Genomic DNA, 57,671 nt, shown 5'->3' with positions numbered 1-57,671 from the left:
CTTCACTCAGAGTGAGTTGGTGTTGATTGAAGATATTTCAGCAAAACAGGCATTTACGAATGAACCTAGTGCTGATATAGAACCGATTAATGAAAGTGAAGGTACTGCTTATATTGACGTCGTTAAAACGTTTTTAAGACAAGTATATCCAGCGTATTCAGGGGAATGGTTATTAACTTCTTTCAATCGCGATACTGGTTATATTCACGCCAATTTAAAAGGAAGTAAGAGCCACTCGTTTATTTTCCAGCGGAAACTGAAAGTAATCATCGATCCTCATTCATTAGAGGTGATCACTTATATAGATAACCAGTTATTATCTGATCAATTTAAAACGTATGATAGCCCGGAAGAGGTCGTTCTATCAAAAGAAGAAGCCTATGAAAAAATCAAAGAATTCATCGAATTAAAACCTTGTTATGTGTATGATGATGACACGCAGAAATATATTTTAGGTGCAATGATTGATAGTTCGTATGGGGTTGATGCCCATACGGGTGAGGTTTTCTTGTTAGCGGATCGGGAGTGATGGAGTGGTGGATTTAGTAACAAGATTGAGAGATCGGGGAGTAAAAGTAACCGAGATACCGAAATGGGGCCCTTATTTACAATATCGCTGGGAACAGTCTTTTGCTAGTCACTTGAATAAGAGTGAAAAAGAAGCGATTCATTTATATGATAAAGAGAGAATATGTGGGTTTCTATGGCATGTTTTTAGTTATGAGACAGTCGTTTGTCTAGAAGGAGAACAGGCTAGAGGAAGGTTAGAACAAATGAAAAATATGTCTTGTTATATTTTTTACGAGATGGAGGATGCTGCGTATATCATTGATCGGGTAACATCACTCAAGGCGATTGATTTCGAGAGAGAAAGAGATATTTATGTGGTGGATGTTGATTTTACTTGGACATATATTAGGCCACATGAATCCCCATGGTACGGTCCTTATTTTTATTGTCACAATAAGGTTGAGAGAAGATGACTGATAAATCTTTGATTGGTACTTAAACGGGAATTAGGTGGTAGAACACTAGTGGATAAGGAGTAGATAATATGAAAGTAATGAAAGAAAATGCTGTTGTCCATTACAAAAGTGCAACAGTAGAGAACTATCCCGTTGTACGAGAATTATTTACAGAATATGCAGACTCGTTGGGGATTGATCTCAATTTTCAAGATTTCGAAGGCGAACTAGCCTCCTTACCGGGTAAGTATGGTTCGCCGGATGGGTCGATACTTTTAGCGATTGTTGATGGTAAAGTTGCTGGTTGTATCGCTTATCGTAAGCTAGCAGACAAGGTTTGTGAAATGAAAAGACCGTATGTGCGCAAAGCTTATAGAAATCTAGGTATTGGCAAAGAATTGGTTTTAAGACTGATAGAAGAAGCGAAGGGCATCCCATATGAATCTATGAGACTCGATACATTAGCGACTATGAAGAGTGCGCAAAAACTTTATCGCGCCATTGGATTTTATGAGATTCCGCCATATACGTACAATCCGGTAGCAGGAACTTTATATATGGAGTTGAAATTATGACGGAGTTCCAACTTTGTCATAGAATAAGGAATCTTATGTCGGGGTTTGATAAACCGTGGTTTATTGCGGGTGGTTGGGCGATTGATTTGCATATTGGCCAAAAGACGAGGGAACATAAAGATATTGAAATCGCTGTATTTCGTCATGATCAAGCACATGTAAAAAATCACCTTAACAAATGGACATTTCAGAAGGCGGTGAATGGTGAACTAGTTACTTGGAAAGGGGAAAACTTACAGCTACCGATTCATGAAATTCATTGCCAGAACGTTATAGATGGTACTTCATTAGAGGTATTGTTAAATGAAATCCAACATAATGATTGGATCTTTAGAAGAGATGAGCGTATTCATTATTCATTTGAAAAAATGAAGTCTGTACACAAAGAAGGCATTCCTTATTTGAGTCCCGAAGTGGTGTTGTTATATAAAGCGAAAGATACGAGAGCGAAGGATCAAGAGGACTTCCTTCGAGTGGTCGATTCCTTATCTTCTGAACAGAAAAAATGGCTACAAACAGCGATTCAATTACATATGCCACATCATAAGTGGTTAGAATTACTTGTAACATACTGAGAAACACTTACTTTAATGGATCTAGGAGGATACCTAGTGATGGATATAATGAATATGACAGTAACCTTAGCATTATTAGGCGGGCTGTTGGCATTTTTCTCTCTCTATCTTAATGAGAGGAATCAATCGCCGGTTGGAACTAGAAAAGAATAGATATCTATAAACAAAAACAAAGGAGGGAGAGCAGGTGAAGCGGTTTGAACTAAATTGGAAAAACCCAATTGTCCGCCTATTTGTCTTCAGTATGTTCCCTTTAATTGCCCTAACTACCGTGTTATTTACGACAATTTCAAGTGAGTGGTACTTCATCCCAAATGGGCTGTTGGTTATCGGGACGATCCTGATTTTTTTCATTCGTTACTTACGCTATAAGAAAAGTAACGAATGAAAAAAGTGTTTTCAGCAACCTCCAAAAAATTTGCTTACCCATTAAAAACCGTCAGTGATGATAGATTCAATGGTCAAGATGGTTCCCCCTATTTTTTCATTAGGATCTTATATACTCTGATTTATTTATTAAGATTCTAAATAAGTTATCCTCCGCCAATTTTTATCAAACTGTAAAGAAAGTAATCATTAAAGGTGCCCCACCCGATTTTAACTATTGACTTTTATAAGCCTACTGATTACAATGACTTTAATATTTTTCAACTAAAGGCAATGAAGAGAAAAAGTAGAATGTGTCGTTTTTTTATCAGAGAGCTTCGGTAGCTGAGAAGAAGCAAAAAGCAATCATTCGAAAAATGGTCTCTGAGCTGTGTACTGAACATACTTGTTTATAAGTATAAGTAGGCTACACCGAGTTTTGGCACTCGTTATCAATGTCACAGTATAAAGGCCGATTGGGACTGGCGTACTTGATGAGGCAAGTAGGGTAACCTATTTGTAAAATAAGGTGGTAACGCGTGGTGTAAACCTCGCCCTTAGCTAGAAATAGCTATGGGGCGAGGTTTTTTGTTTGCAGTCCTGTCTCAATCAATCAGGCTAACAACTTAGGGGGAATAGAAGATGAGTATTTTTATTGGTGGGGCGTGGGCTTATGCAAATGGATCATTGCATCTTGGTCATGTTTCAAGTTTGCTACCTGGAGACATTTTGGCAAGATATTATCGTTTGAAAGGAGAAAAAGTGCTATATGCTTCAGGCAGTGATTGTAATGGTACACCGATTACTGTGAAAGCAAGACAGGCGGGGGTTGAGCCTCGGGTGATAGCAGATTACTATCACCGGGAGTTTGTTGATTGCTTTACGCAATTAGGTTTTTCCTATGATATTTATACAAGAACAGATACAGCTCATCACCATCATGTGGTACAAGAAATATTTTTAGCGCTTTTAGAAAAAGGCTTGATCTACAAGCGAAAGGTAGAGCAAACCTATTGTGACGATTGTCAGCAGTTCTTGCCAGACCGTTATGTGGAAGGGTTATGTCCAGTATGTAGTGAACCTGCCAGAGGTGATCAATGTGATCATTGTGCAACAATCTTAGAGCCACTTGAACTTCATGAACGCAGCTGTAAAATTTGTGGTCACACACCGACGACAAGGGAGACAGAACATTTTTATTTTGCACTAAGTGACTTACAAGCTGATTTGGAAAAATATACACATCGAGCCGAAGAGCAACATTTATGGCGAGATAATGCGCTCCAATTAACGAAGAGATATTTACGTGAAGGCTTGCAGGACCGTGCAATTTCAAGGGATTTACCAATCGGTGTCAGTGTTCCTGTTGTTGGTTATGAAGATAAAAAGGTGTATGTATGGATTGAGGCGGTTTCAGGCTATTATTCGGCAAGTAAAAAGTGGGCAGAAGAAAACAATCAGGACGATCAGCATTTTTGGTCAAGTGAAACAACCTCGTATTATGTACACGGAAAAGATAATATCCCGTTCCACACAGTAATCTGGCCCGCCATTTTACAAGGAATAGGAGTAGCGGCATTGCCGACAAGGGTGATTTCCAATGAATATGTTACTTTAGAAAAAAAGAAGTTATCGACGAGTAAAAATTGGGCTGTTTGGGTGCCAGACTTTTTAGAAAGATATGAACCAGATTCGATTCGCTACTTTCTTACGATTAATGCACCGGAGAATCGCGATGCCGACTTTTCTTGGAAAGAGTTTATCTATAGCCATAATAGCGAATTGCTTGGTGCATATGGGAATTTCGTGAATCGTACGTTGAAATTTATTGAAAAATCATTTGCCGGTGTCATTACAACGATGGATATAGATGAAAAGATAAAAGCCGAAATGAACTGCTTATATCAAGAAGTTGGAAACCTTATTGAACAAGGAAGCATGAAGCAAGCACTAGAGAATATATTCGCCTATGTGCGAAAATCTAATAAATATTTTGATGAGCAAAAGCCATGGCAACAATGGCATGAGAATCAAGGGTCTTGTGAAAAAACATTAGCTAACTGTGTTTATTTGATTGCTAACCTTGCTCAGTTGCTTTCTCCTTTTTTACCGTTTTCAAGTGAAAAGGTATTCGAATTGCTTAATGTCCAAGAACAGAGATGGAAAGAAGTTGTTTTGAATGGTGTGACGCTCACTGCACCAGTTGAACCATTATTTGCCCGCATTGATGTCGAGAACATTGACAAAGAATTAGCGAGATTACAAGCGCAATCCCTTGCTGAATGATTGTTGCAAAGCAGGACTTCTCTTAGCAAATAAAGAACCCATACATGGGTGGTGAAGTAATGAGGTCTGAAACAGAAATGATGGCTACCATTATAGACTTTGCAAAAAACGAAGAAAGGATTTTTGCTGTCTATATGAACGGTTCCAGAACAAATAGAAATGTCCCAAGAGACCAGTTTCAAGATTATGATATTGTTTATGTCGTTGAAGATACTGAGCCTTTTATTAAAAATCAAAATTGGATCGCCTCTTTTGGCGAGTTGATGATGAAGCAAGAACCGGATAAAAATGATTTTGGTAAAGGTATAGTGCCAGACTTCAAGAGTTATGGTTTCCTCATGCTATTTACAGACGGCAATCGTATCGATCTTCGCTTTCAAACGAAGGAAGCGATGCGAGATGAATATGGGGGAGATAAATTGACTGTTCCTTTATTGGATAAAGGTGCGTACTTGCCTATTATTCCTTCTCCAACTGATGTCGATTATCACGTGCAAACACCGAGCGAAGGTGAATATGATGCTTATACAAATAACTTCTGGTGGTGTTTACAAAATGTGGCGAAAGGCATTTGGCGAGATGAGTTGCCATATGCTCAAGCCATGTTTAACACGGACATAAGAGACGCGTTAAACAAAATGGTCGACTGGTGGATCGGTATTCAAAATGAATTTCGCATTTCCACTGGTAAGTTAGGAAAATATTATAAATGTTATCTTCCTCCTGATTACTGGGAGATGTACAAAAGAACTTATAGTAATGGAGATGAGGAAAATATGTGGGAAGCGGTCATGACCACATGCGAATTGTTTCGTGCGTTAGCTCAAGACGTGGCTAATCACTTTCGATTCTCTTATCCGATCAATGATGACCTTCGCATGTTGGCGTATTTGGAGTCAGTTAGGCTATTACCGAAAGCGTGAAGAAGATAGGCTGCTTAAAGAATGAGAGGAAAAAGTGTTAAAAGGGATTGAAGCCTTTTCGTATAAGGGTAAAGAATTGTACGACTTAAAAACAAAGGGATGGATCCACACAATGAATATTCTTTCCTATTCTTATAAAAAACGGGGAGCGCTTGAATTTACTTTCGATGCTTTCCCCCATTCAAAAGTAGTCTTTCACCCAATTAAAACGTATTATTTCATTCGCACGGTTCGCTGGAATGCGGCGGATCCTGTTGTGACAAGAAGAGATTTAGAGATAATGGAAATGGTAGCTAACTTAGAGATGGGTACACTTGATCATTATAAAAAACGAAAAGGATATAAACCAATAACCTTAAATGAATACCAGTAAGGAGGAAGTCGATGCCATCTTATCAACCTAAATTACCTTTAACGGCGGATGAAAGGTCTGAACTTCGAAAGGCCAGATTGAAGGTCAGCCAAATCCATACACTTGCGATAAAAGAAATCGGTCAGCATTTAAATATATCAGATGAAAGGGCACGAAAGATTAAGGGATGGGCAGGCTTTCAATTGGTGCCCTCGATTGGTTTTGAATTAGCGGATAAACTTGTTCGATATCTCCAAATCTATTGTTTAGAAGATATAAAGAATGAAGACCCGGGAAAACTATTTGATCTGTTGGAAAAGGAAATGGGTGTGAGGACGGATGGTTGTGTGGAAGATCAAATTCGCTGTGTCATTCATTTCGCTAACAATAAGGAATTTCCTAAAAAATGGTTTGAGTTCACGGATGAGAGGAAGGCGTATCGCAGAACAAATGGCTTTCCACCAGATCGCCCAGAGAAATCGTGGCGGGACTAGAGGGGGATGAGGGTTGGAGGTTGTTCAAGAAAGTGGCATACTGGTAAAGTCCGCTCTCCATCAAAAGTCGTAAGTAAGATACAGCTTTGATCGGTCGCGATTTGTTCTCTTTTGATTGAAAATATAACTAGATAAAGGAGGACTGATGATGCAATGATAGAAGGTCTGTATGAAGCTCATTTACCAGTCAAAAATCTAGATGACGCGATTGAATTTTATACGAATCTAGGGTTAGAAGTGGCATTAAGGGATGAAGAGACAGTATTTCTCTGGATTGAAAAGGATAAAAGTTGGTTAGGGCTATGGCAAGGAGAAGAGTACAAGTTGCCCTATCATCCTTCTGTTAGACATGTTGCCTTTCGGGTTTCCTATGAAAATTTAAAGCGTTCATTAAAATGGTTAGAAACAAAGGGGATAAAAGCCGTACCCTTTGGCAACAGAAAGTCGGTGGCTCCATTTATTCGATCACATCAAAGTAATGCGTCAGTTTATTTTAAAGACCCGGACGGCAATAGTTTAGAGTTGATGTGTACGGTGGATACACCAGAGGAGTTGCAGAAAGTTTGCAAAAAGTGGTCTATCACTGAATGGGAAGAATCTTTGAAGGTACTTAAGCTACAAGATATATATATAAAAGAGTAATGAGATTTTACGAAAAAATGTTGCTTCATATATCATTTTTTCGTTTTTTTTTGCTTTGTAAGAGTTGAGCGGTAATATGGTTACATTTAGAAAATGCCAAAGAGATAAAGTGATAAAAATAGGTTACTTGTCCACACGAAAATGATCTCTTCTTAATAAACTATCATGATAAAGATTAAATTCTTGTGGAAAGGAGTGTTACATTTGGCTGATTGTAATAGAAATGCTTTAGGGACATGTTCCGATGCAGGTGGCTATAATACTACTGCAAGTGGTGTGGCTTCGCATGCGGAAGGTAGTACAACAGAAGCTGTTGGCACAGCATCTCATGCGGAGGGCTATAATAGTATAGCAACTGGTGAGACATCACATGCCGAGGGTTATGCATCAACAGCAACAGGTGCAGCTTCTCATGTGGAAGGCTCAAGTACTAATGCGACGGAGGTCGCCGCACATAGTGAAGGGTTTAATACACTAGCGAGTGGGCAAGCCTCCCATGCGGAGGGGAATTCGACGGAAGCTTTAGGCACAGCATCCCATGTGGAAGGCTTTGGGAATATGGCGATTGCTGATAGTTCACATGCAGAAGGTTATGGAACAGTAACAGCAGGAATTGGTTCACATACAGAAGGGGCTCAAACGAATACAAGTGGAACCGCTGCGCATGCAGAAGGTTTTAGTACGACTGCAAGCGGCGAAGGTTCTCATGCGGAGGGAAATTCGACGAATGCATTAGGGGCAGCCTCCCATGCAGAAGGGTTTGAAAGTTTGGCCACGGGCGGTGTATCACACGCTGAGGGACATGGGACTGAAGCAAGTGGATATGCCTCTCATGCCGAGGGGATTAATACGTCAGCAATTGGAAATGAGGCACATGCTGAAGGAACAAATACATCGGCGGTTGGAGATAATAGTCATGCCGAGGGTTATGCAACAACAGCTAGTGGAGAAACCTCTCATGCCGAAGGTTCTGAAACAAGTGCAAGTGGAGATGTTTCGCATGCAGAAGGTTCAGAATCAACAGCAAGTGGGGGTGCTTCGCATGCAGAAGGGTTAGGTACAACCGCGAGTGGAGATGCCTCTCATGCGGAAGGAGATGGTACGTTAGCTTCTGGTAGTGCTGCACATGCCGAGGGTTTATCTACTTCTGCTACCGCTATCGCTGCGCATGCCGAAGGTGGTTCAACAAATGCAACAGCTTATGGAGCTCATGCGGAGGGCATTCAAACAACTGCCTCCAATTCTGGCGCACATGCCGAGGGTTTTCTAAGTGTAGCAAGTAACTTTGGTACTCATGCCGAAGGGTACAATACTCAAGCGATAGGATCTTACTCTCATGCAGAAGGGGGGAGTACACAGGCCCAAGGTGTGTATACTCATGCGGAAGGATATTTAACCGTTGCAAGTGGAGAAGCGGCTCATGCGGAAGGTACTTCAACAGTTGCTTCTGGTACTTGGTCTCATGCGGAGGGTGATGGATCAGAGGCATCTGGCTACAATTCCCACGCCGAAGGAAATTCCACAATTGCCTCAGGAGGTTTTGCACATGCCCAAGGGCAGAGTACAGTAGCGGCAGGCACTGCTTCCCATGCTGAGGGCTACTTATCTAGCACAACATTTGATGCTCCTTATGCTCATGCCGAAGGATTAGGTACAATTGCTAGCGGAAATGCTTCTCATGCAGAAGGAACTGAAAATACTGCAAGTGGCTTTTCAGCACACGCAGAAGGAGGTTCAGATGGTGTAAACTTGCCTGCACCTAACACAGCAAGTGGAAATAGTTCTCATGTTGAAGGTTTTAACAATGTGGCGAGTGGATTAGCAAGTCATGCGGAAGGTGCAAGTACGATAGCTTCAGGTGATTACTCTCATGCTGAGGGACTTGGAACAAGTACAAATGATCAAGCGGGCGCTCATATTATGGGTCAATACGGTGATGCTGAAGAGTCTTATTCATGGTTTATTGGCAACGGAACAGCTCCAGGGACAAGAGGCCTTGGTGCCAAATGGTTAGCTAGTAATGGTGAAATGTACATTGATGGAGCTACGTATAACACTGGTGGGGCAGATATAGCGGAGATGTTTGAAAGTTTAGATGGGTCTGCAATTGATGTCGGTTACTTTGTTACGTTAGAAGGTGATAAGATACGAAAAGCAACTTCATCTGATAGCTATATTCTAGGTATAACAAGTGCGACCCCAAGCTTGTTAGGTAATAGTGCTAGCTTGAGTTGGCAAGGGAAATATGAATTAGATGATTGGGGCCGTAGATTGTATACCGATATCGAGGTACCTTTGCCAGCTACAAAAAGAGGAGATAATGTCCCATCTATAAAAGGAAAAAGGCCAATCATTAGTACGAAGTGGGATCCATCACAACCTTATGTTTCAAGACAAGATAGACAAGAGTGGTCTGCAGTAGGGTTATTGGGACAATTAAGAGTAAGAGATGATGGTAGCTGTCAAGTAAATGGTTATTGTTTACCAAATGATGCGGGTATAGCGACAATTTCGCAGCAAGGATATCGTGTGATAAAAAGAACGGCCGCTAATCAAGTCATTATTATGATTAAAGGCAATGAAAGTGAAATAATCGAGCTTGCTAACCGATACCAACAAGAACAACAAGAAATGAAACAAATGCTTGCCCAATTGGTTGATACGTTAAATAACAGTAAATAAGCCATTAAAAATGTAGGGTTTCTATACAGAGGAATCCTATATATACATAATAAGCATTAAACTGAAATTTGAGGGGGAGAACGATTGAAATCTAGAATTACATTTGATATAGAGGCAGGAGCTGGCTATATCTATTTGCTACCTGATACAGAAACGTATACCATTCAAGCAACAGAAGACGTAGGTGATTCCCCATTACTAGTTGATATTGATGAGGATGATCGCATCGTTGGTATAGAATGTTTTGGAGCGAATGCGAAAAAGTTATCCCCAATAGCAGGATTAGAAAAAATATATCACGAGAATGGTGAAATTCTTTCTTTCCGGCTATCTGAAAAACCTGTTAAGAAGCATTATCTATTAAAAGGCATCCAATTTTATTTTGCTGATGAGCGGTCTAAATACTTTATCGGTTTCGACATTGTTGATTTTCAAAAATATAAGAAGCAAATTTTAATAAGTATGATAAAATAATTTTTAAATTTTTAACCTTATCAAAAAATAAACCTTTTCACTTCATTCATTACTGTTTGTAACGTTTGAAGTGATTGACCAGTATGATAGCCGATGTCGAGTGAGTGATTGGCGCCATCGATTATTTTTACTTGAACAGAATGTCCCTTCAATTCTTCGATCGTTTCATGATGGAAATATAGATCTTGATTACCGATGATGAGTAACACTTGTTGCTTTATAAATACAGTTGCCTTTGCAATTGTCGGAAATGTTAATAACGGTGTTAAAAGAATAATCTGTGCCTCGCGGAAAATTTCATCTCTCGCAAGGTGTAAAGTAATCGGTATCGTACCAAGAGACTTGCCCAACAGGATGGTTTTTTCATAGGTATGTTTTTTAAATATATCCGTAATAACAAGGTGAATATCTTCCATCATTAAAGATGAAATGTCTTCTACTCTATGTGTTTTTAATAAATTTGTTTCATATTGATAATGAATATGAACAACATCAATCCCCTGCTCAATCATCATCATTGTAGCGTAGTAAAACAATGGATGATTATAGTTGTATCCCGCTCCTGAAAACATGATACATACGGACGAAGCACCTAAATTTATATGAGTATATCTAACTGTTTTTTCCTCTTTTTGTAAGTTTATTTCATGAATTTCCATCAATTTCCCCTTGTTATTTTTTATAAGTAGTGTAACATATTTCCTGTACTGTATTTTCTGAATCTTATATTTTTTTGCAAGGGGTGATACCTATCGGTTGGAGAAATCCTGCGCTGCTTATATTGGGTATAGGCGTTTCTTATTTAGGGAATTGGATTTATTTGATTGCGTTGAACGTATATATTATTGACTTAACCGGTTCTGCAGCTGCAGTTGCGGGTCTTTATATTATTAGACCTTTAGCTATGCTTTTGACCAACCTTTGGTCAGGAAGTGTGATTGATAGAGTAAATAAGAGAAGGTTAATGATTTTTACCGATATTGTACGAGGTCTTTTAGTTGTCTGTTTACCATTTGTACATTCATTATGGTTGATTTACTTTTTATTGTTACTCATTAATTTGGCTGGTAGTTTCTTTGGACCAAGCTCACAAGTATACATAACCAAATTAATTCCAGAGTCAGAACGTAAGCGAGTCAACTCACTTATCGGAATGGCAGGTAATGGGGCAATTATGATTGGTCCAGCAATTGCAGGGGTATTAATGACGACGGTTAGTTTGGCGGTCTGCTTCTATATAAATGCCGCTACTTTTATTATATGTGCTTTCTTTATTTTCTTACTTCCGAATGTAGATGAGCAGAATAATCATGTAAGAGAGAGAATTCGATTTAAAACATTGGTAGAAGATTGGCGGACGATTATTCGCTTTTCTAAAGGAGCCAAGTATTTTATATCTGTCTATTTGTTATTCCAAACGACGATGCTCATATGTGTCGCCCTAGATTCTCAAGAGGTTACCTTTCTAACGAGAGATCTTGGCCTGTCCAATGAAGCGTATGGCTATATTGTAGCCATGACAGGTATTGGTGCTATACTTGGAGGTTTATGTTCGAGTTTATTAGCGAAAAAATTATCATTAAAACTATATATTGGTGCGGGAATGTTATTGACATCGATTGGTTACATTGTCTTCTATGCATCCACACATTATTTAACTGCAACCATCGCCTTTGTCGTATTAGGGTTCTTCTTTACATTTGCCAATGCTGGTTATGTGACTTTTTTCCAAAAACAAGTACCTGTCGACATTATGGGGAGGTTTGCAAGTGTGGCTGATCTCCTGCAAGGAATCGTTCAAATTGGTTTGACATTATTACTTGGTCTCCTAGCAGAGTGGTTTACCTTACAAGAAGTAAGTGTTGTCTTTGCAGTGATTAGTGGAGTGGTTTCCATTGTATTAGTCGCGACTATCTATCGACCATCAAAAGCAAGTTATTTTGAGGATAAGGCTGTCTCTAGCTAATGATTTGCCCCTAACTTCTTCTTGAAGTATGATGGATGAAAATGAGAGATAAAGGAGATTAGCGATGAAAAGTGTCATGCCCTTTCTAATGTTTCAAGATGGACAGGCAGAGCAAGCGATGAATTACTATACATCAATTATTGAAGACTCAAGCATTATAAATATTGCCCGCTATGGTGAAAATGAAGCGGGTGATGAAGGCACAGTAATGAATGCGATATTCAAGCTAAAGGATCAAGAAGTGATGTGCATTGATAGTAATATCGCCCATCAGTTCAATTTCACACCCAGCTTTTCCTTTTATTTGAATTGTGACACTGCGGAAGAGCTACGTAATGTCTACGAAAAACTAGTAGACGGTGGTACGGAATTAATGCCTTTAGGTGATTATGGTTTTAGTCAGCAATTTGTTTGGATTAATGATCGCTTCGGTGTGTCTTGGCAAATCAATCTACCTTAATTAAAAAAGATGGCAAGGGTTATACATTCCCTTTTGCCATCTTTTTCTTTTTGTGTCCCCAACTTTAGTAAACCTGAAGTCACTCCTGCAGCGCTCCTGTGATAGTTGTGTCTCCTTATTTGATTCCACATTTTATTGCTAATGAAAACGTGAGAATATCTACATGAATCATCAAACGATGTTTAATGATAGGCATGGGTATTAGTGATAACAAAAGCATTCGCTAAAAAATCAACCACCAACAAATAAGCTCATTGAGGTAACAGCTGAGTAATTATTTATATTTAGGGAGTCTAAATAATTGATATTTCAGAAAAATTAGTTTTGTAAATTTTATGTATATTTTTCTTTAATTTTTATTTAAAAAAGAGATGTAATAGGATGATTTAAATTTAAATATGTTGTAGTAAACAAGAGGAAATATAAGTATTTACGAGAATTATAAAGGTTTTGATAGATAGGTGCGCGATAGTGAACGCACAGCTTTAAATATCCTCGGTAATTCTTTCTATTTACAATTTCAATGTATTAATAATATAATAGAAAAGTATTTTGTAATAAATTGCTTAATCTTTTTTCTAAGAACGGGGGACCCAATTTTTACAGCGGACATGTCCGTTTGGGGTGAATCTATGTATGTTAGAGGGGCTTACTGTTTCCCTTAGCCCTAACCCGAAAGCTAACCTCGTCAGCATTAAAGGAAACAAAAGGAGTTTATATGATTGCGGGAAAATAACTGAAAAGGCTTTTTTTTTGGTTTATTTTCACCTTAAATTAATTAACCTTGTTTCCCTTGCCTAAGCACTTGATCAAATTTATAGAAGGTGAGGTTTTTTTATGAAAAAAATATTTAAAATGAGTCTAGCTACTCAAATTTTGATTGGTCTTATTTTAGGTATCGTTATCGGTGGTATTTTCTACGGAAATGAAACCGCTCAAAGTATTTTACAGCCTTTTGGTGATTTATTTATCCGTTTAATTAAAATGATTGTCGTACCGATCGTCCTTTCAACAATCATTGTTGCTATTGCTGGTGTGGGTGACATTAAATCAGTCGGTAAGCTCGGCGGTAAATCACTGTTTTATTTCATTGGAATGACAATGGTAGCGATTGCAGTTGGACTTATTTCCGCTAATATATTCCAACCTGGAGCAGGTTTGGATATGGAGAGCCTAGAACAGAATGATATTTCTGGCTATGTTGAAACAAATGAAGAGCAAGAAGGAAAAACAATAGCCGAAACACTATTGCATATTGTACCAACAAATCCGGTTCAAGCGATGGTTGAAGGCGACATGCTTGCGATTATTTTCTTTGCCGTTGTATTTGGACTAGGAGTCGCAGCAATTGGTGAAAAAGGGAAACCAGTATTAAGATTTTTTGAAGGCACAGCTAAGGCTATGTTTTATGTAACAAACTTATTTATGAAGTACGCGCCGATAGGGGTTTTTGCGTTAATCGGTGTAACTATTTCAAAATATGGTTTTGAATCATTGATTCCGTTAGGGAAATTAGCGTTAACAGTGTATGGAACAATGGCATTCTTCGTGGTCGTTATTTTAGGTATTATGGCTAAAATAATCGGTGTAAATATCTTTAAATTACTGGGATCCATTAAAGAAGAATTACTTCTAGCTTTCTCAACAGCGAGCTCAGAGACAGTTCTTCCAAGAATTATGGACAAGATGGAACAAGCAGGAAGCCCGAAACATATTGCTTCTTTTGTTATTCCAACTGGTTATTCGTTTAACCTCGATGGTTCCGTATTATACCAAGCCATTGCAGCATTATTTATTGCACAAATGTTTGGTATTGATTTAAGTATTGTTGACCAAATCACATTAATGCTTGTACTAATGATTACTTCTAAAGGTATGGCAGGTGTACCAGGCGTTTCGTTTGTTGTTCTACTAGCTACTTTCAGTACAATTGGACTGCCTGCAGCAGGTCTTGCTTTTATCGCAGGTATCGACCGTATCCTAGATATGGGTCGTACAGCAGTTAACGTAGTTGGTAATTCACTTGCAGCACTTGTTATCGCAAAGTGGGAAGGCCAATTTAACCCGCCAACTGATAATAAAGTTCAAAAAGCTTCTTAAAAGTGATTATAGATTGAAATTGCATGCCACAGAATTTAATTCTGTGGTATTTTTTTTTGTTTGCGATCAATAGTCGATTTTGGCTACCTAACCTTAGGAAATACCTCCTTCTCTAATTGATCATTTTATGTTTTCCAATTGCGTTTTATACAAGAAAAATATGGTATAATTTTCTAAATAAGGAGGAGTCTATATGCCGTTTCAATTTAATAGAATGGCGCAACAAGAAGCTGAACAAATTGCTTTTACTTGGCTGTATGATGCCCCCTATGATTTTTATAATATGGAGGAAGATGAGGAGGATTTAGCAGCATTTTTGGATGACAAAGAACGGGGAGAGTTTGTTTTTTCTGTCAAAGATGGAGAAGAGCTTATCGGCTTTTTGATGATTGAGCACAAAGGTGACACAGTGGATATAGGTCTTGGAATGCGACCGGACTTAACTGGTCAAGGAAAAGGAGTAACTTTCTTAAAGGCGGCGATGAGCTTTTTAAGAAAGACTTATGAACCTAAACAGTTGACATTATCTGTAGCTACTTTCAACAAAAGGGCCATTAAACTGTATAAACGAATGGGGTTTCACACGAGCCACATATATATACAAGAAACGAACGGAAGTACATATGAGTTTATGAGCATGGTTTTTGATTGTTATAAAAGTGAATAGGGAGAGTGTTTGCCTTTGCAGATTAAACGACAAGTAGATAAATTATCGGAACATGAGGCAAGGTCTATACTATTACAAATGTTATTACGTACTGAAATGCTTCAATCGGGAAACTACCCTAAAGAGGATTATATGACTAGCATGAATGACATTTATCAAGCAGTGTTAACCTTTGATAAGGCTATTCCTCCTCTTCAAGGAGGGAATATCCATATTGTTTTCAGCGATTCGAGTGCGGGGAGTTTAAAACAAGCAATAAAGGAATTAAAGATAAATGATATAGTCATTACGATTCCGATTAATTTTTCGATAGGGCCATTATGGCAATTGCATCAATTAGAGGGTCTTGAGAAGCGTAGGGATTGGTTGCTTGAACATATTAATTTAGAGGATGAATTTATTTTTGACTATATTCCACGTATAGAAGAAAGTTTGATGAAGTTACAGGCATTTCCTGAACAATGTAAAATTTTTATTTGGGGATGCGAAAATGCGCATGAACAGGCAGGAGCAGCCTATGCAGTCTATTTATTACGGGAGACAAGCAATCAAATATATATAGGTTTAGATCAGGAGCGCCAGAAAAGGTTAACACGTCAAGATATTTTACATACGGGTGAGCTTACGCCCGAGCAGTGGGTGGAATATATAAAAAATGGCGAGAAGTATTTCTGTTTATCTATTGATGAACGTCAAAAATGGGTACAACAGTGGGTTACGCTTGCTCAATCGAAGGACGTCTTTTTAAGGATATGGAAAGAAGGACGGTTGACTTCTATCAGTGAAAACTATTTTGATGAGATGATTATTGCTAAGGCAAGAGAACTTCAAAAGGGAAATGATTTTATAAAGTCTGCCCGCCTAATTGGTGAGGTCATCGGGCACCTAGACCAACCTATTGAAGATCTGTTTATTGAATATCGTTTGAGAACGCTAGCGTTATTAGGTATTTTTGAATTGAAGGGTGTGCCGAGGGCAATGAGATATTATAGTGTACGCCTCAAGCCCAAAGAATCATCAAAATGATAAGGCCTCCCACAAAAAGGAGGTTTTTTTTATTGGAAATTTTAATTTGTTTTTAATGTTCTTTTGGTAAGCTAATAATAACTGTAAAAGGAGGAGTGGTGGATGGCAGAGGAGATTTTGATTGTTGAGGATGAGGAAAAAATTGCGCGCTTATTAGAGCTTGAATTAACGTATGAAGGTTATCAAGTGACAAAGGTGTATGATGGCATGGAGGCGATGCATCAATACCGAGAAAAAGAGTGGGATCTTATCCTCTTAGATGTGATGTTGCCAGGTTTAAGTGGGATGGAAATTCTACGTAGAATTAGAGGGAATGACACGGTTACACCGGTTATATTACTAACGGCTAAAGGGGCAGTAGAAGATAAAGTAACAGGACTTGATTTTGGGGCGAATGACTATGTCACAAAGCCTTTTCAAATAGAAGAGTTACTAGCACGAGTGAGAGCAGCTTTGCGATTGAAACAAAAAGGAGGTAAGGAAGAAGGGGGGAAATGGTTAACTTGTAGCGATTTAAAAATGAATGAGCAGACGAGAGAAGTCATGCGAGGAGAACAAGCGATTGAGTTGACTGCTAAGGAATTCGATCTGTTGCTTTATTTAGTTGAGAATGAACGCCAAGTGCTGACACGAGACCAAATATTGTCTAAAGTGTGGGGGTACGATTACAGTGGTGATACGAATGTGGTCGATGTGTATATTCGTTATTTAAGAAGGAAGTTAGAAGTATCTAATGATGTGAAACCGCTGATTCAAACAGTAAGAGGTGTAGGCTATACCCTCAGGCAACCAACATGAAAATCAAAAATAGAATTCATTTATATACTGCGGTCTTATTTATTGTTTTACTCATTGTAATGAACTTAACAATATACTTTATCTTTCAATCAATTACGCTAGAAGGTGAGAAGGCACAGGCAAAAGATGAACTAAATAAAGTTTTAACTGAGTTCCATCAATCCTTGGGCACTCTCCCTCAAGGCAGCTTATTACGGGCATATGTACCGGTTGATGGGTTTATAAGAATCATTCATGAAAATGGAGAAGCAACGACAACAACCTCGATGGATAATGAAAAGGTAGATCAGCTGGCTTTTCAGTTTGGAGCAAGTGATAAGACAGAAATCCTTAAGAACAACCATATCGTTATTAGTTCAACGCCAATGATTTTACCTAGTGGAGAAGTGGCAAACTTACAAATAGGAAGAGATATTGAAGCAAGTTTTCAAAATTTAAATATATTAAAGACCGTTCTCATTATCGTAACACTAGTTGCAACAATCCCTGTATTCCTTTCTAGTAGGTTTGTCGGCAATGTGATTATTACGCCTATTCTTTCCTTAACGGCAACAATGAGGGAAATTAGAAATAGTGGGCAATTTAAACAGTTGAAGCTCCATCGAAATGCAGACATAGAATTGAGGGAAATGGGTGAAACCTTCAATCATATGATTACACTGCTTGAGGAGAATGATGAGAAACAAAAGCAATTTATTGCTAATGCTTCTCATGAATTAAAAACACCATTAACAATCATAGAGAGTTATGCTAATTTGCTTAAAAGACGTGGGTACCAAGATAAGGATTTAGTTGATGAGTCTGTTGAAGCTATCCACTCAGAGGCAATAAGGATGCGAGAACTAACTGAACAATTGCTTCTATTGGCAAAGAATAACGAAGAATGGAATGTACAAAAACAAGAGATTGCGCTCTCCCCGTTCCTTTCTGAAGTTAGCCGTTCATTCGAGAGGGCGTATCAGCGGCATATTATAATATCTGGTTTAAAAGAAATGACGGTCACTTCTGATGAACAGAAGCTTAAGCAACTATTATTTATCTTATTAGATAACGCTAGGAAATATAGTGAGAATGAGATTGAAATTGTTATCGGTAAGGCAAATGAGCAAACATTTATTGAAGTGATTGATACAGGAGTTGGTATTTCTAAAGCTGATCAGGCGAGAGTGTTTGATCGCTTTTACCAAGTAGATCCTGCAAGGAAGCGAGGGAAAAATGGTAGTGGGCTAGGTTTATCTTTGGCAAAAGAAATCTCAGGAGCGATTGATGTTCAGTTAATGCTTCAAAGTGAATTAGGGATAGGGACGAAAGTGAAAATACTTTTTGATAAAGGGCGAAGTCAGGAGTGATGAGAAAATGAAGAAGAAGGTGATTAGTAGCTTAGGATTTATTCTGGTTTTTTTCATTATGATCATTATTGTCTGGCTCTTGCTCAAACAGTTTGTATTGACACCGGATGAATTAGCTGAGAGCGAGGTAAAACAGATAGTGGAGGAACGATATGGAGGCGTTATCCAAGAAACAGAGAATAAGGGCAAAGAATTTATCGTTTCTTTCGATCGTGCAGGGCAAATGTACCAACTACACATTAATCGTACAAGTGGTGAAATAGAAGAAATGTCAAGAATAGGAGGAGAAAAGCAACGTTTAACGGAACAAGAAGTCAAGGAGTTGGTGCAAACTGCTTCTTTAGGGGAAATTGATTCAGTCAACTTAAAAGAAAAGTCTGGCGAAGAAGTATTTGTCGCTCAAGTGGTTAAAGACGGCGAAGCACGTGAAATCACCTTACATGCAGTAACTGGGAAGGTTCTTTCAAATGAGCTAGCCAATGAACAGCCTCCAAGAAATACTATTTTGACAGAAGAGGAAGCGATAGAAATCGCTCTCCAAGCTGTTCAAGGCGAAGTGGATGATGTCGACTTGGAAAATGCAGACGATCATGTTTTTTATCTTATCGAAATTGAAACCAATGATGAAAAAGAGGCTATAGTTGAAGTGAATGCTATTACAGGTGAATCAACTGTGACTTGGGATTAATAAAATATAGTTGAATTTTAATCTTATTTTAATCTTCCTCACAATCTTCTCTCATGATAGCTGTTTAATATAACAGTATAGACATAACAAATAGGAGGAAATTAAAATGAAAAAAGTAGGAGTAGGTTTATTAGCAGGAGCTATTACATTAGGAGGCGTTTATGCCGCAACCGCATTTGCCAATGATGATACCCCAAAAGCAACGGTAACAACTGGTGAAGAAGTGAAACAAAAACAAACAAGTAATACAAATGAAGAAATCCTTTCAATTGAAGAAGCAATCAAGATAGCACAAGAGGAAGGGAAAGGAAACGTAACTGATGTTGAATTAGAGTGGGAAAGAGGAAATCTCGTATATCATGTTGAGCTACAAGGGAATGGTACTGAAACAGATGTAGAGTTAAATGCAAAAACTGGTGAAGTGTTTAAAGTAAAATTAGAGAAAGAAGATGACCAGGACGAAGAAATTACACTGGATCAAAAGCTATTCTCTGCAAATGAAGCCATTCAATTAGCTGAAAAAGAAGCAGACGGAAAGTTCAATGAGCTGCAACTTGATGACGATCATGGGACACTTATTTACGATATTGAATTAGAAGGCAAACAAGAAGCAGAAATAAAAATTGATGCTTTAACTGGTAAAGTACTAGAAGTTGAACTAGATGATTAATGAAAAATTTATAAGAGAGTGCTCATCTTCTGGTGAGCACTTTTATTATGAACCAAAGTACAAATAACGAGTGTATATCACTAACAGCTGAAATTGTTTGTTACCTAGTAAAACCGCTTTACTCCCAAGTGCGAGTTGTTTTCCTTGTTTTTAATTGTTATACTCTCTATTATAGATATTAAGGGTCTATAATATATTTATATTGGAGAGTGATATGATGTTAGATTGTGTGATTATTGGTGGCGGTCCAGCAGGGATGAATGCGGCACTTGTATTAGGGAGAGCAAGAAAAAATATTATGCTTTTTGATGAAGATAAACCGAGGAATAGTGTTACACATGAATCACATGGTTTTATTACACGAGATGGAATTGCACCAGCTGAATTTAAGCGTTTAGCAAAAGAAGATCTTCAGAAATACCCAAGCATTTCATTAAAGAACGAAAAGGTGACGGGGCTTAAAAAAGAAAACAATATCTTCCTAATTAAGACAAGCTCAGGTAATTTTATGCAATCGAGAAAAGTGATTTTAGCAACGGGAGTGAAGGATCAGTTACCTCCTATTAAAGGATTAAAAGAGTTATATGGCAAAAGTGTTTTTCATTGTCCTTTTTGTGATGGTTGGGAGTTACAGGAGAGAAAACTTGTGGTTGTATCAGAAATGGAAGGTATTACCCATATGGTGAAATTACTGACGAATTGGAGCGATGATATTATTGTATGCTCTAATGGGAAACAGATTTTAACAGGGGAAGAAAAAGAATTGTTAGCCTCGAAAGGAATCCGCGTATTAGAGGATGAAATTGCTTACTTACATGGTGAAGATGGACAATTGCAAGAAGTTGTCTTTACAAATGGAGAAAGAATAGAAAGAAATGGTGGGTTTGTTGGAATGAAGTCAAAGCAAGCTTCTCCTTTAGCTGATATAATAGGTTGTAAAGTGAATGAAAATGGTGGTATTATCACAGACGAATTTGGTAGGACAAATATAGAAGGTCTATATGCTAGTGGTGACACTTCGACAATGCCAATGGCTCAACTTATATTTGCGGCTAGTGACGGAAGTAAAGCGGGCATTGCTGTCGTAAGTGATTTATTAGCCGAAGATTTTTAGAAAAAAGGAGTAGTAAAAATGAAATATTCAAGTGCGACGAATTATGGTTTACACACAATGGCGTTCTTATACTTGGCTCCAAAAGGTGAATCTGTCGGAGTAGATGTGTTAGCAAAAGTGCAAGATCTCTCGCCGACTTATTTATCAAAAATATTAACAAAGCTAGTAAAGGCGGGGTTAATCGAATCCACACCTGGAGCAAAAGGTGGTTACCGTATAGTTAAACGTAATGGAGATATTTCATTTTTACAAGTGATCCAAGCGATAGAAGGAAGTAATCATCTGTTTCACTGTTCACTTGATCACGACCATCCACATAATGAAGACTGTTTAATTGAGCAGGCAATGCTTAGAGCAGAAGAGCAAATGGTGAAACATCTAGAGCAAACCTTCATTAGTGACATCGCTGAACAAATGAAAGCATCTCAAGAAGCAGTCGATTAAATTAAGTGAAAATAGACTACAACTTTAAAGAAAGCATCAAAAGGCTCGAGACTCTAAATGATTGATAACTTGAGCCTTTTTTATGTAAAAAATGACATTTAGGGCATTCCTACACATTGGATAAAAATGTTAAGATAGGATGTATATGTAGTTATGTTAAAAAGAGAGGTGACCCTCCCTGAATTTGGTTTTATGGGTTCTTTTTGCGTATGCTTGTGGTTGTTTCAATGGGGCCTATTATATTGGCCGATTTTTATATGGTGAAGATATTAGAGTAAAGGGAAGTGGTAATGCAGGTGCACGTAATGCTGGTAGAGTGATGGGTAGAAGAGCATTTGTGTATACCGTAATAATTGATGCACTCAAAACCATTTTCCCGATATTAGTAGTCATTTATTTGGGGGAAGCTAGTAATCTAGTGATCGCTTGCGTTGTGGTAGCCATCTTATGTGGTCATATCTGGCCGGTGCAATTACATTTCCATGGGGGAAAGGGAATCGTTGTCTATCTAGCTGCCTCATTGGTACTGTTGCCAAAGGGTTTACTAATCGTTGGTGGACTCATTTTTCTGTTATATATCATCACAAAGAAGTTGACTATACCTACACTAACTAGTTTTTTTATCATGCCTATTCTATTCATGTTAAAAAGTAGTTGGATGTTAGCGGCGGCATACTTTTTTATGCTGTTCATTATTGTAAGGCTGCATAGAAGTGGAGGAGTGGAATGATGACAGCAATTGTTTATAAACGGGCAGATCAAAGGTCTGAGCTGGAGCAGATTCATCAATTAAACTATGAAACATTTGTAGAGGAAATACCGCAACATAGAGTGAATGAACAGAGAATATTAGTTGATCGCTTTCATGATACCAATACATATATTATCGCTAAAAAAGACGATGAAGTCGTGGGGATGATTGCTGTGAAAGGAACGAGGCCATTTTCATTAGACGAAAAGCTTGATCAATTAGACTCGTACCTGCCAAAGAATGAAACATTATGTGAGATACGGTTATTATCTATCAAAACACCTTATCGTGGGAGTCGCGTATTTTACGAGTTAAGCAAAGCATTAGTTGATTTCTGTCTTGAAGAGCATTATACGATGGCTATCATCTCTGGGACATTAAGACAGACAAAGTTATATAAACATCTTGGATTCCGTCCTTTTGGTCCTTTAGTAGGTACAAAGGAAGCGCCATATCAACCAATGTATTTAACAAAAGAAAGTTTTGAGGCAGCATCTAAGCTTTTTCAAAAAATGTTGAAGCGAAATAGGAAAGGGAATGGAACTTATTTCCTCCCTGGACCCGTTTCGATAGCGGATAAGGTGAAGGAGGCGTGGGGAAAAGAGCCAGTATCTCACCGTTCTCATGAAGTAAGTTCCATGTTGAGTCAGGTGAAAAAGAAGCTTTGCGCATTAACGAATGCTAATGAAGTCGAGATAGCCGTTGGTACAGGAACAATGGCAAATGATATGGTTGCTGCTCATTTATCAATAGGAAATGAGAAGGGACTCATCTTAGCAAACGGTGAATTTGGGTACCGACTCATTGAGCATGGCAAGCGTTTCAAATTACCGTTTACGACAGTTGAGAAACCATGGAACACACCTGTAGGTATAAGCGAAGTAGAGAACGTCTTACGGAACAATCGAGATATTGGCTGGATATGGACTGTACACTGTGAAACATCAACAGGTTATCTTTTTCCATTAGAAGAATTGGAACAACTCTGTCTTCGCTATAATGTGAAGCTTTGTGTAGATGCTTGCAGTTCGCTAGGGATTGTTCCGGTTCATCTAAAGAATGTGTATATCACGAGTGCAGTTAGTGGGAAGGGTTTAGGTTCTTATCCTGGATTAGCACTGGTTTTTCATCAAACTCAAATACAACCTCATCACCAATTACCGAAATATCTTGATATTGGCGTGTATCATGCTAATGGGAGTATTCCGTTTACACATTCATCAAATGGACTGTATGCACTTTCTGTAGCAATAGAGAATCATCATTTTGCCAGTCATAATTTATATGAATTAGTACGTCAAAAGTTAGTAGAGGCAGGCTTAAGCGTGTTAGGTGGGGAAAATTACTCTCCGGGTATTTTGACTGTTCAATTAGAGACAGAAATGAGTTCGAGAGAGTTTGGCGATCAATTGAAGCTGTTAGGGATTTATGTCAGTTATGAAAGCAACTATTTGCTAGAGAGAAACTGGTTTCAGATTGCACTAATGGGGGAACAGAAAAAGGCAGATGTTGAGTATGCGGTGATTCGCTTACTTAAAGTCTATGACAGCTTTCATAGTAGGAAGGAAATGGGATGAAAAACTTCATAAATTGGGTTGGTAAGCATTATCTCACCGTACTCTTTGTCATGCTATGGGTAAAGGTAGTGGTTGTTACATGGGTAGGCTTCAATTTAACTGTCGAGACATGGCTAGATTTTCTCGTACTTCTCATTAATCCAATGGGTATTAGCCTACTACTTATGGGTCTTGCCTTTATATTTAAAAAAAGATTTTCTATGATAGGCGTGTTAATTGCCTATGTGTTGCTTATTGGTTTATTATATGCAAATTTACTATATTATCGTTTTTATATTGATTTTGTAACAGTATCTGTACTTATGCAGCTAAATAATGTTGGTGGACTTGGACCAAGTACGTTAGAGTTAATTTCGCCTTTCGATCTGCTATTATTCTTAGATATTATCTTTTTTGTTTATGTATGGCGAAAAACAAAACACACAAAGTGGCAACCAACGATGCCTCATAAAAAGAAGTATGTCGCCTTGTCCATGGTCCTAATCATGATGACCTTTTCCCTCGCCTTAATGAGAAATCCTTACGTGCTTCAAGCGAACTATGACAGGGAACAGCTTGTTGAGTCATTAGGGCTTTATAATTATCAAGTGTTCAATATTATTAATAGTTTGCAATCACCAATGATGAAAGTAGTAGCTAGTGATAAAAGTGTTGAGCCTGTAACTAGCTATTTACAGGGGATGTCTGATGCTAAATCAGACTATTTTGGTCTTGCTGAGGGAAAGAATTTAGTATTGATTAGCTTAGAGTCTACGCAGAATTTCGTCATTAACCGTAAAGTCAATGGGGAAGAAATTACCCCTTTTCTTAACTCCTTAATAGAAGATAGTTATTATTTTTCAAATATATATGAGCAAGCAGCACAAGGAAAAACGTCCGATGCAGAATTCATGATTCATACGGGCTTATATCCTTTATCTAGCGGTTCTGTCTTTGTTAGACGTCCTGAGAATGAGTTTATTTCTTTACCTAAATTATTAAAAACAAAAAATAATTATAGCGCTGCCACTTTCCACGGTAACAGCATTAATTTTTGGAATCGAAAGCAAATGTATCCGAGCTTAGGATATAATCAATATTTTTCTGAAGAGGACTATCATATTACAGAAGAGAATTCCGTAAACTATGGTATTAAAGATATTCCATTCTTTGAACAATCAATCACACATCTTTCAACGTTGACGGAACCCTATATGGCTAGTTTCCTTACATTAACCAATCATTTTCCTTTTCTATTAGAAAGTGAGGACCAACGTATTCCCCCTGCTGATACGTCGGTTGACGTTGTTAATCGCTATGTGACAACGGTTAATTATGAAGATGCAGCGATTGAGAGATTCTTTGATTTGTTAAAAAAAGAAGGAATGTATGAAGATACGATTTTCGTTATATATGGTGATCATTATGGGATTTCCCAAGAATTTGAAGAAGGCGTTCATGAGTTATTAGATCAACCGGAAACGCCGATTAATCATCTCCAATTGCAGCAAATTCCAGTCATCATTCATATACCTGGCCAGGAAGGTGCGACGTTTGAGACAATCGGTGGCGAAATTGATATTCATGCCACTATCCTCGAATTAATGGGTATTGATGAGGATCAAAGAACAAACTTTAGTGAAAACCTATTTACGAGAGATCCTGATAAACCTGTTGTCTTTCGTGATGGCAGTATGGTAGCCAGTGAATATGCCTATCTTAACAATGCTTGTTACAGCATGCATACTGAATCACTAACTGAAGAAGAAAACTGTGCAACGTATCTAGAAACGGTACGTAAAGAACTTAAGCTATCTGATGAAATGATTTTAGGGGATTTATTGAGGTTTATAGAATAGGGGAGGAATACGATGGAACAACAAAAAACAAATACAAAAGCAGTGGTTTCCCTAACACTAGGGATTCTCTCACTGCTCGTTCCATTTATCGGCTTCATATTAGGGATTATTAGTATTGTGTTTGGTAGGTTGTCAGCAAAAGAAATCCCCCAAACGGGAGAAAAAGGGAAATCGCTAGCAACGGCCGGTCTTATTTGTAGTATTATTGGGATTGTTCTTACGGTTATTTGGATACTATTTGCGTTGCTTGGTATCTTTGCTTTTACTACATTTGAAACTGAAATACAAGAAATGCCTTAACGGGAAATGCGCTTCTTCATACGGAAGGAGCGTTTTTTATGCTCAAAAAGCGGATGGAAAAGGGTGGATTTTTATTGTTAATTTATCCCACTTCAATTATAATTGCTGTTAATAAAAAGAGCTGGAGTGAACAAGTTAATGGCAGAATTGATCACAGCAAAATTACTTTTGATCGCATGTTTTTTATTAATCGTTACATTAATAGAGACTTTAGCTTATTCAACGAGGATTGCTGGAACAAGAGTGAGGTTGATTGCTACAGCGATCTCACTGTTTAGTACATTAGTGATTGTTTCGCGGTTTTCGACGATGATTCAGCAACCAATGACGGCGAAGCTGATTAATGAGGCACCTGAAGGGAATGTCATGAAGTTCATTGAAGAACAGTATCGTCTGTTAATAGGTGTGACTTCAATCGGTGTATTGCTAGGCATGTTACTTTTCCCTACATTTATATTGATATTTTCAAAGGCAATCGTGCAAATGTCAGAACAACGGGGGTCAATCCCCGCATTATTCAAGAAAAATATGAATTTACGAGGAATCAAGCGTATGCTTTCATGTATAAGAATCCCTCGTTTCAATTATTTAAAAGGAATTACGTTACAAACCATTCCTAAGCGTTTATTTTGTTTGAATGTAATTGTCACAGCGGTGTTTACGACAGGGGTGCTTTCTTCTATCTATGCATCTATTATTGCACCAGAGTATGCGCAAGCAGCGTTAATGTCGTCAGGTATTATAAATGGTGTCGCAACCATTATTTTGACATTATTTATTGATCCCAAAGCTTCAGTATTAGCTGATAGAGTGATGACTAACCCAGGCAAATATATTTATTTGAAAAGTTATTCACTAACAATGGTCAGTTCTAAGTTCGTTGGCACATTGGCAGCGCAAATCATATTCTTGCCTGCTGCTTACTATGTAGCTTGGTTTGCAAGTTGGATATAACAATGGGGGGATACATATGTTAAAAAAACCACAAAGGTTGCAAAGAGGCGACCGAGTAGCAACGGTAAGTCCTTCATGGGGAGGTGCAGGAGAAGAAGAAATTAGATGGCGTTATGAGCAAGGGGTTAGGCGGCTTGAAGAGGTGTTTGGCCTAGAAGTAGTCGCAATGCCGCACAGTCTGAAGGGGGCAGATTATTTATATCATCATCCTGAAGCACGCGCCGAAGACTTAATGACAGCTTTTTCTGATCCTCGTATTAAAGCCATTATTGCCAATATTGGTGGAGAAGACAGCATTCGCTTGCTGCCCTATATTGATTTTAATGTGATAAAAGAAAATCCTAAAATATTTATGGGCTATTCAGATGTCACGATTACTCATTTATTCTGTCATAAAGCAGGGCTATCGTCTTTCTATGGACCTGCGATTTTAACAGATTTTGCTGAGAATGTAGAGATGGATCCGTACACTGTTGAAAACATCGAACGTACGCTATTTTCCTCTTCTACGATTGGTGAATTGTCGCCTGCTCCGCATTGGACGAGTGAGAGGCTTAAGTGGATAGAGGTCAATAAAGAGACGCGACGAAAAATGAATAAGAATAACGGCTATGAGGTCCTGCAAGGAAGCGGTATGGTGCAAGGACCGTTAATCGGCGGCTGTATTGAGGTGCTGGAGTTTGCTAAGCAAACCATTCTTTGGCCAGAGAAAGCGTATTGGGAAGGTAGTATTTTGTTTTTTGAAACGTCTGAAGAGAAGACGGTCCCTGCCTATGTGAAGTATTGGCTCAGGAATTATGCAGCACAAGGGATATTACAAGCAGCAAACGGAATCGTATTTGCTAAGCCTTATGATGAAGCATACTATGAAGAATATAAGATGGTTATATTAACCGTTTTACAGGAATACGGTTTAACGGATGTACCTGTCCTTTATAACTTAAATTTTGGACATACGGAACCAAAATTCATTTTGCCGTATGGGGCAACTGCTCAGATTGATGCTGATCGTGGGTCCTTTGCCATCTTAGAGAGTGGTGTGAAGTAGTGTTCGTTTATAACTATTGGATGAGTTCATTAATTGGTTTTATTTTATTGCAATGTATTGTTGAATTTTGGTTGTTAACCAAAAAAGTAAATAAAGCAAAGAGAAGTTTACTTTTCTCCATACTATTTACATTCTGGATGCTTTTGAATACGGTGTTTTTCTATCAGTTCGCTGGCACATCAAGGTCTTTTTGGGGATCACTATTGTTTTTCTTAATCGGGGGCTTACTTATAATTTATTTTTTGAAACGTCAGAATAAGGAATGAAAAAAATGGAGAGACGGTGAAGGATATGGGTTTGTTTTTTGAAGAAAGGAAAGAAGAACCTATCAAAGCTTTCACGATACTACGGTTCATTCTCGCTTTTTTGCTATTATTCTATGTCATAATAGGAATCAAACACACTGAATTCCTTATATCAGGTTGGTTTTATTTCATACTTGCCTCTAGTTTTCTACTAGATTCAATAGAGGCGTGGATACAAAAAAGTAAATATATATTTCTAAATATGATAATAGGTCTACTTTTTTTGTGGCTGTTTTTCATTAGTTGAAAGAAACCCGATTTAGGATGGTGATAGAGGTGGGGCAGTACAAAGGACAGAAAATGCTTATTCCTTTATTGTTGTTGTTGGTAAATATCGTTCTTATTTCTTTAATTATTCAAGAGTTTTTAAATGGTAAAGTCTATGGCATCTTGGGATTGCTCACCCCCATTTTAGCTATCATTTCTTTCTTTTATATTAGAAATAAAAATAGCATGAGCCCGCTCATTATCTTTTTGCAAGGGTTAAATGGTTTTTTTGTCCTTTTTCCTATTTTTGTTTTGCTTGTCTCTTTTGTTTGATTGTGAGTATTGCATTTGGTCGCCTTGATATTGGAATCGGAACTGAGACGTTGCAAATTGCCGGTCTCAGAGAGAAAAAGGATAGAACTGCACACAAGTTGAGTTTATGAGTAAAAGTCATTATTAAAAGGCAAGAGAATAGGTAGTATACCCTCAAAATAAGTGTTGATATATAATGTCACACATTATATTAGGGGAAAATAAAAGGATAGGTAAGCAGAAATAAATACTGCTTTTCCTATCTATTTTTGTACTACAAACGACTTCATTTACTACAACAACTCATTTTTTGTTCTTCAACTAAGCCCCCGTTAGTTCAATAGGGGCGTAAATAGTTATTTTGATAACACACTATATATTGCAGTGCTTTCAACAATAGCACCAACAACTAGGAACAGAAGCGAAACAATTATAAATCCGATTTCTAGTTTAGAGAAAAAAAGTTGCTTCCATTTTATGGTTGTTGTTTTCTTTCCTGTAGTGAAAACCAATGATTTATTTGAGAATACAGATGTCATCATGATAATACTAGTTATTTCCCAGATTGCTGAGCGTTGAGTTACATCAAATAAACCAAGAATTTTATAGAGTAGTGAGACATTTTCTACTTGAATCCCAAACGAATTTGTTCCTAATACTAAACCAAAAAGAACAGCTAAAACAATCAAAACATTTGCTCCGTATGAATGATAAATATCCTTTTCCTTTTTCCTTCTTGCAAATAAACTTCCAATGACAATACATATAATTGAAATCAAATTATAGGTTAAGATTTGAAGTGTAGAGACAAAAAAATTTGATGATAACTCTAAGTTTCCACCAGTTATTTTTCCTAACAGTAATCCTTCAGGTAGAGATAAATGACTAATTACTATAGTAGTAACAAATAATACCCAAAATGTAAGAAGAAAGGCGAAAAATCTAGTGAGCAAACCTTCTGTAAATAATAACTTTTTATAATTCATATATTTCTCCTTATTTAAGCTCTTCGTTTATTACATTAAATCGCAAATTATTCCTAGTGGATAGAAGGCTACACTGTATTAGGGTAACATATAAGCTAAATTATTTACGAAAGGAGTATATTTATTCTTTAATGCTTAAACTTATATAATAATTATAAATAACTAGTTTGTGAATAAGTTCACTTAAACTAACTAACCTGCCCTTATGTGACATAAGAAAGGAACAATACCATTCATCAAGTATTGCCCCGTTAGTTTAAGTATTTTATTTCACAATCTTTGCTTTAATAATAAAAATGGTTGCACAACAACCATTAACGATTCAGATAACGTCCATAATAATAAATAATTATCGATGAGTCTGCTCTCCGATAATATTACCAATACGGCTTAATCCTTTTTCTGCTGTTAAAATCATTTCATCAAATAATTCCTGAACAGTAGGAATATTGTTAATAATCCCGATTACTTGTCCAGCCCATCCAAAACCTTCATCTTCATTTCCATCATAGATATATCTGCAAGAAATAATTAGCATTTCCGCTAATTATTTCTTGCAGATCTTCATAGGTGGCGCCTTCTTTTTCACGTTCGATAATATCCAGAGTAAATTCACTTTTCAAGACTCGGCCTGGTGAACCTATTGTTCTCTTAATAACGACTGTATCCGACTCTTTCGCATTAACAATTGCCTGCTTATATTTCTTGTTTGCATGAACGCACTCTTTAGTAGCAATAAAGCGAGTACCCATTTCAATTCCTTCTGCTCCAAGTGCAAAAGCTGCCAATAAACCTCGTCCATCGCCAATCCCACCGCTCGCTAACACTGGAATCGATATGGAATCGACTACACGAGGAATAAGTACCATTGTACCAATATCGTCTCGCCCTAAATGTCCACCGCCTTCCTGTCCAACTGCCATTACAGCGTCAGCACCAAGTTGTTCTGCTTTCTGTGCCTGTCTAGCGCCTGCAACAAGGACAAGCGTCCGAATATTTTCTCCTTTTATACGTTCAAAAATAGGTTGAGGATTAGCTCCTGTAATAGAAATTGCAGGTACCTTTTCTTCAATAGCAACTTCAAGCAATTCCTTATATTGTCCATCGTGCCTTGCAATGGCAAAGTTTATGGCGAATGGATTATTGGTAAGTGTGCGTAATTTACGAATTTCCTCCCGAAGTTTTTCAGGTGAACGCAATGTTGCCGCAGTAATTTGTCCAAGTCCTCCAGCATTCGAAACCGCAGCCGCCAGTTCAGCATAAGCAAGGTAAGCGAGCCCTCCTTGTACTATTGGATATTTAATTCCAAAAATCTCGGATACGCGTGTTTTCATAGTTTATCCCACTCCTTTTCAGATGTTCTATGTATGAGGTTAAACATTCCACACAAAAGATTATTAATCCTGCAAAGTAAGTTCTTGTTGGGCTATTCTGCGACGTTAGTTTAGATCACTTCTTTTTAATTTTACGCCAGTTATTTTGTGAAAAGTTCCCAACATGAACAAATAAAGACGAAAAAATCAAAAATCATGAACAATTTTTGTTCTAGTTTGAATTTTCATTTTTCACTACACTAACAGTAGAAACTTAATTAAAGGGAAAATTTGAATCAACAATGTAAGCGATGTCAAATTAATTGTTTTTATATTCTATAAATGGGGTGTGTAACAATGAATGTTAAGACGATGGACAATGTGACGGAAGAAGCGTTATTACAGGGAGCGGAGAAGATTGGTAAGCTCGCTGAAGAAGAAGCGCATGAGGCGGATCAAAATGCCACTGTTTCAGCAAATGTCGTAAATTTAATAAAAGAAACACAAATTTCAAGGATGATGTTACCGAGGGAATATGGTGGGCCACAAGCGAGTTTATCTACCTTTGCAAAAGTGATTCAAAAGGTGGCAAATTATAATCTTTCTGCTGCTTGGTTAACCTTCCTTTACCCTTTACACAATTCATTACCATCTTATTTACCGAAAGCAGGAAGAGATGAAATAGTTAATCAAGGTGGCTTGATTGCAGATATCTTTGCCGCATTAGGTACAGCAGAACCTGATGGAGATGGATTAAGGATTAGTGGAAAATGGAATTTCGTCAGCGGTATTCTTCATAGTGATTGGGTTGGTGTTGGGGTGAAAGTTAAATTACCTGGACGTGATAAACCAGTAGTTTGCCTACCCATTTTGAAAACATCTGAAGTTGAAATCGTCGAAAATTGGGATACTTTTGGATTAAGAGGGACGGGAAGTAACCAAATTATTGCAGACAATGTGTACGTACCGAAAGAGCGTATTCTCGATTTAGAAAAAGCGGAATCAACAAGAAGGCCACCAGATGAAGATTATGATAAAGATTATCCGTTTTATCATGTGCCATTTTATCCGGCATTTTATATCGGATTCCCAGCGATTGCAATCGGTGGTGCAGAGCGAGTGATTGAAGAGTTTAAAATGTTAACTGAAAAACGGGTTCGTTTGATGGATGGTGTGAGAGAAAGCGAATCTCCTCGAAGCCAACGTGTAATAGCAGAAATTTCTACCGACTTGCATTCAGCAAAAGGATTAATGGCTCAATACATTTCGTTATTAGAAAATTACGAAAAGGATGGCGAGATCACACCACTCGGGGAGTTTTTTGCCATTCGAACGAAAATTATAAAGCTTTGTACAGATATCGCTGTTCGTGCCATGTTAACACTTGGTGGGGCTGCACTGTATAAGGGTGGCACTTTAGAAATGTTTATCCGCGATATTTTATCCGTGGCTACACATAAAACATCACTTTATGAAGATTCTGTTGCAGCGTACGGACAAGACTTATTCGGTTTTGAGAGTGGCGTTAGAGGTTAATGAAGGGAGAGGTAAAGATGGATGATCGTTTATTTAGAAATGCGATGAGTAAGTTTGCCACCGGCGTAACGGTGATTGCAACTGAAACAAATGGGAAAGTTCATGGGATGACGGCCAATGCTTTTATGTCGGTATCACTTGATCCTAAATTAATCGTTATCTCTATTGGGGAACGAGCGAATATCCTTTCGAAAATTAAGGATAGTGGGATATTCACCGTTAATATATTGGCTGATGATCAAAAAGAACTGTCTATGAATTTTGCTGGTCAGTTAAAAGAAACGAAGGAAGTGTCATTCGCACGATTAAATGACATGCCGGTGATTGACGGGGCAGTGGCACAGATAGCTTGTGAAGTATCAGCCATACACGTAGAAGGTGACCATACGTTATTTATTGGTCGCGTGAAGGATGTGTATTTAGAAGAAAAAGATCCATTATTATTCTTTAACGGGAAATACCGTTCAATGATAGCAGTAGAAGAACCCATTTCTTAACAATAAAGGAGGGAAGTCAGATGAAAACCATCGTTTTAAATGAGGAAGAACGCCAAGGCGTATTAGCTAAAAACGCAGAACCTTGTGTGATGGCGCTCGGATTTTTTGATGGCCTTCATATTGGTCATCAAGAAGTCATTCGCCAAGCAAAGGTAGAGGCAAATAAGCGCAATCTGCCACTAGCCATCATGAGTTTCTTTCCTCATCCGAAAACGGTGTTAATGAAGCAATCTGACTTTCCTTATTTAATGCCATTAGAGGAGAAGAAAAAGAGCATGAGTTCTCTTGGTGTTGACCTTTTCTATGTCGTTCCTTTTAATCAGGCATTTGCTAGCCTCACACCAGAAGCATTTGTTAAGCAGTATTTACTCACACTCGGCGTGAAACATGCAGTCGCTGGCTTCGACTTTCATTATGGTAATAAGGGAGTCGGTCATATGGACAGATTAGCTGCTGATTCAGGAAATTTAATAACGACAACATCCGTTTCAAAATTGAGCAGAAATGGGTTGAAAATTAGTTCCTCTTATATCCGCAGCTGTTTACAGCAGGGGGAAGTAGATTTAGCAAGTGCACTTCTTGGTAGACCGTATCAAGTGGAGTTGCAAAGGAAGGGGAGCACGTACTGGGTTAAACCTTATTATACTTTACCTGCACTTGGTGAATATGAAGTGAATTGTCAAGGGGATAAGGGTATGCATACAGTCAAAGTCCTCAGTAAAGAAGAAGTAGAATGGCAATCGGGTAAGACCTTACCAAAAGAATTAAGCATTCATTGGTTGAAAAAAATAGAAGCAAAAGAGCAAATCAGTTAAATCCATATATTGATCAATAGGAGAGTGAAGAGTAATGATTCTTCGTTTAGGGCAAATCGAACTGTTTGTAACAGATTTAAATAAGTCAAAAGATTTTTATGTAGATGTACTAGGGTTTATTGAAGTAGAAAGAACAGAGTCCAGTCTATATCTACGTGCTATTGATGAATTTGATCGCTATTCTTTAATTTTAACGCAAAAGCCAAAAGCAGCTCTTGGTAGCTTTAGTCTTCGTGTATCTAGTCCTGAGTATTTAAGAGAGTTAGAGAAGCAACATCAAGAAATGGGAATTGCTACGCAATATGTCGAGAATAGTATCCACCCAGGAAAAGGACCGGTTCTTAAAGTTGCTGAGCCAAATGGTCATCCCGTTGAATTCTATCATGCAATGGAAGAGATAAATGTAGGGAATAAAAGTGGTGGTGTCGATGCTTTGCCAATGAGATACTCCCATTTACATCGTGGTATACCACCAGTAGCAATCGATCATATGAATCTGCGTGTAACAAATGTAGATAAAGCGTTAGAATACTGGCAAGCAATTGGCTTCAGCATTTCAGAATATGTTCAAGGAGATGAGGGGAAATTCGCTGCATGGACAAGAGCGAAAACATCGACTCATGACGTGGCCCTTGTGCAACATAAAGAAACATCTCTTCATCATATTGCTTATATTGTAGATGGTATTTCTTCCGTTGTGAAAACGGCTGACTTACTTGCAGATGCTGGCTACCGTGCAAATATCGATTATGGACCAGGTCGTCATGGGGTAACAAATGCTTTCTTCTTATATGTAAGAGACCCAGACGGTCATCGTATTGAAATTTATTCTGGTGATTATAAACGTGATACAGATTTACCACCAATTGGTTGGACGAAGGAAGAATATGATACAAAGGGACGTCTATGGTGGGGACCATCAGTACCGGATTCGTTCTTTGAAACAACACCAGTCAATGATGAGTGGATGAAAGAGAAAGTTACAAAATAAAGAGAATAGGAGAGGATTAAATGTCTATTTGGAACGATTTAGCAGATATCGAATTTAAACTTCATTTTGTCGATGCAGATGGTGTGAAAACGAGAGTACTAGAATCGGGAACCGGAGAGCCTCTTTTGCTTTTACACGGTACAGGGGGTCATATCGAGGCTTACGCAAGAAACATCAAAGGATTGGCTGAGCACTTCCGCGTGATCTGTATCGATATGTTAGGTCATGGATATACAGAAAAGCCAGACTATCCGTACGGTATTGATAGTTACAGTGACCATTTATTAGCTGTAATCAAAGCACTTGGTTTAGAGAAAGTATATTTATCTGGAGAGTCTCTTGGTGGATGGGTGGCTGCTTGGTTTGCTGCTCACCATCCGGAATATGTGGAATCCATGGTGCTCAATACGCCTGGTAATGTAAATAACAAACCTGAAGTGATGGCTGGGCTAAAAGCTTCAACATTAAAAGCGGTACTTGAAGCAAACTATGAAAATGTGAAAACGAGATTAGAATGGTTAATGTATGATAAATCACAAGTAACAGATGAGTTAATAGAATCTCGTTACAATATTTATACGCAACCTGCTTATCAGGAAGCTGTCCATCATATTGTCCATTTGCAAAATATCGAAGCTAGAAAGCAATTTAGTTGGGATCCATCATGGTGCGGCAAAATCAATGTACCAACATTACTCGCTTGGACTGACCATGATCCAACTTCAACAGTGGAAGAAGCACAACCGATTAAAGACATGATTCCAGGGAGTGAACTGACAGTAATCAATGATGCGGGTCACTGGCCACAATGGGAAAAACCAGAAGAATTCAATCAGGTGACTATTGATTTTTTAAAAAAACAAGTGGTATCTAAATAAATATTTAAACACCCGTCACTTAACAAAGTGGCGGGGTCTTTCCATATAGAAGGAGGTTCAATTATGAAACTACAGTTAAATGATCAACTAAAAGAAGCTGCTCAAGCGCTTTTAGAAGCGGAGAAAACAAAGAAATCCCTCCAACCATTAACAGATAAAATCTCGCATCTATCAGTTGATGAGGCTTATCAAATTCAGATGGAAAATATTGATGTGAAGTTGGCACAAGGAGAAAAGGTTGTTGGAAAGAAAATCGGTTTAACCTCACTAGCTATGCAAAAGGCATTAGGGGTTGATCAGCCAGATTATGGCCATTTATTAAGTAGCATGGATGTCACAATGCAAAAATCGGCTATTCCTATGGATCAATTATTTGAGCCGAAAATTGAGGGAGAAATTGCGTTTGTATTGAAGCATGATCTTCGGGGACCGAACGTAACAGAGGACGATGTTGTAGCAGCCACTGCTTATATTATCCCTGCTTTAGAAATTGTGGACAGTCGAATCGAAAATTGGCGGATTAAACTTGAAGATACTATTGCTGACAATGCCTCAAGTGCCCAATTTGTCTTAGGTGAAGGACGATATACTGTTGATCGTGAGAAGCTAAAAGAATTGGAAATGAAATTATATAAAAATAATAAATTGATTAATAAAGGCTATGGTGTAGATGTATTAGGCAATCCGATAATTTGTGTTGCTTGGTTAGCTAATAAGCTTTCTGACTATGGAGTTCACTTGAAGGCAGGAGAAGTCATATTATCAGGTGCATTATCTGCAGCAATCCCTGTTGAGAAAGGCGATACATTTAAAGCAGCATTTAGTGGACTTGAGAGTGTAGAAGTGGGTTTTTAAAAGCCTAGCGGAGCGTTGATCTTCGCATACTTTTCTTAAAAATTTTGAGAGTGAGGTCATATAAATGGCAAAAAATCCTCGTGCGAAAGAAGGTAAAATCTCGCGTCAGGCTTTTCTAATTATTATCTTATTATTTTTACTGACAGTTATTAGCAATGCAGATAAAGCGATTATTGGATTTGCATCTGTTCCCCTGATGGAAGAATTAGGATTAAATGCTGAACAGTGGGGTATTATTGGCAGTGCTTTTTTCTTTTTATATTCTATTTTTGCTATTATCGGTGGTACTTTAGCTGACAGATTCGGTGCGAAAATTGTTATTGCTTGTATGGCAATTGTTTGGGCGACCGTGCAGTTTTCTACCCTATTTGTGTCAAGCTTTACCTTTTTACTGATAACGCGCATTATATTAGGCGCAGGAGAGGGACCGTCTTATTCACTTGCAATGACTGCTGCAACAAAATATCTACCAAAGGAAAAGCTTGGAATAGGTTTAACACTCGTATCTGTAGGTGGTCCTTTAGGCGTGGCTATGTCGGCACCTATCCTTATTTCATTAATCACCCAATTTGGTTGGCGTTCGGCATTTCTAGCGACTTGTATTGTCGGTTTGATTTGGGTTGTATTTTGGCTAATGATTGCAGAAAATGATCGCAAAGAAGCAATAGCAAAATTCAAAGCTAATCGACAACAAGACCAACAAACAGCAGTAAGTAAATTTGGGCCCGTGCTAAGGTCAAAAAACTTTATTCTTATAGCCATCTGTGGTTTTGCGACGTATTGGTCTTTTACTATAGGGTTAAATTGGCTTCCTAATTACTTGGAAAATGTTCGTCAATTGAGTGCGGAAACCTTATCCATAGTAGCAGCACTCCCATGGATCATGATTACACTTTCTCAAATCATTTTCTCTACTGTCTCAGACCGATTATTTAAGAAAACGAAAAGTATTGTGAAGGGCCGGGTGTTTGTACTAGGTCCGGTCATGTTAGCGGGAGCAGTTAGTTACTTTATTGGTACATTATTAAATGCGAATATGTTGGTTATTGCCTTTCTCTCTTTAGGACTTACTTTCGGTTGTATTACACTTGTGCTTGGTCCGACTATTCTATCGAGTATGGTCTCAAAAGAGCATATAGGTAAAGTACAAGGGTGGTTTATGGCGTTTACCTCTTTAGGAGGAATTGTTGGTCCTTATATTACGGGTCTCCTTATTGAAAGATCTGCCACGCAAGCAGCGGGCTTTCATATGGCCTTTCAATTATGCGGTATAATCCTGCTTGTTTGCGGTGGACTTGTCTGGTTATTTGTCCGACCGAATAAGGATGAGAATATCCAATCGAATGTAGCTTAATGAAGAAAATGAATGCGGTTACAACCCGATTTTTAAAAAAATAAAAAATCAGAATAATTTATATTGACAAACAAAAGGAAAACATCCTACAATTTTAATATGATATTAACGAATGTCATTCGATATTATCGAACTACGGAGGATGTATGACGATACAATCAGTTTTGCGGGCAACAGATATTTTAGAATTATTTCTTAGTGGACAAAAAGAGCTAAGTGTAAAAGAAATAGCGGAAGCCATGGAACTTTCTAAAAGCACGGTCCATGGTTTAATAAAAACATTGGCTTCGAAAGGTTATCTTTATCAAAATCAGGAGAGTGGTAAGTACCGTTTAGGTATGAAGCTTTTTCAACTAGGACATATCGTTGAAAACCAATTAGATTTTGCTGAAGTTTCGAGACCAATCATCAACAGGCTCGTTACTACTCTAAAAGAAACGGTGCATTTAGTATCTTTTGAGCAAGGTGAAGCGATTTACATTGAAAAGAAGGAAGGTACTCATTCTTTGCGAATCTATTCGCAGGTTGGTAGGAAGGCACCCTTTCACTGTACGGGAGTAGGGAAAGCGATATTGGCTTTTTTACCTAAAAAAGAACAAGAGGAAATCATCGAAACCCTTCCATTAGAGCCGTTCACTGAGAAAACCATTCTCACTAAACAAGCATTAGTAAAGGAATTAGCTGTAGTGAAAGAGCAGGGATTTGCTGTTGATAACGAGGAGATTGAGATCGGTCTTAAATGTACTGCAAGCCCGATCTTTAATTATCAAGGAAGAGTAGTTGGTTCCATTAGTTGCGCGGTACCAACCGTGCGATTAAATGAGACACATCAACAAGAGGTTATTTCTGGGATTAAAAAGGCAGCCAATGATATTTCAACTGCACTTGGATATCAGAAGGAAATTAAGGAGGGAACTGAGGTTTGAGTAAAGTAAAAGTAGCGATTTTAGGATCAGGTAATATTGGTACAGATTTAATGATTAAATTAGGTCGTTCAGACATTTTAGAACTTACAACGGTTATTGGCATTGACGCAAATTCTGATGGCTTAAGACGTGCGAAGGAATTAGGGTATGTCGCCATTGATACTGGGATTGATGGATTTTTAGAACAAGCAGAACTTGCAGATATTGTTTTTGATGCGACATCAGCAAAGGCGCATATTCATCATGCAAAAGCTTTAAAAGCGGCAGGTAAGAAGGTGATTGATATGACACCAGCAGCTGTAGGTAAGTTGATTGTTCCCCCAGTTAATTTAAAGGAACATTTAGAGGCTGAGAATATCAATTTAATTACATGTGGTGGTCAGGCAACGATTCCAATGGTACATGCGGTGAACCGAGTAAGCCCAGTTGCCTATGCTGAAATCGTTGCGACAATCTCTAGTAAAAGCGCCGGACCTGGTACGAGGGCTAATATCGACGAATTTACTGAAACAACTTCAAGGGCGATTCAAGAAGTGGGTGGCGCGAAAAAAGGAAAAGCTATTATTATATTAAACCCAGCTGAACCACCAATTCTCATGAGAGATACCGTCTACACGTTAGTGGAAGAGGGGACGATGAAAGAAGAAGAGATTAAAGCATCTATTGCTGACATGGAAAAAACCGTGCAAAGCTATGTACCGGGATATCGATTACGTACGGAGCCAATTATCGACGGTAATCAAGTAACTATTTTTATAGAAGTAGAAGGAGCAGGCGATTATTTACCTAAATATTCAGGGAATCTAGATATTATGACAGCGGCTGGTGTGAAGGTAGCTGAAGAGTTTGCAAGGAATTTAATTACACAGTAAAAGGAGAGAGATTCATATGACCGAACGTCAAAAGGTATTATTAACGGAAGTGGCATTGCGAGATGGGAGTCATGCGCTTTCACATCAATATACTGTTCAGCAAGTGGAGAAGATTGCGAAAGGCTTGAATGAAGCTAAGGTGCCTTATATTGAAGTAGCTCATGGGGACGGTCTAGCAGGATCATCTTTGCAATATGGAAGGTCAAAAACGAATGAGTTTGAATTAATCGAAGCAGCTGTGGCTGTAACTGACTTTTCAAAGGTGGCTGTCTTATTAATTCCTGGTATAGGAACAGTTAAAGAATTGAAACAAGCGCAGCAACTAGGGGCGAAGATGGCGCGTATCGCTACACATGTGACAGAAGCAGATGTGTCTGCCCAACATATTTATGCTGCTAAAGAGCTTGGGATGGAAACGGTTGGATTCTTAATGATGTCTCATATGGCAGAACCGGAGAAAATCGTTGAACAAGCAAAACTAATGGAAAGTTACGGTGCTGATATTGTTTATGTCGTGGATTCTGCTGGAGCTTTATTACCGAATCAAGTGACAACAAGAATCAAAGCAATGAAAGAAAATATTGGTGTGGAAATTGGTTTCCACGCTCATAATAATCTCTCATTAGCAATGGCAAATACGTTAGCTGCCATTGAAGCAGGCGCAACAAGAATCGATGGAAGTGTTCGTTGTCTTGGAGCCGGTGCGGGTAATACGCAAACAGAAGTGTTAGTTGGTGTATTAGATCGAATGGGCATTGAAACAGGTGTGGATTTTTATAAAATGATGGATCTAGCTGAAGACGTTGTGGCACCTATCTTACCTGTTCCTCAAGAAATTACTAAAAATAGTTTAGTGCTTGGATATGCAGGCGTTTATTCTAGTTTTGCTTTACATGCCCAGCGTGCAGCAGAAAAATTCAACTTAGACGCACGAGATATTTTAATTGAACTAGGTAACCGAAAAGTTGTCGGAGGGCAAGAAGATATGATTGTGGATGTCGCGGCAGAGTTAGCGAAAGTAAAAACATTCGTCTAAAGTTTAAAGCATGTGAACTTTCGTTTCAAAACTAGCAAATCATTCAATCTTCTAATAAAATAGACTGAAAGGGGCGAAATTTCCCCTTTTTTTAAAGAAATAGAAATGTTTGCGCTTTCAATCTTGGGATTTAGGAGGTTATCTATGCATATTGTTGTTGATGAAGTTTCAATCAATCCTATTACAAAAGGGCATGAAAGAGTCGTTTCGACACCATCGGCATCATTAGGTATTTTGCGTCATCAACTCGTTAAGCATATAGGTTTTGAGCGCCTTAAGAGTTTCTTATTTTCTTTCGGATGGGAGAACGGGGTAAAGGATGCTAAAAAGGCAATGAAAGAGCATACTTCGATTCCTTACTTAATCAAGCACGGTCCCCTGTATCATAAGGAAAATGGGCAAATTACGGGTGTGAAGCATATTTGTCATTTAACAATGTGTGAAAACAATCAGTATGTAAAATCTCTCTATTCAGAGGGGATTTGGTATGGTTCTTATGAAGCTGAAGAACATATTCGACTACATGGATATAGTGATACACCGCAATGTCATACATTAGTAGGTTATGCAAGCGGCTATATGACTACCATCACAGGTGTGTCACTGCTAGTAAAAGAAACTTGTTGTGTGGCGAAGGGTGATGCCGAATGCAAATGGACAATCCAATCACAAGAGCAATGGGCGATGAAAGGGGAAGATGCTCATTCACCCTATGAAGAAACCCCCATTGTTAAAGAGTTAGCTTATACATATGAACAATTATTAGATCAGCGTAATTTTGTAACAAAACTAGCTGAGTTTCAAAGCAAATTAACTGAAGAGATTTCCGGGGGTAGTAGTTTAGAAGAAATTACTGAACTTGTCTACGATCATATGCAATTACCGATTGTGATAGAGTCAATTGATTTTTATCAAATGTCTAGTGCAGGCTTATCTCCAGATGAATGCCGTGAACTGACGGATGATATGAAGCAATATTTTTCACTTCATATGAATGATAAAGAAGAAAAGCATCCTACCTATCCATTATTTTTTCAAAAGAGAATCGTCCATACTGAAAAGCAGACAAGGCTGATGGCCCCTATTTTAGTTCAAAAGAAAATTCAAGGGTACTGCTCATTTGTTTATGAACCAACGATAGATAACAGTCATGAATCTGACTATTTATTACTGGAACGCTTTGCTAATGCTGCTTCCCTAATATTATTAAATGAAAAAACACGCTTTGAATCGTTAGAGAGAATGAAAGGTAGTTTCTTAGAACGTATATTAGAAGGAAAAACGTCTAAAGCAGAGATTATTAAAAGGGGTAAATATACAGGTATCGATTTAACACAGTCCTATTTCTTGGCCATGATTGATTTTAGTATCGGTACAGAATCATTTGAGGAAGAATTTCAGTTACAGGAAGATATATATGAATGGATGATTCGCTACTTTAGTGAAAAAAAGAAAAGTGTATTAATCAATATGCGTGATCATCATCTAATCATTTTGGTCCCTGATGCGGCACTTTCCTATGAACATCATGAAAAATTTTTCCGTCCATTAATGAAAACTTTACGTATGGACTTTCCTAATGGTGAATTTACCATTGGTCTTAGCAATCAAGGAAATGAGATTACAAGCGCCCATCAACACTATGAAGAGGCTCTTGTTTCTTTAAGACTATCTTCAAAGGAAAATATGATGTCCTTTAAACAGTTAGGAATCGTTGGCGTTCTCATTAATTCTAAAAATACAGCTGGGGTGAAAACAATCGCCAAACAAGAATTAGGCGCACTATATGATTTATCAGACTGTAAGATGGTAGACCTATTGCAAACCTTATATGTGTTTTTATTAAACGGAGGAAAGTTGGAACAAACCACAATTGATTTAAATTTATCTATGAGCGGTCTTCGCCATCGAATTCGAAAGATTGAACATCTATTAGAAAAGGACTTGCGTAATCCACAAGAAACACATCAACTATTTTTAATTATTCAATCTTTAATTGCTTTAGGGGAAATGAAAATAAATTAATTATAAGATCAAATAATCCACCAGAGTTGGTTTCTGGTGGTTTTTTTATGTGCTTTTATATCAACTATTCCTATCTATTTAATCTTTGTTGTAATGAGCATTCTAAGTAAAAGTTGTTATAGAAAGAAACATAAAAAGTAGTTGTCCTTCATATTAAATTAAAAGAAAGACAGAGAAGAATATGGAGGGAAATATGGACGAAAATAACGAAAAACATCAGCGACAAGCAAAGATTCATTTCAATAGTCGAGGAAATCAACCAGAAGAAGAAGTGCAAGATAGAGATTTAAATAAATGGAAAGGGGACGAACCGGCAAAGCTTCATTCACAAACTGTTGGCAAAAGAGGACCTATCTTAAAACAGGATAGTGTAGAACATGAAACACTCCAAGAATTTATCCATGAGAAAATCCTTGAGCGACCTGTTCATGTCAAAGGTTTCGGTGCTTTCGGCTATTTTCAAACCGTGCATTCGATGAAAGAGCATACAAAGCTAAGCTTTTTGCAGCGCCCTGGTCAACAAGTACCTGTCATGGTGCGATTTTCATTAGCAGTAAGTACGAAAGGAACGCCTGATACGTCAAGAAATGTAAGAGGGTTTGCAACTAAGTTTTATACAGACGAAGGGATATTTGATTTAATTTGTAATCATATTCCTGTTTTCTCTGTGCGTGATACGATCCGTTTCCCAGAGGCGATTAAAGCGTTTTTACCATCTCCAGTTAATAATTTAATTGATCCGAATCGTTTTTGGAGCTTTGTAGCAAGGGCACCAGAGTCGTTAAATTTTGTCGTCCACCTTTATTCCGATGCTGGAACGGTGAAAAGCTTGCGGCATATCCCAGGGCATAGTGTGAATACATATGTTTGGCGGAATGCGAAGGGAGAAAGGAAATATGTGAAATATCATTGGTATCCGTTTGCAGGGATTGAATATATTACGAGGCAGGAAGCAGGGAAACTAGCCGGTGAGAATCCAGATTACGCTGGGAAAGACCTTTTTGATACAATTGCGGCTGGCAAAACAGTAGAATACGGATTGTACGTCCAATTAATGGATCCTACCGATAAGGAAAAGTTAACCTTTGATCCGCTTGATGATACGAAAGTGTGGGATGAAAGACAGTATCCATTGGTACCTGTTGGTCGAATGGTTTTAAATAGAAACCCGCAAAATTATATGGAAGAAGTAGAGAAAGTCTCTTTTTCACCGGTTAATCTGCTAGAGGGAGCAGAGTTATCAGATGATAAGATGCTACAAGGTCGAGCGAATATTTATAGCGATTCACAAAGAAGGAGGATCGGGCCGGGGTTTAGGAAGTTACCGGTAAATGACCAAGCAGATTGGACGCCTGCCAATCAGGTGACAAGTGGAGATGGCCGATTTGTTGAAGGGAAATTACAAAGAAGTGATTTAATAAAGCAAAATGATTATGCCCAGGCTGGGGAATTTTATCATTCTTTAAATCCACAAGAGAAGGAGCATTTAATCGATAATATTGCTGCAGATTTAAAAGGGATTGATCGAGATATAAAAGAAGTGGTATTGTCCTATTTCCATCAAGCTTCTTCAGAACTTGGAGAAGCGATTGCCAAACATGCCTAAAAATCTCAACATAACCTCTGTTTAAAATAATCTGTTACGAGGTAATAAATAGTTAAGAGATGGAGGCGATAGGAAATGGCAGAATTAACAGCTGTGAAAATCGTATTACAGGATGAAATGGAAGAATATTTTACAGACGATAATGAACAGAAGGAAGCAGCAGATGCTTTATTAAGAGTAGATACAGTTTTGTTTTATGGGAAAAATATGGAGCTTCTAAATGATTATGAGCCGGCGAAAGAATGGGACCACTTTTATGATTTTGAATTCAATTCAGCTGATGATATTAAGACAGAAATTGCTGAGAGATTAGATATTAGTCCTGATATTGTGGAGGTAGAATAAACCAGCTATTGGCTGGTTTTTCTATGTGTGCATAAAGATAAGTGAACGCCTACTTCTTGTGAGTCCCATTCAAGCAACTTCGTTTTAAGATGGTCAATAGATTGGTATACTAGCTTGTATGAAAACGTGCGTTTAGAAAGGGTATGAAGCATGCATCTAGGAATACTTGATCAAATGCCGAGGCCTCGCTACTTCTCAGTTGAGGAAACGGTAGAAGAAACCATTAAAAAAGTACAATTGGCAGAAGAGTGGGGATATGAGCGTTATTGGTTTGCTGAGCATCATGGGACAAAAGGGATGACTGCTAGTGCACCTGAAATCCTCATGGCAACGGCAGCGGCAAAAACCAAGTCCATTCATGTAGGGAGTGGCGGGATTTTGTTGTCTCAGTATAGTCCGTATAAAGTAGCTACGCAGATGCTGCAACTTCAATCAATTTTTCCAGGAAGAATCGAAGCGGGTATAGGGCGTTCACCAGGGGGACCGGAAAGAATTCGTTCGGCTTTAGCTAATGGCGTAAAGAATGAAACGGGTATCTATCCTGAAAAAGTAAAACAGCTGTTGCATTACTTCGAAGGAGATCAATCGGTACAAGCAACCCCAAGAACGAGGGTATTGCCAAACCTTTATAGTCTAGGGTTAGGAGAAAATAGTGCCCAGTTAGCAGCAGAGCTGGGAATCGGCTATGTGTTTGGTCACTTTATTCAGCCGGGAAGAGGTGTGCATGCGCACAAACAATATCAGCAGGATTTTCAACCGGGGCTTTTAGCTAATCCCCAAGCTATTACTGCTGCCTTAGTCATATGTGGTGCGACAGATGAAGAGGCGGAGGAGTTAGCAATTACGCAAGATATATGGTTATTAAGAACGGAAAAGGGTATCGATAGTCGCATCCCGACATATGAGGAAGCAAAAGCAATGCGGTTAACAACAGAAGATAAGAAAAGAATCGCAGCAAATAGAAAAAGAATGATTATCGGTGGGCCAGCAAAAGTAAAAACAGAGCTCAGCAAATGGAGTGAACTTTACGAATGTGACCACTGGTTATTATTGAATAACACCTATCATTTTGCTGATCAACGCCAATCTTATGAACGCATTGCGGATATTTTTGCTTGAGTTTGCAGATAAAACATCTGTTTAAATAGTGGAGGTAAATGCCTTAGTTTGATTTAGCAAGATTCTTAAGAGTATAAAGGACGTCCAGAAAGTCATTTTGCGACTTCTGGACGTCCTTTTATGTTATATTCCATTTTGGAATGACCAGGTTTTTATTATTTCAAAAACTCAGGGTCAGCAAAACTTGGGTTCGGATATTTATAGAAGCCTTCTCCTGTTTCACGTCCGAGTTTCCCTTTATCAATATACTCTGTTTTTAAAAGGTTCGCTAATTTTTTAAAGGCTTCATTACCAGTAGCATCTGCTTTTGCTTGTGAGATATTGTATGCTGTGCGGATTCCAACGACATCTAGAATAGCGAACGGACCTAGTGGAGCACCAGTACCAATCATCCATGTTTTATCGATGGTTTCTGGGTCAGCTACTTCATTCACTAATAACATTTGACCTGCCTCTAATAATGGAACAAGCAAAGAATTTAAGATATAACCTGGTTGTTCTTTGTGCAATTGAAGCGGGACCATCCCGATTTCTCTTGCAAATTCAACGATTTGGTTAAAAACAACCATGTCTGTACCTGGGTGTTTCATTACTTCAGCCGTATTGTTTTTCCAAATTTCATTCGCAAAATGCAATGCTAGAAATTGTGATGGTCTCCCTGTGAAAGCGACAAATTGCCTAGGAAGTAATGTGGATGAATTCGTTGCAAAAATGGTTTCTTTCGGTGCGACTGCACTTAACTTTTTATAAAAGTCTTCTTTAATGCTTACGACTTCTGGAACAGCTTCAATCACTAAATCAGCTTGCTCAACAGCTTTAGATAAATCAGTATAAAAAGCCATCCGGTCGAATGCCGCATCGACTTGTTCATCGGTTGCCTGTAAATCATGTTTATAGTTTTCCTTTAGCTTCAGTATTCTACCTTTAGCTGTTTCTAATGCTTCTTCAGAAATATCATATACACTTACTTGAAAACCACTATACGCTGTTTGGTAAGCAATCTGGCTGCCAAGTACCCCACTACCTGCAACTGTAATATGTTTGAATCCCATTGTAATCCCCTCTTTATTAGTAATTTCATACTGCACTTTTATTATGTCATAGTATGGTAGACAATGACTTTCGTCTTATAAAAGGATTGTTAAGTAAAACTGAAACATCTTTATTCTGTTATGATTGCTCTTCATTTATGTATGTAAACGGAGGGTTTAGTAAACATAAATATTTTTTACCTTTACAGAAAACAAAAAGGGGAGTAATATAACTTCATCAATTAAATATCATCTCAATCGCTGAGTCCTTAATTGGAGCGGAGGAACCACTTTTGTAGAGACTAATCTACTTGGGGTGAATCCTTTAAAGAAAAAAGGAAGGGTTATTCTTGACCCTAATCCGACAGCTAACTTCGTAAGCGTTAAGAAAGGATGGAAACTTGTGATCAAATAACGTGACCACGGGGGATCCCTCTGTGGTCTTTTTGCTGTTCTTTTTTTTCTCATTGAAATATTTACAAGTCGATAGTAAGGAAGGGATAGAATATGAAGAAAACATTTGCTTTGTTTGGTCTGGGGCATTTTGGGTCAACGATGCTACAAGAATTGAATGAGATGAATGTTGAAGTTTTAGCGGTCGATAAGGATGAAATGAAAGTAATCAAACATCGTGACCTTTCTACACATGCTGTCTGTTTACAGTCACTAGATGAGCAATCCTTAAGGCAAATTGGGGTGAATAATGTGGATCATGCCTTTATTTCATTTGGAGAAGATGTACAGGGAAGTATTTTAACTGCTTTTCTTCTGAAGGATATGGGTATTCCTAAGATTTGGGTCAAAGCACATAACGAGTATCATGCGAAGGTTTTAGAAAAGATAGGTGTTGACCGAGTGATCCAACCAGAAAGAGAGATGGCGATCAGAGTGGCGCGAAATATTGTCTCAAATTCAATGGTTGATTATATTGAACTAGCTCATGATTATAGTATCGCTGAAATTCTTGTTGGAAAGAAATTTGGTGGTTGTAAATTAAAAGATTTACGAATGGCTAAGCGGTTTGATTGTCATATTGTCGGGATTCAACGAGAGCACACCTTTATCGTTTCGCCAAGTGAACAAGAACCAATTCAAATGAATGATATTTTAATAGTAGTAGGTAAAAAAAGAGATATTATACGCTTTGAAAAAGAAGGAGCATAGAAAGATGAACAACGCAATCGTTCGGTTAAACCCATCTCAGTTGCTAGTGTTAGTGTTCTTGTTTTTCATTATATTAGGGACGGTTTTATTAAAACTCCCATTTGCAACAACAACACAGGTTACCTGGACAGATGCATTATTTACAGCGACTTCATCTATGACGGTAACGGGGTTAGCTGTTGTAGATACTGGTACAGTCTATACACTATTTGGACAATTAGTTATCCTTGCGTTAATACAAATCGGCGGCTTAGGGATTATGTCTTTTGCAGTGTTAATTTTTATGCTTCTTGGGAAAAGGATAGGGTTTAGAGAACGGTTATTAGTCCAACAGTCATTAAATCATACCTCTATTGGTGGAGTGATTAAATTAGTAAAAAGTTTGTTCATTTATTCCTTTACGATTGAACTAATTGCTATGTGTTTTTTAGCCATTACTTGGGTCCCTGAATTTGGTTGGAGCAGGGGTATGTACCTCAGCTTCTTTCACTCCATTTCTGCTTTCAATAATGCCGGCTTATCGCTGTTTCCTGATAATTTAATGGGATATGTGGGAGACCCGATTGTTAATATTGTGATTTCATTTTTGTTTATTATTGGTGGGATTGGTTTTACTGTTTTAGCGGATATTTGGTATAAACGTAAATTTAAGAAGCTGAGTTTACATTCAAAACTGATGATTATTGGGACTTTCATTATCAATGCTTTTGCGATGTTCGTTGTATTTGTGATGGAGTTTCATAATCCCCATACATTAGGCGCTATGTCTGAAATGAGTAATAAACTTTGGGCAGCTTACTTTCAAGCGACATCACCGAGGACGGCAGGATTCAATACAATCGATATAGGTCATATGCATGAAGCAACCATTACTTTCATGCTACTTCTCATGTTTGTTGGTGCGGGTAGCGGCTCTACGGGTGGTGGAATTAAGTTAACGACTTTTTTAGTAATCGTATTATCAGTTATGAGTTTTTTAAAGCAAAAGCAGCAAATTACCATTGCTAATAGAGCCATTAAAGAAACCATCATATTTAGATCATTGGCTATTTCTATGATTAGTTTCTTATTTATCTTCTTAGCTGTATTTATTTTGAATATTACAGAACCAGAGCCGTTTTTAAAATTATTGTTTGAAACGGTCTCAGCTTTTGGGACGGTTGGGCTTTCTATGGGGATTACGGCTGATCTCTCTAACATTGGTAAAATTATTATTGTATTTATTATGTTTCTCGGAAAAGTTGGGCCATTAACATTTGCCTTTTCTCTAGCCAAACCAAGACAAGAGAAGATTAGATATCCGAGTGAAGATATCATGACAGGTTAAATAAAATTGAGTCAGCTTTTATTCTTCATATAGGTAAGGGCTGACTCGAGAAACTCGATAACTTCTTGCTTAATAGGATATAAGTTTAATTCTTCTGATTCCTCTTTTGATCGTCGTGTTTTCCAAAATTGTTCAGCGAGTGTTTGGTCACCTTTGAACATCTCCATTGAGTAGATTTCCACATCACTCGCAATCAATTGGGCAACATCAGAAGAAGGCGCTTCTCCGTTTTTTAAACAAAGTTCTATGCGTTTAATAATATTCATCCATTTCTTAATTTGACCATCATCATTCTCTAATTTGGGAAGTGATGTCTCCCATTCCTTTGCCTGCGGTGTATGATCCTCACTCTCTTTTAACGTTAATGGAAGAAGTTGTTCCCAACCAATCTCTCCTTCTAAATCTACGATGTTCCTTAAAGTTTGCGTATATTTTTGCGCTTGTCCGATATCGTTAATTGTCGCTTTCAATGTTTGAAGATGGATATCTAGCACTGATGATACAGTCGTCTCGTCAATGAGCTTTTGTATATCTTCTAACGACATATTTGCTTTCTTTAATAGCAATACCTTTTGCAGACGAAGTAAGTCCAGTTTGGTATAGAAACGTTTGCCATAATCGTCTTTATATGTAGGGGTGACTAATTGAATTTCATCATAATATCGTAAAGTTCTAACAGAAATTGACCAATCTTTAGCAATTTTACCCGTCGAAAAATAATTCATTTTTTCTCTCCTTTGGACTTGAAGGTGACGTTACGTAACCAGGTACTCTTAATATATCAAAAAAATTGGGGGTAAATGGAATGAATACGTTATTTTTAAAAGAATTACGCTGGTCAATACAAACGTTTTTACTTATTCTGATGTTTGTCTTCATCATCGTGCCGATATTAATTGAAAATTGGGCACATGACCTATTACAGCAATGGTTTCAAAACGATTTATATGCGGGGACTTTGACAGGGTTAATCATGGCAATTGTCTTTACAGTGGCTCTTTATTATATTACGATTAAACCATATGGATTGAATTGGCAGTCGCTTGGCTTGAGGCCGTTTGCTAAGAGCTATTGGCTACCGATTATCGGATGGACAATTTTTCTCATTGTGGGCAGTGTATTGCTTGTTATTCTCATGGACTTATTCAGTGTTGGCGTAGAAAATAAAAAAACGGCTTCATTAACAGCAGAATTGAATGGATTGACGATTCTAATTGCCTTTATATCTGCGGCCATTGTGTCACCCATTTATGAAGAAATTTTGTATCGTGGCTTTATTTACAGGTGGTTAAGGGCTAAATGTAATATTGGACTGAGTATGCTCATTAGTTCCACAATCTTTACGGTGGTACATTTACCGACTTATAACACATTACCAGTTAATTTTTTCAGTGGACTGATCTTTGCTTGGACTTACGAGAAAACAGGCTCCATCTATCCTGCGATGATTATCCATAGCATTTTTAACGGACTGGCGATTCTATTAACTGCCTTTGCTTAATTATCTTAATCTTTAGTTTTTACGAAACATTAGAAGGGGGTTTTCGTAAACAATAGAGGGGGTGAATAGAATGAAATGGTTATTTGCTATTTTACTGCTTATGTTATTAATTTTTTATTATTATCGTTTATTTAATGTTTTCTTTAAGATTAAGAAAAATAGGGTATTCCCATTGCCAGATGAAGTATTAGAGGACATTCGTATTGAGGCGCAAAGGCCGATAGCAGAACCAAAGGTAGCTAGTCAGAAGGGTAGTGTTTTTACTTTTATTTTTATCACAAGTTGGGTGTTTATCGCGATCATGTTCATTGTTTTTACTGATCAGTTAAATGTCGCGAATTATATGCTGTTACTTTTACCTCTTTTTCAAATGGAATTTCTGTTTAACCAATTGGTTTTTCTTCAAAAAGGGATGGTGAAAGGACTAAAGTATATTCCTTGGCATAAAATTGATTCTTATGAGGTTCAGTCTATTGATATTAATAACCGTCATTTTGGTTTTGATAAAAAAGTAAATGATGGTTTTGAGATGAAGCTTCATTTAGGTCGTTCGAGTCAGGTAAGCTTACTCATTACTTCAATAGAGGCACATGATCAGTTGCAAATCCTGTTAGCCTCTCATGGTATTAAACAAAAAGCCTAAATAATGGGGGGACGAGATGAGTAATCACGAACAATTTTTAACAGAGGCAGTGGATCTAGCGGTAGAAAACGTCATAAATGCAGGTGGACCTTTCGGAGCAGTCATTGTAAAGGATGGGAAGGTGATTGCCAAAGGTGTGAATAGGGTAACGGATCTTCATGACCCAACAGCACACGCGGAAGTAATGGCTATTAGGGAAGCTTGTACGAAATTACAATCTTTCACATTAACAGGCTGTACGCTTTATACAAGCTGTGAACCTTGTCCCATGTGCTTAGGTGCGATTTATTGGGCGCGTTTGGATAAAGTTTATTACGCAGCGGATCGAAAAGATGCAGCAAGCGCGCTTTTTGATGATGATTTTATTTACCAAGAGATTGCCGTAGACCCGAAAGATAGAGGTCTTCCGTTTGTACAATTAACACTTAAGCAATCACAGCTCCCTTTTGATGCTTGGAGTAAGCAAGTCGATCGAACTTCATATTGACTTCACGGAAATTCCTTATTTTCTGCATAAGAATATATTATTCTTAAAAGTGGTACATCTACATAAAGGAGAGCAGTATGAGCGCAAATAAGAATCAATTCCAACCGATGAAGTTATTATTTTTTATTACGATTATTGTCGTTATAGCAGTTGTTATCATGGTGTTCATAAACAATCAAGATAATGAAAAGGATGCGTATACATCTTTTGAAGAGGCTCCCTCTATTGAAGGGCAGCCTGTTTTGGGCGAGGTGGAATCAACTGTCCAGGTCGTAGAATTTGGCGACTTTAAATGTCCAGCGTGTAAACAATGGGGTGAAACCATTTATCCGCAATTAGTGGAAGATTATGTAGACACGAATCAAGTAAGTTTCTCTTATATCAACGTGCTCTTCCACGGGGATGAGTCTAAATTAGGTTCAGTCGCAGCCGAAGCTGTTCATCAATTGGAACCTGATTCGTACTGGGCATTCCATAAAGGGTTGTTCGATATGCAACCAGAGAGTGGTCAACATGATTCTGTTTGGCTAACAACGGAAGTGCTAGAGGAAGTCGTCGCAGAAACGACGTCAATTCCACAAGAAGATCTGTTGGCAGAAATGAAAAAAAGCGTAACAATAGAGGCGGTTAATCATGATACTTCACTCGTAAATGAATATGAAGTCAAGCTCACACCAACGATTATGATTAACGAGAAAATGGTGACAGATCCATTTGATTATGATTCAATCAAACGTTTGATTGAAGAGGAGTTAGAGGGATAAGAATGAAGAAAAATCAAATCATGCTGTATTTTTCTTGGGTGGTCGCACTTATAGCCACATTAGGCAGTTTATATTTTAGTGAAATTAAGCAGTTTATTCCTTGTGAGCTTTGTTGGTATCAACGAATATTCATGTATCCACTCGTTTTAATCTTGGGCATTGGTACGTTCTATCAAGATATTTCTGTGAGAAGATTTGCCCTACCAATGGCGTTTATTGGCTGGTGTATTTCTCTCTATCATTATCTTGTACAAAAAGTGCCTGGACTCGCTGAAGTCACGCCGTGTACAAATGGTGTACCATGTAGTGGCCAATATATCAATTGGCTCGGGTTTATCACCATTCCTTTCTTGGCATTAACGGCTTTCACGTTTATTATCATCTTTTGCCTGATGATGAAAAAAGACAATCAAGCATCATGAACCTTTCCTCGTACATATGATTGTACGGGGTTTTTTATTTTTTGAAAGAGAAGCCGTTGTGAATTTGAAAATGGCATAACGGGGCGCGAAAATCCGGAATGCATGCAATGTATACGAAAATCCTAGGTTAATTGCGTTTAAATCCGCCTTGCCCACTTCCATCTACTTTTCTTGTTTGACATGTGTGTACAAAAGAGGCATTTGTATTTTTTCTTCGGTTCATGTTCCGACAATGTCTGAATATCCCCATCTGTTATTGAACTAATGATATATGTTTTTTTATGCTTAATCCCCTTGAAAATGGGTAAAATAATGTTAATTATAATCTGCCATTTATTAAAGGAGGAAATGTGATGAAAAACCCAATAAAACAAGGGATGATGTTAGGGCTAGGTTTAGCAGCAGCAGGGAAAGACCGTGCGCAAGAAATGATGGATGAGTTAGTGAAAAGAGGAGAGCTAACAAAACAGGAAGCGAAAGATTTTATGCAGGAGGTAAGGACGAAAGGCCAAGAGAAGCAAACGCAGATAGATGACAAGGCCCATCAACGAATGACGAGTTTATTGCATGATTTGAATATCGCAACAACGGATGATGTCCTAAGATTAGAAGAACGGATTCTAGCGCTTGAGGCAAAACATCGAGAAGAGGATTAAGGGAGGTTTTTTCCATTTTCAAACCAAAGATGAACCATATTCATCGCTATCGTGAAATTGCTGTAGCCTTCTCTCATTACGGTTTTGGTTATCTCTTAAAAGAATTAGGCTTGCATGAGGTGTTGTCTCTACCTAAGCGGATGTTCATGCGAAAGCAAGAAGAACATCATGAAAAGACAACAGGGGAACGTGTTCGTCTGTTTTTAGAAGAGCTTGGACCGACGTTTATTAAAGTTGGTCAGATTGCGAGTACAAGGTCAGATATTTTTCCGGAATCAATCATTAGGGAATTGGAAAAATTACAGGAACATGCCCCCTCATTTCCATTTGCAGAGGTAAAAAAAATTGTTGAAACAGAACTAGGCGAAGAAATACATGACGTCTTTACAGAATTTCAAGAAGAGCCACTAGGATCGGCATCTATCGGTCAAGTCCATTATGGTGTCCTCCATTCTGGTGAAAAAGTGGCTGTTAAGGTACAACGACCTGATATTGAGAAGACCATGAGAACAGATTTAGAAATTTTATTAGAAATTGCTAAAATCGCAGAAAAAAGGCTGCATTGGGCATCGCAATATCAATTAGTCGAAATGATGAAGGAATTTTCTAAAGCATTGTTAAATGAGTTGAATTATTTACTTGAAGGTCGTAATGCAGATAAAATTGCCAATCAATTTGAAGACAATAATCATTATAAAATCCCAAAAACATACTGGAAATATACGACGAAAAAAGTTTTAACAATGGAATATATTGAAGGTTGTGGCATACTTGAAAATAATAGTTTAGCGGAACAAGGGTTCAATAAACAACTGATTGCCGAAAGAATCGTTGAAGGCATCCTTCAGCAAATATTAGAGGAAGGTGTGTTTCATGCAGACCCCCATCCCGGTAATATTTGTGTATTACCAGGGAATGTGATTGTTTTCATGGATTTTGGTATGGTCGGTCGTTTAACTGAGGATATGAAAGAAAATTTAACATCATTAATTATTGCCATGTTGCAGCAAAGCACGGATGGGGTCATTAAAGCCATCACTAAAATGGGTATTGTCAAAGACGATGTCGATGTTGAACTTTTAAAAATTGATGTTGATTTACTAAGAGAAAGATACTATGATGTCCCCTTTAGTGAAATATCTATTGGCGAGGCGGTTAATGACTTGTTTTCCGTTGCCAATCACCATCATATACATATCCCAACAAACTTAACGTTGGTGGGGAAAACATTATTGACAATGGAAGGGATTGTGGAGAAGCTTGATCCTCATATAAGCATTTTAAAAATTGCTGAGCCTTTTGGTAGACGATTAATTATTAATAAATATCGACCGGATCATTTGGCGAAAGATTCGCTAGCGCATATCGGTGAGTATTTTGATATTTTAAAAGAAGCGCCGTATAATTTGAAAGATTTGATTGCTCTTATCAAAAAGGGGAAAATCCCGCTCGAACTGAACTTGCCCAACAGTGAAAAATTCCTAACGAGAATTGATCGTATCAGCAACCGGCTAGCATTTAGTATCGTGTTGCTGGCATTTAGCATTATAATGGTGGGCTTAATTATCGGTTCCGCCCTTGGTAGGCAATCATCTCTCCTATGGAATATACCGGCAGTAGAAATCGGCTTTGTCATTGCGATATTAATGTTCTTATTTCTTATATACACCATCATTAGAGCAGGGAGATTCTAACGATTCTCTGCTTTTTGTTTTGGATAGAATTTTTCTTGTTTTACTACACAAGCAAATCATGGTGAGAATATAGTGTAGAGAGGTGAACGGTTTTGTCTACAAACGTTAATGTTGCTTATGATTAATACAAAAATTCTCATTGGTAGTCCAATTAATCAAGAACCCGTTATTTTAAAAGAGTTTCTACTTTCGTTAGCCAATTTAAAAACGGATACAATGGAAATTCATTATTATTTCATAGATGATAATCAGGATGAAGAATCAAGTAGACTACTACGTCATTTTGCCAAATGGAAGAACAATGTTGCGATATTATCTGCAAAAGAAGATAGTATCTATATTCGCACCGACTTGACACATTTCTGGAATGATACCCTCATCTGGAAGGTTGCGCGCTTCAAAGATATGCTTATTGAGCAGGCGAAATTTGAAGCATTTGATTATCTGTTTTTAATTGACTCTGATTTGCTTTTACACCCGGATACCCTTCATACACTTATTGCCGCAAATAAAGAAATTGTCTCTGAGGTCTTTTGGACGGCTTGGCAAGAAGGGACCATCCCTTATCCGCAAGTTTGGTTAACAGATGAATATACCCACTGGAGACAGGCGGATGATGGCGTCATAACAGATGAAGAAAAACAAGTTCAAACCGAGGCGTTTATTCAACAGTTACAAACTCCAGGTGTTTATGAAGTAGGGGGATTAGGTGCGTGCACCTTAATTAGCAGGAAGGCTTTGTTAGCAGGTGTTCATTTTAGTAAAATTAAAAATCTCAGTTTTTGGGGAGAAGATCGGCATTTTTGTGTGAGAGCAGTGGCATTAGGATTGGATTTACATGTCGACACACATCTCCCTGCTTATCATATTTATCGCTCTTCTGACTTAAAAGGTATACCTACTTTTAAAGAAAAATGTCAGTATGTTCATAGCGAACTACCTATTTATCCAGAAAAAGCAGAAAACCATCAAATACGCTTATCTATGATTGTGAAGAATGAAGAAGGTCGTTATTTACAAACGATGTTAAAGAAAGTCAAGCCCTTTATCGATGAAGCTGTGATTATAGATGATGCTAGTACTGATCAGACTATATCGATTTTCTTGCAAGAACTAAAAGGTGTGCCAATTAAATTGGTCAAGAATGCAAGTTCCCAGTTTGCCAATGAAGTAGAACTAAGAAAACAGCAGTGGTTAGAAGCAACAAATGGATTTTTAGGTTGGGTATTAAATCTTGATGCAGATGAATGGTTTGAGGAGAGTTTTATTGATTATATTGATGACTTTGTTAAACAGGATACCATCGATTTGTACTGTTTTAGACTGTATGATATGTGGGATGAAGATCATTATCGTGAAGATGAATATTGGCAAGCACATTTCCTATACCGTCCATTTCTAGCAAGAGTCGATTCAACCTTTCAGCCCGTCTGGAAAGAAACGCCCCAACATTGTGGGAGATTTCCAGAAAATATCTTTCAACTTACCCACAGCTTATCCACAATAAGAGTCAAGCATTTAGGCTGGGCAAAAGAAAAAGATCGTTTGGAAAAATACGAGAGATATAAGCTGCTTGACCCGAATAGTCTCTATGGTAATGAGAAACAATATGAATCGATTTTAGATAAGAATCCCCGTGTCATGCGATGGGAAGAAACATAAAGCGATTGGTCAAGTTGGAAATTAACCTCGATTCATAGCTATGCGACTATTTATATGCTAAACTAAAAATAATTAAAATTGTTGCAGGGGGACTCAGAATATGAGTTGAGAAGGTTAAAACCTGACCCTTAGAACCTGTTCGTTAAGACGATCGTAGGGAGCATTTTCCAACTATATGAATACGTATGGTAGGCTCTCCATTTTCGGGGAGCCTTTTGTTTTGTTTCCCTGAACATTTTTAATGACATCGATTGAAAA

Annotated in this window: 58 protein-coding genes, 1 pseudogene, 3 riboswitches and 1 other annotated feature (1 of these 63 cut by a window edge); of the genes and pseudogenes, 54 read left to right on the top strand and 5 right to left on the bottom strand. The window is 37.9% G+C overall.

From position 1 onward, the window contains the following. From H9655_RS10800 to H9655_RS10745, 12 genes are all read left to right on the top strand, one after another. A protein-coding gene (locus tag H9655_RS10800; protein ID WP_225230566.1) for a hypothetical protein crosses the window boundary here: on the top strand, window positions 1-529 show its 3' portion. 743 nt of this gene lie to the left of the window's left edge; only the last 529 of its 1,272 coding nucleotides appear in the window; the start codon falls outside the window, past its left edge; its stop codon occupies window positions 527-529. A gap of 7 nt (window positions 530-536) precedes the next feature. Then, window positions 537-983, top strand: a complete 447-nt coding sequence (locus tag H9655_RS10795; protein ID WP_191813799.1) for a DUF4275 family protein — start codon at window positions 537-539, stop codon at window positions 981-983. Between the two features lie 71 nt (window positions 984-1,054). Beyond that, a complete protein-coding gene (locus H9655_RS10790; protein ID WP_225230565.1) occupies window positions 1,055-1,540 on the top strand; it encodes a GNAT family N-acetyltransferase in 486 nt (161 codons plus the stop codon). Further along, the gene (locus tag H9655_RS10785; protein ID WP_191813797.1) at window positions 1,537-2,115 is read left to right on the top strand and encodes a nucleotidyltransferase domain-containing protein; all 579 of its coding nucleotides are present in this window, start codon (window positions 1,537-1,539) and stop codon (window positions 2,113-2,115) included. The genes H9655_RS10790 and H9655_RS10785 overlap by 4 nt, the downstream gene beginning before the upstream one ends. Window positions 2,116-2,302: 187 nt before the next feature. Continuing rightward, window positions 2,303-2,503 (top strand): hypothetical protein, encoded by a 201-nt coding sequence (locus tag H9655_RS10780; RefSeq protein ID WP_191813795.1) that lies wholly within the window; start codon window positions 2,303-2,305, stop codon window positions 2,501-2,503. A gap of 263 nt (window positions 2,504-2,766) precedes the next feature. Beyond that, window positions 2,767-3,043, top strand: a binding site (T-box leader). An 80-nt stretch (window positions 3,044-3,123) separates the two neighbouring features. Next, window positions 3,124-4,767 carry a methionine--tRNA ligase gene (metG, locus tag H9655_RS10775; RefSeq protein WP_191813793.1) on the top strand — a complete coding sequence of 548 codons (1,644 nt, stop codon included), beginning with the start codon at window positions 3,124-3,126 and terminating at the stop codon, window positions 4,765-4,767. Between the two features lie 59 nt (window positions 4,768-4,826). Further along, window positions 4,827-5,690, top strand: coding sequence for an aminoglycoside 6-adenylyltransferase (locus H9655_RS10770; protein WP_191813791.1), 864 nt, complete (start codon window positions 4,827-4,829; stop codon window positions 5,688-5,690). A gap of 34 nt (window positions 5,691-5,724) precedes the next feature. Continuing rightward, window positions 5,725-6,063, top strand: coding sequence for a hypothetical protein (locus H9655_RS10765; RefSeq protein ID WP_404826088.1), 339 nt, complete (start codon window positions 5,725-5,727; stop codon window positions 6,061-6,063). Between the two features lie 11 nt (window positions 6,064-6,074). After that, the gene (locus tag H9655_RS10760; RefSeq protein ID WP_191813789.1) at window positions 6,075-6,536 is read left to right on the top strand and encodes a helix-hairpin-helix domain-containing protein; all 462 of its coding nucleotides are present in this window, start codon (window positions 6,075-6,077) and stop codon (window positions 6,534-6,536) included. A 153-nt stretch (window positions 6,537-6,689) separates the two neighbouring features. After that, window positions 6,690-7,178 carry a VOC family protein gene (locus H9655_RS10755; protein ID WP_191813788.1) on the top strand — a complete coding sequence of 163 codons (489 nt, stop codon included), beginning with the start codon at window positions 6,690-6,692 and terminating at the stop codon, window positions 7,176-7,178. A 204-nt stretch (window positions 7,179-7,382) separates the two neighbouring features. Further along, window positions 7,383-9,860: a peptidase G2 autoproteolytic cleavage domain-containing protein gene (locus tag H9655_RS10750; protein ID WP_225230564.1), complete on the top strand. Its 2,478-nt coding sequence runs from the start codon at window positions 7,383-7,385 to the stop codon at window positions 9,858-9,860. Between the two features lie 84 nt (window positions 9,861-9,944). Next, entirely contained in the window at window positions 9,945-10,334 is a 390-nt protein-coding gene (locus H9655_RS10745; protein WP_191813783.1) for a DUF2283 domain-containing protein, read from the top strand. Window positions 10,335-10,354: 20 nt separating this feature from the next. Here the strand turns inward: H9655_RS10745 and H9655_RS10740 are convergent, their stop codons facing one another. After that, a complete protein-coding gene (locus tag H9655_RS10740) occupies window positions 10,355-10,993 on the bottom strand; it encodes an alpha/beta family hydrolase (protein ID WP_191813781.1) in 639 nt (212 codons plus the stop codon). Window positions 10,994-11,076: 83 nt separating this feature from the next. Here H9655_RS10740 and H9655_RS10735 point away from each other — a divergent pair, with 83 nt between their 5' ends. The 18 genes from H9655_RS10735 (at window position 11,077) to H9655_RS10650 (ending at window position 28,929) form a co-directional block, all read left to right on the top strand. Next, window positions 11,077-12,300 (top strand): MFS transporter, encoded by a 1,224-nt coding sequence (locus tag H9655_RS10735; protein ID WP_318245475.1) that lies wholly within the window; start codon window positions 11,077-11,079, stop codon window positions 12,298-12,300. A 64-nt stretch (window positions 12,301-12,364) separates the two neighbouring features. Continuing rightward, entirely contained in the window at window positions 12,365-12,760 is a 396-nt protein-coding gene (locus tag H9655_RS10730; protein ID WP_191813779.1) for a VOC family protein, read from the top strand. 553 nt (window positions 12,761-13,313) lie between these two features. Then, window positions 13,314-13,469: riboswitch (cyclic di-AMP (ydaO/yuaA leader) on the top strand. Between the two features lie 128 nt (window positions 13,470-13,597). Next, window positions 13,598-14,860 carry a cation:dicarboxylate symporter family transporter gene (locus H9655_RS10725; RefSeq protein ID WP_191813778.1) on the top strand — a complete coding sequence of 421 codons (1,263 nt, stop codon included), beginning with the start codon at window positions 13,598-13,600 and terminating at the stop codon, window positions 14,858-14,860. 193 nt (window positions 14,861-15,053) lie between these two features. After that, window positions 15,054-15,527 (top strand): GNAT family N-acetyltransferase, encoded by a 474-nt coding sequence (locus H9655_RS10720; RefSeq protein ID WP_191813776.1) that lies wholly within the window; start codon window positions 15,054-15,056, stop codon window positions 15,525-15,527. Window positions 15,528-15,542: 15 nt separating this feature from the next. Further along, on the top strand, window positions 15,543-16,553 hold the full coding sequence (locus tag H9655_RS10715) for a DUF1835 domain-containing protein (protein WP_191813774.1): 1,011 nt from the start codon (window positions 15,543-15,545) through the stop codon (window positions 16,551-16,553). 102 nt (window positions 16,554-16,655) lie between these two features. Continuing rightward, on the top strand, window positions 16,656-17,351 hold the full coding sequence (locus H9655_RS10710; protein WP_191813772.1) for a response regulator transcription factor: 696 nt from the start codon (window positions 16,656-16,658) through the stop codon (window positions 17,349-17,351). Beyond that, the gene (locus H9655_RS10705) at window positions 17,348-18,700 is read left to right on the top strand and encodes a sensor histidine kinase (protein WP_191813770.1); all 1,353 of its coding nucleotides are present in this window, start codon (window positions 17,348-17,350) and stop codon (window positions 18,698-18,700) included. The genes H9655_RS10710 and H9655_RS10705 overlap by 4 nt, the downstream gene beginning before the upstream one ends. Before the next feature lie 7 nt (window positions 18,701-18,707). Beyond that, window positions 18,708-19,388: a PepSY domain-containing protein gene (locus H9655_RS10700; protein ID WP_191813768.1), complete on the top strand. Its 681-nt coding sequence runs from the start codon at window positions 18,708-18,710 to the stop codon at window positions 19,386-19,388. A gap of 106 nt (window positions 19,389-19,494) precedes the next feature. Next, window positions 19,495-20,058 carry a PepSY domain-containing protein gene (locus H9655_RS10695; protein ID WP_191813766.1) on the top strand — a complete coding sequence of 188 codons (564 nt, stop codon included), beginning with the start codon at window positions 19,495-19,497 and terminating at the stop codon, window positions 20,056-20,058. A 214-nt stretch (window positions 20,059-20,272) separates the two neighbouring features. Then, entirely contained in the window at window positions 20,273-21,172 is a 900-nt protein-coding gene (locus tag H9655_RS10690) for an NAD(P)/FAD-dependent oxidoreductase (protein WP_191813764.1), read from the top strand. Between the two features lie 18 nt (window positions 21,173-21,190). Further along, on the top strand, window positions 21,191-21,616 hold the full coding sequence (locus H9655_RS10685; RefSeq protein ID WP_191813762.1) for an RrF2 family transcriptional regulator: 426 nt from the start codon (window positions 21,191-21,193) through the stop codon (window positions 21,614-21,616). Between the two features lie 184 nt (window positions 21,617-21,800). Continuing rightward, window positions 21,801-22,346: a glycerol-3-phosphate acyltransferase gene (locus H9655_RS10680; protein WP_225230562.1), complete on the top strand. Its 546-nt coding sequence runs from the start codon at window positions 21,801-21,803 to the stop codon at window positions 22,344-22,346. Continuing rightward, the gene (locus H9655_RS10675) at window positions 22,346-23,944 is read left to right on the top strand and encodes a GNAT family N-acetyltransferase (protein WP_225230561.1); all 1,599 of its coding nucleotides are present in this window, start codon (window positions 22,346-22,348) and stop codon (window positions 23,942-23,944) included. Before H9655_RS10680 ends, H9655_RS10675 begins: the two co-directional genes overlap by 1 nt. After that, on the top strand, window positions 23,941-25,782 hold the full coding sequence (locus H9655_RS10670) for an LTA synthase family protein (RefSeq protein WP_191813758.1): 1,842 nt from the start codon (window positions 23,941-23,943) through the stop codon (window positions 25,780-25,782). The genes H9655_RS10675 and H9655_RS10670 overlap by 4 nt, the downstream gene beginning before the upstream one ends. A gap of 12 nt (window positions 25,783-25,794) precedes the next feature. Then, window positions 25,795-26,082 (top strand): DUF4190 domain-containing protein, encoded by a 288-nt coding sequence (locus tag H9655_RS10665; protein ID WP_191813756.1) that lies wholly within the window; start codon window positions 25,795-25,797, stop codon window positions 26,080-26,082. Between the two features lie 138 nt (window positions 26,083-26,220). After that, window positions 26,221-27,036, top strand: coding sequence for a lipid II flippase Amj family protein (locus tag H9655_RS10660; RefSeq protein ID WP_191813754.1), 816 nt, complete (start codon window positions 26,221-26,223; stop codon window positions 27,034-27,036). Between the two features lie 16 nt (window positions 27,037-27,052). After that, the gene (locus H9655_RS10655) at window positions 27,053-28,084 is read left to right on the top strand and encodes a S66 family peptidase (protein WP_191813752.1); all 1,032 of its coding nucleotides are present in this window, start codon (window positions 27,053-27,055) and stop codon (window positions 28,082-28,084) included. Between the two features lie 581 nt (window positions 28,085-28,665). Further along, entirely contained in the window at window positions 28,666-28,929 is a 264-nt protein-coding gene (locus H9655_RS10650; RefSeq protein WP_191813750.1) for a hypothetical protein, read from the top strand. Between the two features lie 335 nt (window positions 28,930-29,264). Here H9655_RS10650 and H9655_RS10645 read toward each other — a convergent pair whose 3' ends face one another. Continuing rightward, a complete protein-coding gene (locus tag H9655_RS10645; protein ID WP_191813748.1) occupies window positions 29,265-29,894 on the bottom strand; it encodes a hypothetical protein in 630 nt (209 codons plus the stop codon). 349 nt (window positions 29,895-30,243) lie between these two features. Then, window positions 30,244-31,228 (bottom strand): annotated as a pseudogene (locus H9655_RS10640) (NAD(P)H-dependent flavin oxidoreductase). A gap of 336 nt (window positions 31,229-31,564) precedes the next feature. On the opposite strand from H9655_RS10640, the gene H9655_RS10635 reads away from it, so the two are divergent. The 14 genes from H9655_RS10635 to H9655_RS10570 all read left to right on the top strand — a co-directional run bounded on the left by H9655_RS10635 (window position 31,565) and on the right by H9655_RS10570 (window position 46,062). Next, window positions 31,565-32,743: an acyl-CoA dehydrogenase family protein gene (locus H9655_RS10635; RefSeq protein ID WP_191813746.1), complete on the top strand. Its 1,179-nt coding sequence runs from the start codon at window positions 31,565-31,567 to the stop codon at window positions 32,741-32,743. Between the two features lie 17 nt (window positions 32,744-32,760). Beyond that, window positions 32,761-33,240, top strand: a complete 480-nt coding sequence (locus H9655_RS10630; RefSeq protein ID WP_191813745.1) for a flavin reductase family protein — start codon at window positions 32,761-32,763, stop codon at window positions 33,238-33,240. A gap of 20 nt (window positions 33,241-33,260) precedes the next feature. Then, window positions 33,261-34,055, top strand: a complete 795-nt coding sequence (locus H9655_RS10625; RefSeq protein ID WP_191813743.1) for an FAD synthetase family protein — start codon at window positions 33,261-33,263, stop codon at window positions 34,053-34,055. Window positions 34,056-34,089: 34 nt separating this feature from the next. After that, entirely contained in the window at window positions 34,090-35,046 is a 957-nt protein-coding gene (gene hpaD / locus H9655_RS10620; RefSeq protein WP_191813741.1) for a 3,4-dihydroxyphenylacetate 2,3-dioxygenase, read from the top strand. Window positions 35,047-35,066: 20 nt separating this feature from the next. Further along, window positions 35,067-35,924 carry an alpha/beta fold hydrolase gene (locus tag H9655_RS10615; RefSeq protein ID WP_191813739.1) on the top strand — a complete coding sequence of 286 codons (858 nt, stop codon included), beginning with the start codon at window positions 35,067-35,069 and terminating at the stop codon, window positions 35,922-35,924. Between the two features lie 63 nt (window positions 35,925-35,987). Then, a complete protein-coding gene (locus H9655_RS10610; RefSeq protein ID WP_191813737.1) occupies window positions 35,988-36,779 on the top strand; it encodes a 2-keto-4-pentenoate hydratase in 792 nt (263 codons plus the stop codon). A gap of 64 nt (window positions 36,780-36,843) precedes the next feature. After that, window positions 36,844-38,133 carry an MFS transporter gene (locus H9655_RS10605; protein WP_191813734.1) on the top strand — a complete coding sequence of 430 codons (1,290 nt, stop codon included), beginning with the start codon at window positions 36,844-36,846 and terminating at the stop codon, window positions 38,131-38,133. A 146-nt stretch (window positions 38,134-38,279) separates the two neighbouring features. Further along, window positions 38,280-39,059 (top strand): IclR family transcriptional regulator, encoded by a 780-nt coding sequence (locus tag H9655_RS10600; RefSeq protein ID WP_191813732.1) that lies wholly within the window; start codon window positions 38,280-38,282, stop codon window positions 39,057-39,059. Next, window positions 39,056-39,931 (top strand): acetaldehyde dehydrogenase (acetylating), encoded by an 876-nt coding sequence (locus H9655_RS10595; protein WP_191813730.1) that lies wholly within the window; start codon window positions 39,056-39,058, stop codon window positions 39,929-39,931. Before H9655_RS10600 ends, H9655_RS10595 begins: the two co-directional genes overlap by 4 nt. A 16-nt stretch (window positions 39,932-39,947) precedes the next feature. After that, a complete protein-coding gene (dmpG, locus tag H9655_RS10590) occupies window positions 39,948-40,967 on the top strand; it encodes a 4-hydroxy-2-oxovalerate aldolase (RefSeq protein WP_191813728.1) in 1,020 nt (339 codons plus the stop codon). A gap of 144 nt (window positions 40,968-41,111) precedes the next feature. After that, window positions 41,112-42,992 (top strand): helix-turn-helix domain-containing protein, encoded by a 1,881-nt coding sequence (locus H9655_RS10585; protein ID WP_191813726.1) that lies wholly within the window; start codon window positions 41,112-41,114, stop codon window positions 42,990-42,992. A 193-nt stretch (window positions 42,993-43,185) separates the two neighbouring features. Further along, window positions 43,186-44,598 (top strand): catalase, encoded by a 1,413-nt coding sequence (locus tag H9655_RS10580; protein WP_191813724.1) that lies wholly within the window; start codon window positions 43,186-43,188, stop codon window positions 44,596-44,598. A 75-nt stretch (window positions 44,599-44,673) separates the two neighbouring features. Next, the gene (locus H9655_RS10575) at window positions 44,674-44,943 is read left to right on the top strand and encodes a hypothetical protein (RefSeq protein WP_191813722.1); all 270 of its coding nucleotides are present in this window, start codon (window positions 44,674-44,676) and stop codon (window positions 44,941-44,943) included. A 150-nt stretch (window positions 44,944-45,093) separates the two neighbouring features. Next, window positions 45,094-46,062 (top strand): LLM class flavin-dependent oxidoreductase, encoded by a 969-nt coding sequence (locus H9655_RS10570; RefSeq protein ID WP_191813720.1) that lies wholly within the window; start codon window positions 45,094-45,096, stop codon window positions 46,060-46,062. A gap of 155 nt (window positions 46,063-46,217) precedes the next feature. Here H9655_RS10570 and H9655_RS10565 read toward each other — a convergent pair whose 3' ends face one another. Then, complete coding sequence (locus tag H9655_RS10565) at window positions 46,218-47,114, bottom strand: 3-hydroxyacyl-CoA dehydrogenase (RefSeq protein ID WP_191813718.1); 897 nt, start codon at window positions 47,112-47,114, stop codon at window positions 46,218-46,220. A gap of 228 nt (window positions 47,115-47,342) precedes the next feature. Then, window positions 47,343-47,490: riboswitch (cyclic di-AMP (ydaO/yuaA leader) on the top strand. 110 nt (window positions 47,491-47,600) lie between these two features. Here H9655_RS10565 and H9655_RS10560 point away from each other — a divergent pair. After that, complete coding sequence (locus H9655_RS10560) at window positions 47,601-48,257, top strand: potassium channel family protein (protein ID WP_191813716.1); 657 nt, start codon at window positions 47,601-47,603, stop codon at window positions 48,255-48,257. 4 nt (window positions 48,258-48,261) lie between these two features. Beyond that, complete coding sequence (locus H9655_RS10555; protein ID WP_191813714.1) at window positions 48,262-49,584, top strand: TrkH family potassium uptake protein; 1,323 nt, start codon at window positions 48,262-48,264, stop codon at window positions 49,582-49,584. An 11-nt stretch (window positions 49,585-49,595) separates the two neighbouring features. On the opposite strand, the gene H9655_RS10550 is transcribed toward H9655_RS10555, so the two are convergent. Further along, window positions 49,596-50,309: a MerR family transcriptional regulator gene (locus H9655_RS10550; protein ID WP_191813711.1), complete on the bottom strand. Its 714-nt coding sequence runs from the start codon at window positions 50,307-50,309 to the stop codon at window positions 49,596-49,598. 80 nt (window positions 50,310-50,389) lie between these two features. Here H9655_RS10550 and H9655_RS10545 point away from each other — a divergent pair, with 80 nt between their 5' ends. From H9655_RS10545 to H9655_RS10510, 8 genes are all read left to right on the top strand, one after another. Beyond that, on the top strand, window positions 50,390-51,085 hold the full coding sequence (locus H9655_RS10545; RefSeq protein ID WP_191813709.1) for a CPBP family intramembrane glutamic endopeptidase: 696 nt from the start codon (window positions 50,390-50,392) through the stop codon (window positions 51,083-51,085). Between the two features lie 70 nt (window positions 51,086-51,155). Continuing rightward, complete coding sequence (locus H9655_RS10540; protein WP_191813707.1) at window positions 51,156-51,728, top strand: hypothetical protein; 573 nt, start codon at window positions 51,156-51,158, stop codon at window positions 51,726-51,728. Between the two features lie 16 nt (window positions 51,729-51,744). Further along, window positions 51,745-52,215: a nucleoside deaminase gene (locus tag H9655_RS10535; RefSeq protein WP_191813705.1), complete on the top strand. Its 471-nt coding sequence runs from the start codon at window positions 51,745-51,747 to the stop codon at window positions 52,213-52,215. 77 nt (window positions 52,216-52,292) lie between these two features. After that, on the top strand, window positions 52,293-52,979 hold the full coding sequence (locus tag H9655_RS10530; protein ID WP_191813703.1) for a DsbA family protein: 687 nt from the start codon (window positions 52,293-52,295) through the stop codon (window positions 52,977-52,979). Window positions 52,980-52,981: 2 nt separating this feature from the next. After that, complete coding sequence (locus H9655_RS10525) at window positions 52,982-53,401, top strand: disulfide oxidoreductase (protein WP_191813701.1); 420 nt, start codon at window positions 52,982-52,984, stop codon at window positions 53,399-53,401. 353 nt (window positions 53,402-53,754) lie between these two features. After that, entirely contained in the window at window positions 53,755-54,057 is a 303-nt protein-coding gene (locus H9655_RS10520; protein WP_191813699.1) for a phasin family protein, read from the top strand. A gap of 29 nt (window positions 54,058-54,086) precedes the next feature. Next, window positions 54,087-55,751 carry an ABC1 kinase family protein gene (locus H9655_RS10515; RefSeq protein WP_191813697.1) on the top strand — a complete coding sequence of 555 codons (1,665 nt, stop codon included), beginning with the start codon at window positions 54,087-54,089 and terminating at the stop codon, window positions 55,749-55,751. A gap of 117 nt (window positions 55,752-55,868) precedes the next feature. Beyond that, on the top strand, window positions 55,869-57,413 hold the full coding sequence (locus H9655_RS10510) for a glycosyltransferase family 2 protein (RefSeq protein WP_191813695.1): 1,545 nt from the start codon (window positions 55,869-55,871) through the stop codon (window positions 57,411-57,413). A 75-nt stretch (window positions 57,414-57,488) separates the two neighbouring features. After that, window positions 57,489-57,590, top strand: a riboswitch (TPP riboswitch). Window positions 57,591-57,671 lie beyond the last annotated feature (81 nt).

The sequence above is a fragment of the Cytobacillus stercorigallinarum genome, assembly GCF_014836495.1.
GTDB classification, from domain to species: Bacteria; Bacillota; Bacilli; order Bacillales; family Cytobacillaceae; genus Cytobacillus; species Cytobacillus stercorigallinarum.
Note: the sequence above shows the minus strand (reverse complement) of the source record. Positions and strands in the feature narration are given on the sequence as shown.

Bases quoted from the DNA above. Each gene is read 5' to 3' on its own strand.
- H9655_RS10540 (WP_191813707.1), top strand. From the start codon at position 51,156: ATGAAATGGTTATTTGCTATTTTACTGCTTATGTTATTAATTTTTTAT.
- H9655_RS10525 (WP_191813701.1), top strand. From the start codon at position 52,982: ATGAAGAAAAATCAAATCATGCTGTATTTTTCTTGGGTGGTCGCACTT.
- H9655_RS10760 (WP_191813789.1), top strand. From the start codon at position 6,075: ATGCCATCTTATCAACCTAAATTACCTTTAACGGCGGATGAAAGGTCT.
- H9655_RS10740 (WP_191813781.1), bottom strand. From the start codon at position 10,993: ATGGAAATTCATGAAATAAACTTACAAAAAGAGGAAAAAACAGTTAGA.
- H9655_RS10630 (WP_191813745.1), top strand. From the start codon at position 32,761: ATGGATGATCGTTTATTTAGAAATGCGATGAGTAAGTTTGCCACCGGC.
- H9655_RS10560 (WP_191813716.1), top strand. From the start codon at position 47,601: ATGAAGAAAACATTTGCTTTGTTTGGTCTGGGGCATTTTGGGTCAACG.
- H9655_RS10670 (WP_191813758.1), top strand. From the start codon at position 23,941: ATGAAAAACTTCATAAATTGGGTTGGTAAGCATTATCTCACCGTACTC.
- H9655_RS10530 (WP_191813703.1), top strand. From the start codon at position 52,293: ATGAGCGCAAATAAGAATCAATTCCAACCGATGAAGTTATTATTTTTT.
- dmpG (WP_191813728.1), top strand. From the start codon at position 39,948: ATGACCGAACGTCAAAAGGTATTATTAACGGAAGTGGCATTGCGAGAT.
- H9655_RS10690 (WP_191813764.1), top strand. From the start codon at position 20,273: ATGATGTTAGATTGTGTGATTATTGGTGGCGGTCCAGCAGGGATGAAT.
- H9655_RS10785 (WP_191813797.1), top strand. From the start codon at position 1,537: ATGACGGAGTTCCAACTTTGTCATAGAATAAGGAATCTTATGTCGGGG.
- H9655_RS10700 (WP_191813768.1), top strand. From the start codon at position 18,708: ATGAAGAAGAAGGTGATTAGTAGCTTAGGATTTATTCTGGTTTTTTTC.
- H9655_RS10725 (WP_191813778.1), top strand. From the start codon at position 13,598: ATGAAAAAAATATTTAAAATGAGTCTAGCTACTCAAATTTTGATTGGT.
- H9655_RS10625 (WP_191813743.1), top strand. From the start codon at position 33,261: ATGAAAACCATCGTTTTAAATGAGGAAGAACGCCAAGGCGTATTAGCT.
- H9655_RS10535 (WP_191813705.1), top strand. From the start codon at position 51,745: ATGAGTAATCACGAACAATTTTTAACAGAGGCAGTGGATCTAGCGGTA.
- H9655_RS10635 (WP_191813746.1), top strand. From the start codon at position 31,565: ATGAATGTTAAGACGATGGACAATGTGACGGAAGAAGCGTTATTACAG.
- H9655_RS10555 (WP_191813714.1), top strand. From the start codon at position 48,262: ATGAACAACGCAATCGTTCGGTTAAACCCATCTCAGTTGCTAGTGTTA.
- H9655_RS10695 (WP_191813766.1), top strand. From the start codon at position 19,495: ATGAAAAAAGTAGGAGTAGGTTTATTAGCAGGAGCTATTACATTAGGA.
- H9655_RS10790 (WP_225230565.1), top strand. From the start codon at position 1,055: ATGAAAGTAATGAAAGAAAATGCTGTTGTCCATTACAAAAGTGCAACA.
- H9655_RS10655 (WP_191813752.1), top strand. From the start codon at position 27,053: ATGTTAAAAAAACCACAAAGGTTGCAAAGAGGCGACCGAGTAGCAACG.
- H9655_RS10585 (WP_191813726.1), top strand. From the start codon at position 41,112: ATGCATATTGTTGTTGATGAAGTTTCAATCAATCCTATTACAAAAGGG.
- H9655_RS10600 (WP_191813732.1), top strand. From the start codon at position 38,280: ATGACGATACAATCAGTTTTGCGGGCAACAGATATTTTAGAATTATTT.
- H9655_RS10570 (WP_191813720.1), top strand. From the start codon at position 45,094: ATGCATCTAGGAATACTTGATCAAATGCCGAGGCCTCGCTACTTCTCA.
- H9655_RS10520 (WP_191813699.1), top strand. From the start codon at position 53,755: ATGAAAAACCCAATAAAACAAGGGATGATGTTAGGGCTAGGTTTAGCA.
- H9655_RS10685 (WP_191813762.1), top strand. From the start codon at position 21,191: ATGAAATATTCAAGTGCGACGAATTATGGTTTACACACAATGGCGTTC.
- H9655_RS10645 (WP_191813748.1), bottom strand. From the start codon at position 29,894: ATGAATTATAAAAAGTTATTATTTACAGAAGGTTTGCTCACTAGATTT.
- H9655_RS10610 (WP_191813737.1), top strand. From the start codon at position 35,988: ATGAAACTACAGTTAAATGATCAACTAAAAGAAGCTGCTCAAGCGCTT.
- H9655_RS10710 (WP_191813772.1), top strand. From the start codon at position 16,656: ATGGCAGAGGAGATTTTGATTGTTGAGGATGAGGAAAAAATTGCGCGC.
- H9655_RS10755 (WP_191813788.1), top strand. From the start codon at position 6,690: ATGATAGAAGGTCTGTATGAAGCTCATTTACCAGTCAAAAATCTAGAT.
- H9655_RS10605 (WP_191813734.1), top strand. From the start codon at position 36,844: ATGGCAAAAAATCCTCGTGCGAAAGAAGGTAAAATCTCGCGTCAGGCT.
- H9655_RS10705 (WP_191813770.1), top strand. From the start codon at position 17,348: ATGAAAATCAAAAATAGAATTCATTTATATACTGCGGTCTTATTTATT.
- H9655_RS10510 (WP_191813695.1), top strand. From the start codon at position 55,869: ATGATTAATACAAAAATTCTCATTGGTAGTCCAATTAATCAAGAACCC.
- H9655_RS10615 (WP_191813739.1), top strand. From the start codon at position 35,067: ATGTCTATTTGGAACGATTTAGCAGATATCGAATTTAAACTTCATTTT.
- H9655_RS10665 (WP_191813756.1), top strand. From the start codon at position 25,795: ATGGAACAACAAAAAACAAATACAAAAGCAGTGGTTTCCCTAACACTA.
- H9655_RS10575 (WP_191813722.1), top strand. From the start codon at position 44,674: ATGGCAGAATTAACAGCTGTGAAAATCGTATTACAGGATGAAATGGAA.
- H9655_RS10580 (WP_191813724.1), top strand. From the start codon at position 43,186: ATGGACGAAAATAACGAAAAACATCAGCGACAAGCAAAGATTCATTTC.
- hpaD (WP_191813741.1), top strand. From the start codon at position 34,090: ATGATTCTTCGTTTAGGGCAAATCGAACTGTTTGTAACAGATTTAAAT.
- H9655_RS10565 (WP_191813718.1), bottom strand. From the start codon at position 47,114: ATGGGATTCAAACATATTACAGTTGCAGGTAGTGGGGTACTTGGCAGC.
- H9655_RS10730 (WP_191813779.1), top strand. From the start codon at position 12,365: ATGAAAAGTGTCATGCCCTTTCTAATGTTTCAAGATGGACAGGCAGAG.
- H9655_RS10770 (WP_191813791.1), top strand. From the start codon at position 4,827: ATGAGGTCTGAAACAGAAATGATGGCTACCATTATAGACTTTGCAAAA.
- H9655_RS10660 (WP_191813754.1), top strand. From the start codon at position 26,221: ATGGCAGAATTGATCACAGCAAAATTACTTTTGATCGCATGTTTTTTA.
- H9655_RS10675 (WP_225230561.1), top strand. From the start codon at position 22,346: ATGACAGCAATTGTTTATAAACGGGCAGATCAAAGGTCTGAGCTGGAG.
- H9655_RS10550 (WP_191813711.1), bottom strand. From the start codon at position 50,309: ATGAATTATTTTTCGACGGGTAAAATTGCTAAAGATTGGTCAATTTCT.
- H9655_RS10515 (WP_191813697.1), top strand. From the start codon at position 54,087: ATGAACCATATTCATCGCTATCGTGAAATTGCTGTAGCCTTCTCTCAT.
- metG (WP_191813793.1), top strand. From the start codon at position 3,124: ATGAGTATTTTTATTGGTGGGGCGTGGGCTTATGCAAATGGATCATTG.
- H9655_RS10720 (WP_191813776.1), top strand. From the start codon at position 15,054: ATGCCGTTTCAATTTAATAGAATGGCGCAACAAGAAGCTGAACAAATT.
- H9655_RS10545 (WP_191813709.1), top strand. From the start codon at position 50,390: ATGAATACGTTATTTTTAAAAGAATTACGCTGGTCAATACAAACGTTT.